We start from the raw sequence: 45,262 nt of genomic DNA on the forward strand, positions 1-45,262 counted from the left end.
GATAACGGACATTTCAATTGAGCCTTGACAAATGATGTAACGGCTCAATGCTAATGCCTATTTGTAGTCCATCATCCATCAGGAATGTCCAGGCCATATATAGGTTCTCAGACCTGTATGGCTGGTCAACATCTCACTTCACTTTTCCTGATGAGGAGTTTTCTGTGGCTATACATGACGCCGGGATGTTCACAGTGAAAGAAATCAACCGCCTAAAAATCCTTCATGATGTCATCGACCGCGGCCCCGGACTTCTGAACTTAGCTTTGACAAATATGGTGTCAGCCAGATTATGCGGTTGTGACCAGAACTCAGGTTAACCCGCCAGGGATTCTGCTAATGCTCCCGGCGTTTCCATTCCCGCTGCCGGGATCTTGCGACATGTTATCGCTTACTGCCTCCCGGATGGTATATGCAGCGGTGTTGTTCTTTTACCGGCTCAAGAACCAGAACCACTCAGGATATTCTCAGCCAACGTCTGACAACAAAGACGAAAACGTATCGTCTGCATATTGCCGTGCTCTCATGCCAACATCCTTTCTGAATTTCTTAGACATGGCCACCTGGCTTTACCGCAAGTCTTGCTATCTTGATTCCTGCCATCAGGATAACGCTGGATTAATCCTGGGATTGCCACGGTGTTCACCGTCATTTTTTGGCGATACTGAAAATGGCTACTATACTTAAAATGAAAAAGCTTTCGATGAGCTTTATTTAAAGGAGATTAGATAATGAAAAAGGTATTAGCTGCATTAGCGTTATCCGCGTTTGCATTTGGCGCCTCAGCCTCTCAGTTGATTACGAAACAAGAAGTTGACCATTTTAAACTGACCCATGTAGGCAGTATCTCTGTAGGACCTTCCGGCGGTCAATTCTCTTCTCCCTCTGACTTGCACGATCAGCTTTCAAAATTAGCTGATGAAAAAGGTGGCAAGTTCTATGTGATTACCGCGGCTCGTGAGCATGGTCCAAACTTTGAAGCAACTGCTGAAGTTTATAAATAACGATCCTGATAAATTTCATCAGAGCTTAATATAGCATCTGTTATATTTAACAGCCTGTTTCTCCTCGCACAGGCTGTTTGCTTATTTTTCTATCAGCTACGGTAAATCCCATTTTCATCAGTTTATCGGGTAACCACCCTGCTCCCGGGTTTCCGCCATTACAGAGGCAGACATCAGGTTGTGTGGCCGGGTTGTCAGTCGGCTTAGATCGCTCTTTTAACGAAAAACATCGTTTTTTGTATCAGATACGGTGTAAAACATATAACAGATGAAAACAGCACAGAAAAAAACAACGTTGCTCCCTGGAGAGGAATAGCCTGGGAATGATTTCCCGGGTACACTAGCAGTTAATTAAAATACTGCAACAGCGAGTAAGAATATTTAAACCATTAAGACCTTATTTTGCCTCGGGTTAAAAAACTCAATACTTTGAGCAATAAGGAATTCGATACAATCGACAAAAACATTTGAATCTAACAAAGCAAAAAAAATGACATTTTTGATAATAATCAGCGCCAGAATACCCTGAAGGAGCCGCGGCACTTCCCTGCTTCACGTTCTTCGTGTTCATAAAGTCGATGTAAATCATATCACCTCCGGCGATCTCTGCGCCCATTTCTATTCGGATAATGAAAAAAGATAGCCACGGCACTTCTTAAGTAACTGAAAACCTCATAACTGCTAACGACCTGATGACATACGCGAAAAACAATGTCGCCACTCTCGCAAAAGAGACATTATCCACTTTATTTACAAAGTAACATGTTAAATAATCAGTTAAGAATTAATACGCAGTAGAGGAATTAAGATGCGTTTCAGTACCATGCCCGACAGTGAAATTATTTCTGAACTGTGCCGAAGAATTAAAGAAACGCGTATACAGCTGGGATTGTCACAGATTGAGCTGGCCGAACGCGCCCAGGTCGGTGCGGCAACCATTAAGCGCGTTGAATTGGGTGAGTCGGTGACCCTCAGTACGCTTATTGGCATTTTGCGCGGTCTGGATCGTCTGCATCAGCTGGAGTCGATTTTATTCGATTCGCACATGCGCACCTTTAAGGCGCAGCTCAATGCCGAGACCCCTTCCCGTATCCGTATCCGTAAAAAAACGCCTCAGGCAAAAGAGAAATTGCCCACTGCTACGCCGCCTGGCGAGGCTAATGCCACCATTAACGAGTGGTACACCTCATCGGCTTCGAACAGCGTGGTATGGTCTTTTACACCGCCGGACGCGGAGAAAAAAAGCTAAGGGACTTAAGAAGACGGCCGGCAAGTTTCGCGGCCAGAGAAAGAGTAAACCGCCTGCAGCGCGCACAGGCGGTTTTATCCAAAATCAGGATTCACATACCGCGACTTTTATTGCCAGACCGCCCCGGGCGGTTTCACGGTATTTGGCATTCATGTCTTTGCCTGTCTCAAACATCGTTTCGATGACTTTATCCAGTGAGACTTTTGGATCGCTGGTCCGGTACATCGCCATGCTGGCCGAGTTAATCGCCTTCACTGCCGCAATCGCGTTACGCTCGATACAGGGGACCTGGACCTGCCCGGCCACCGGATCGCAGGTCAGGCCGAGGTTATGCTCCATGCCGATCTCCGCGGCAATGCACACCTTCTCCGGACTGCCGCCCAGCAGTTCGGCCAGACCGGCAGAGGCCATTGAGCAGGCCACGCCCACTTCTCCCTGGCAACCAACTTCTGCTCCGGAAATCGAGGCATTCATCTTGTACAGAATGCCAATGGCGCCCGCCGTCAGGTAATAGCGCATATAGATTTCCGGCGTCACCTCTTTGATAAAACGATCGTAATAGGCCAGTACCGCCGGAACAATGCCGCAGGCGCCGTTAGTCGGCGCGGTAACCACTCGCCCGCCCGCCGCGTTCTCCTCTCCCACCGCCATCGCGAACATATTGACCCAATCCATGGCGCTCAGTGGCGTAATCGACTGGCTCTGGGGCGCCAGCACGCGGTGCAGCGCAGAAGCACGGCGCGGTACTTTCAGCGGCCCCGGCAAGATGCCTTCCGTATTCATACCCCGGTTAATGGCGTTTCTCATGGTCTCCCAGATTTTCGCCATATTTTGCTCCACGCTCTCTCTGCCGTGGCGAGCGATCTCATTTTTCATCATCACGGCAGAAATCGACAGGCAGTTGTCATGACAGTGCGCCAGCAGATTACGTGCGGAATAGAACGGGAACGGAATATCGACTTCGGCATCCTGATTCTTACCAAAGTTTTCCTCCGTCACGATAAAACCGCCGCCGATGGAATAATAGGTCTGGAAATGGGCAATTTTGCCGTCGCAAAACGCCGTAATGCTCATGCCGTTTTCATGCAGCGGCAGAAATTCATTGTGAAAACGCATGCATTCCGCCACCGGGAACTGAATTTCTCGCTGGCCTTCTTCTATAAACAGACGATGCATGGTGTTCACATCACGAATAATACCGGGGATGGCGTCGATATCCACGGTATCCGGTAAATATCCCGATAGTCCGAGAATGATGGCGATATCGGTGTGGTGACCTTTACCCGTTAATGACAGTGAACCATACACATCCACTACCAGACGATTCACTTTTTGCAGCAGGCCCTTTTCCTGCAGGGTATCAACAAAATGTTTTCCCGCTTTCATCGGCCCGACGGTATGTGAGCTGGACGGCCCGATGCTGATTTTGAAAATATCGAAAACGCTAATCATGTGGCACCCATGCGGTTACATAGCAAAACGGATGCGCCGCCTGTGGCAGGCGGCGCTGAACACTTAGCTAAACAGAGAGAAGAAAATGGCGGAGATGGCAATTAACCCCATGACAACCACAAACGCATTGCTGATATGACCGCTGTACTTGCGCATGGCCGGGACTTTGTTAATGGCATACATTGGCATCAGGAACAAAATCATCGCGATAACCGGACCGCCCAGGGTCTCAATCATGCCCAGGATGCTTGGGTTCAGGGTAGCGACAAGCCAGGTCGTCACCAGCATAAACAGCGCGGTAATCTTGTTCAGCTTATTGATTTCGATGGATTTACCTTTTCCGCGCAGAGATTTAATCACCATGCCGTTGAAACCTTCACGCGCCCCGAGGTAATGGCCAAGGAAGGATTTGGTAATCGCGATCATGGCGATAATCGGTGCCATCCAGGCAATCACCGGCGCGTTGAAGTGGTTCGCCAGGTAGGAAAGAATGGAGATATTCTGAGCCTTCGCTTCCGCCAGGTTTTCCGGTGAGAGGCTTAGCACGCAGCTGAACACGAAGAACATCACGGTCAGCACCATCATGATGTGGGCGAAGCCCAGGATACGCGAGCACTTGCGCTCAGCGTCCTGACCATATTCTTCCCGCTTTGCCACCGCAAAGGAGGAGATAATTGGCGAATGGTTAAAGGAGAACACCATGACCGGGATTGCCAGCCACAGGGTCATCCACAGACCGTTCCCCGTTGCGGAGGCGCTGCTCAGCGACAGCGTATCCAGTACTGCGCCGTTCCATTGCGGTATCAAATACAGCGCCAGCACCATCAGCGCAAAGACGAATGGAAACACCAGCACGCTCATGGCTTTAACAATCATTTTTTCGCCAAAGCGGACGATTCCCATCATGCCGACAATGAGAATCAGCGACAAAATGGCGCGCGGCGGAGACACCAGACCAAGCTGGTGAGTAATAAAGCTATCAACCGTGTTAGTAATAGCCACGCTGTAGACCAGCAGAATCGGATAAATAGCGAAGAAGTACAGCAGCGTGATGAGCTTACCGGCGCCCGTACCGAAATGCTCTTCCACAACTTCGGTAATATCTTCCCCCGGGTTTTTGCCCGACAGAACAAAACGAGTTAAACCACGGTGGGCAAAAAACGTCATCGGAAATGCAAGAATAGCCATGATGATTAACGGAATTAAACCGCCGACCCCGGCGTTAATTGGCAAAAAAAGCACCCCTGCGCCAATCGCAGTACCGTACAGACCCAGCATCCAGACGGTATCACTCTTTCTCCAGCCGCTGCTCTCGCGAGCGACGAGGGTATTTTGAACGGTTTCCATAATATGGCCTCAGTAATATAAAGTAGCGTCAGGTTTATTTGACGCTGATTCAGGTAATAAAAACGTGGTGTTTATTTGGCTATTTTATGAAATGCAACTATGCTAATTCACTAACCGCGATCACATAACCTGATTTACTGCAGTGACTTTTAACGTATCAAAATTAACCCCGAGAATTCGTTATTTTTTTAAGGTATCATTTTTAATACGTTATTATTTTTCGTATGATCTTAACTGCCGTTTCTTTATATACCCAGAACCTTGAGGTAACAAACAATATTTGTCATACGATTAATAAAAAATTAAAGGCATTATTTCCCGACATGAAAATTCACCGCGGGTAGTGGTCCTGTTTTTGCGCAGAGGAAATGACCGCATCGTCACCTCCTCCCCTTAAACTGCCCTACACCCCTTTGTAATGCTCTTTACTCAGGCCATACTTCTTCATTCTGAGGTAGAGTTTTTTACGCGGTATAAGCAGATACTCCGCCACCTCATTGATACGTCCCTGGTGGATATTCAGCGCTTCAGTGATAATCTGCCGCTCGACGTCCTCAACCCGCCGATCCAGCGGCGTAGGTTCGCCGACAAGCATCTGCGGATTCACCGTTTCCGCGAGCGGTAATACCCCCACCGCAAACAGCTCGGCGGCGTTCGCCAGTTCGCGAACGTTATTTGGCCACACTCGCCGCATCATCCCCTTCAACAGACCGGCATCCACCTCCGGGACGGGATGATTCAGCCGTTGACAGGTTTTTTGCAAATAGTGATGAAACAGCGGCTCGATATCATCAGGTCGCTTTGACAGAGGCTGGCAGCCAATTTGCGTCATCGCGAAGCAGTAATAGAGTTCCGCCACTATCTGGCTGCTGGCGGCCAGTTCCACCAGCGAAGCATTACCGATACCAATCAGGCGAAAAGGCCGTTTCTCATGACTCTGCAGCTGTACCAGATGATGCTGTTGCCCGTGAGTCAGATGCTCCAGGTGAGTTAAGACCAGCGTCCCGCCCTGGGCTTGCGCGATCAGTTCATTCAGCGTGTGGGCGTTAGCCGTATTTAGTTCGCAGGAGATAAACGGACCGTCGGCGTGACGCCCTAACTGGTGCAGGTAACGCGCGCCGGTCATGCGGCCGGTTCCCGGCTCGCCGTAAAGCCATACCGCAATATCCGTCTCTGCCAGCTGCTGAAGGCGCTGGCGATATCGATCCGTCCATTGGCTACGGCCAATAAGCTCAACCTGTAATTTTTGCTGACAATACTGGCGACGGGCGATCACCGATTGCCTCTGACGCAGCGCGGCATCCACCAGCGTGAGCAGCTTGCCCGGATCGATCGGTTTTTGCAGGAAATCCCAGGCCCCTTTTTTCACCGCCTCCACCGCCATCGGCACATCGCCGTGACCGGTGATAAGCAGAATCGGCAGCAGATCGTCATCCTGATGAAACAACGTCATTAAATCGATTCCGGAGCAGCCGGGCATGCAGACATCGCTTAAAACAATGCCGGGCCAGTCCTTCGGCACCCGCTCCCGCGCATCAAAAGGATTATTACAGGCACTGACGTGATACCCCGCTTGCTCAAGCAGCTGCGTATAGGCATCCAGCACATCGGCATCATCATCAATCAGCAGAATCGAACAGTTATTACTCAACATCTTTTACATCCGTCAAATTGAATTCCAGCACCACGCAGGCACTGCGCGTAAACGTCGACGCCAGGCGCAACGCCCCTTCCATTTGCGTCATCAGCGAAACACATATCGAAAGCCCTATTCCCAGTCCCACGGCTTTGCTGGTAGTGAACGGCTTCAACAGCGAAGGGAGTAAGGCCGCAGGCCAGCCGGGGCCGTTATCGGCAATCAACACGCACAGCCTTTCGCCCTGGATTTGCCAGCTCACGGTGATTTGCGCTGCGTGCGGGCAAGCATCAAGGGCATTTGACAGCACGTTCACCAGCACCTGATGAACACGCACTTCGTCTCCCAGGATCCAGACGGTGTCATCCGGTATCAGCAGCGTCCCCTGCTGAGGTTTATGTCGCATCGCCAGCAATTCCCACGCCACGGTAAATGTCTGGCGCAAATCGACCGGGTGCAGCGCTGTTTCCAGTTCTGCGCGGCGGGTAAACTGGCGCAGGGAGCGGATAATCGCGTCAATGCGGTTGATCAGCCCTTCCGCTTTGCTTAACGTCGTCCGCGCCTGCTCCGTCTGTCCCTGCTCGATTGCCCTTCCTGCGGTAAAAAGATACATCGACAGCGCATTCAACGGCTGATTGATCTCATGCGCCAGGGTGGTCATCGTCTGCCCCACCACCGCCAGTTTAGCAGTCTGGATCAGCTCGTCCTGAGTGGCACGCAGATCGGCCTCAATCGCTTTCCGCTCGCCTATCTCCTGTTCAAGCTGCTGTTTTTGCGCATTAAGCTGACCCAGGGTATGGCGAAGCAAACCGGCAATACGTCCCAGCTCGTCGCGCCCGTAAACCGGAATGGTCGCCTCGGTCTGGCCCAGACCAATCTGCACCACCGCCTGATTCAGCGCGGTAAAGCGTTTCACCAGCCGCGAGCGAATAAAATAATGATTCAACCCCCACGCCAGCAGCAGCGCCAGCAGCGTCGCCACCAGGATTAGCCCGCCGCTGACCCGGACAATCTGCCCCATACGCTGATTAAACATCTGCATCTGCTGGTGACTGCTGCCAAGCTGGGCTTCCAGCAGCGTTCTGAAGCGTCCCAGCGTCGCTTCTCTGGCGCGGCTGGCTTCCACGAGCGCTTTTTGCGCAGTAACGTAGTCGCGCATGGTGTCCGGCATCTTATTTTTCACCATGCCAATTTCCAGCAGCTCATCGATCGTTTGTCGCAGGGTAATGGTGCTCGGCCAGTCATCCAGCGCACGAATATTTTCATCCGACGTTTTCTTCAGGTTTTCAAGATAGCGGATATGCGTCTCCACCAGCATGCCGTCATCATTACCGGATTTCAGTTCATTGAGCCTGTCGCGCAGGTCGTCAACGATCTGATTTTCAATACGAGCCAGGGTATAGACCTGCTGTTGTTCATTCTGTACTTCCCGGGAGCGTTTCAGGTACTGTGCCGCATCCCCCTGTCGGGCTTCAATCTGATCGAGCAGCGTTCCCTGTTGCCAGGTAAAATCCTGCACCAGCGAATTCAGCTCGGTGGTGAAATCATCGTGCAGCCAGTCGATCCGCGCCGAAAGCTCTCCCACCTTTTCGCGAACCAGAAACATGTTGTAGAGCACGCGATCCAGTTCCGCCAGCAGCGCGCGGCTGTCCTGCAATATCACCGCCAGCTGCTGGCGTTCTGCCGGCGACAACCCCTGGCTCAGCCGCTCTATTTTATCCAGATGCTGGATAATCTGGTTGCGCAGCTGCAGCCGTACCGTGGTATTCGGCGCCAGCAGAAATTCATTGAGCTGATCAACCACCAGGTTGAGATTCCCTTCAATCAGAAAAGCCGAATGGATGCGCGGAAAATACTCATCCAGCGAATAGCGGATCTGCGAACTTTGCTCATGCCATGAATAGAGGCTGACGCTGCTGACAATCAGCGTCAGCAGCGCCCCCATCAGAAAAGCCCCGCGTAGGCTGCTACTGATACTGATTTGCCGCAGACGTTGCAGCATGGACCTGCCCATCATTTCAGTTCTTCCAGTTTATTAATCCCCTGCCGCTGATTGTTGAGAAACCAGAGCTGCCACTCCATCATCTGCTGTTCCGCGAAGCTCTTATTGTCGAACTGAGCCAGCCAGGCTTCATCCTCGCTGCTCGCCGGATCGACCGGCACACGGGTCAGCAACGCGCGTATCTCGGGCAGCGGACGCTTGAGACGGGCCTCCGCGCTATGCAGCGCTCGCCAGGCATCTTTTAGCTGGGCAAGACGAAAGCTGATCGCCGTATCGAACATCCGTTGAACCAGACGCTGGCGTTTGAGGATCAGCCGATAGTTCAATGGCGGTTGATTCATCAGCACCGCCTGCTGCGCCGCCCGCGGATTGCCTGCCGCCAGCGGCGTTACCGGGTATTTCCCGGTATTAGCATCGGCGAGGATCGCCTGGCCCTCCGGGCTTAACAGATAGCGAATAAACCTCCGCGCCTCGCTGGCGTGCTGACTGTTTTTAAGCACCGCGACATAAGTCGGCGAAACCGCCGACTGCGGGAAATAGGTAAAAGCCAGGTGCGGATCGTTCAGCAGCAGATTGGCGTAGTTATCAATCACCGGACCGGCAACGCCCAGGCCGCTTTTAATCTTATCCGCCACCCCAAAGCTGCGGGATGAAATGGTCACGAGGTTTCCGGCACTCGTCAACAGCGTTTCCCATCCCTTAATCCAGCCCTTTTGTTGCAGCAGCGACTCCACCATCAGATGGTTGGTATCCGAACGCGACGGACTGCTCATCAGCAGCGCCCCCTGATAGCGGGGATCGGTCAGGTCATCCCAGTCCGCTGGCGCAGGCAGATGCCGTGTCATCAGCGCCGAGCGATTAATCAGCAAACCGAACCCGGAAATCGCCACGGCCACGGAGGTGGAGCGGATAGATTCCGGCACCAGATGTTGGCTGACTGCCGGCGCACCGCTGAACGGCGCCAGTTTTTGATGCTCCTGAAGATGCTGCAGCAACATCGGCGACGAGGTCAGGATCAGATCGACATTTTCGGCATTTGCCGTATCAAGCAGCTGTTCCAGCGAGGCGCTGGTGCGGTTGAGCGTCCTGATCATCACTGACCCCGGCTCCGTCTGCCAGCGATCGATAATCCACACGGTGGCGCTGGGAGAAAATGTCGTCGCCATCACCAGCTCATTGCTTTGCGCCGCACAGGGTCTCAGCCAGGCGGTCAGCAGCATCAGCGCGAGCATTTTGCTCACTATCCCGCCCCGACGAAGAGACATGTTTGTGATCCCGTTCATAAATATTGAAATACCGTAAAAATAGCGTTGAGACAAAACTTACCCGTTTATGAAATCTGGCGAATTAATCACCGCGACCGGCAAAATAGTCAAACGGGCGTCCGGGAATATCAGGAAAGATTACCAGATAATGATTGGGGAATTTGCTGGTATCCGCACAAGCCTGACATAAAATCAGCGCAAAATTATTTCCGCAGGCTCTCGCTCATTCAATATGAGTCAAAAGTAACCTATCACTTCATTATTTTGAGTCAGTTTTGACTCATTTTGACAATTTGTATTTTATAGCCGCTTATTTCACCCTTCAGGTCGAATACTCCTGATGTTCACATCAATATAAAATACAGGTGACGACATGTTATCATTATTAAAAAAAGGGCCGTCGGCGAATAAAGTTCCTGCTGAGAAAATTCAGGCAACTTATGGTCGATACCGCATGCAGGCGCTGCTAAGCGTATTTCTGGGATATCTGGCGTACTATATTGTGCGCAATAACTTCACATTATCCACGCCCTATCTGAAAGAGCAGTTAGACCTTAGCGCCACGCAGATCGGTTTGCTCAGCAGCTGTATGCTGATAGCGTACGGTATCAGTAAAGGCGTGATGAGCAGCCTTGCGGATAAAGCCAGCCCGAAAGTGTTTATGGCCTGCGGTCTCGTACTGTGCGCAATCGTCAACGTCGGGTTAGGATTCAGTACCGCATTCTGGATCTTCGCTGCGCTGGTTGTCCTGAACGGCCTGTTTCAAGGGATGGGGGTCGGTCCCTCTTTTATTACCATCGCTAACTGGTTCCCGCGTCGGGAGCGTGGCCGCGTAGGGGCTTTCTGGAATATTTCCCATAACGTCGGCGGCGGGATTGTCGCCCCGATCGTCGGCGCCGCATTTGCGATTCTCGGTACCGAGCACTGGCAGAGCGCCAGCTACATTGTGCCGGCCTGCGTGGCGGTGGTATTCGCCATCAGCGTACTGGTGCTGGGTAAAGGTTCGCCGCGCGAGGAAGGCCTGCCTTCGCTGGAAGAGATGATGCCGGAAGAAAAAGTGGTGCTGAAGACCAAACATACTCAGCAAGCGCCGGAGAACATGAGCGCGTTCCAGATCTTCTGCACCTACGTCCTGCGCAACAAAAACGCCTGGTATGTCTCCTTCGTCGATGTCTTTGTCTACATGGTGCGTTTCGGCATGATCAGCTGGCTGCCTATCTATCTGCTGACGGTGAAACATTTTTCTAAAGAGCAGATGAGCGTCGCCTTCCTGTTTTTTGAGTGGGCAGCGATTCCTTCTACCCTACTGGCCGGGTGGCTTTCCGACAAGCTGTTCAAAGGGCGCCGGATGCCGTTAGCCATGATCTGCATGGCGCTAATCTTCATCTGTCTGATCGGCTACTGGAAAAGCGAATCTCTGCTGATGGTCACGGTATTCGCGGCGATTGTGGGCTGCCTGATTTACGTTCCGCAGTTTCTGGCCTCGGTCCAGACCATGGAGATCGTCCCCAGCTTTGCCGTTGGTTCAGCCGTGGGTCTGCGCGGATTTATGAGCTATATCTTTGGCGCCTCGTTAGGCACCAGCCTGTTTGGCGTGATGGTCGATAAAATGGGCTGGCACGGCGGGTTCTATCTGCTGATGGGCGGGATCGTCTGCTGCATCCTGTTCTGCTACCTCTCTCATCGCGGCGCGCTGGAGCTTGAGCAACAGCGAAAAATCACCGAGCAGGAAGAGGCACGTCTGGCGCTGGCTGACGCACAGTAAGCGCCTGATAACGTAGAAAGAAAGTGCCAGCCTGCTGGCACTTTTGGCCTTACGCAGAGTTGGCCGTCGTTAGGCAGACACCCTTAAATAGGGCGCAATACTCGCTAATTTTTCCCGGGTTTCCGTCAGTTCGCGTTCCGGCGTCGATTGCGCAATGATCCCCGCCCCCGCCTGTATCCAGCAGCGCTGGCTGTCCTGAAATACGGATCGCAGGACTAACGCCGCATCAAAGCGCGTGTCCTCCAGCAGCAGCACCGCCCCGGAATAGAGCTCCCGCGGCGTCTTCTCAATTTGCATAATCGCGCTCAGGGCCGCATTCTTGGGGATACCCGAGGCGGTAATCGACGGAAACAGCACGGTAAATGCATCCCAGGCATCCTTACTTTCCGCAAGCTGACCGCTGACGCAAGATCCCAGATGCTGAACGCTACCGCGCTGGCGAACCGACATCAAATCTTCAACCACCACGCTGCCCGGCTGGCAGACCACCGCCAGTTCAGCGATCGCCTCCTTCACGGAAAGGATGTGCTCCAGCACCTCTTTACCGTCATGCAGCAGCTCGGTCTCTTTCTCCTTATTCTGCTGCGGATCCCCCATGCGATCGCGGGTACCCGCAAGGGGTTCAGTGACGACTTTGCTTCCGCTGACCGACATCACCAGCTCCGGGCTAAACCCCAGCGCTTCTCGCCCCTGCTGGCGAAACATAAACGAACGGGTGGGCGTATTGGCCTGCCGCCCGCATAATAGCGTGGAGGGCATATCAATACGCGATGGCAAGGCAATAGCCCGCGAGACAATCGCTTTGACATATTCACCGCGGCGGATCGCCGAAACCACGCGCGCCACCTGCTCCTGATAGGCTTCACCGTTGTTGGCGGTATCCACAGTCACGGTGTTACACGGCGTCGCCGTACCGGCTGCTTTTACCCACTCGCACAGACGTCGGCATTCGCTGGCGGTGTCGGCAGAAACGGTGACATTTCCCTGTTCAAAAATCAGTTCCTCACGGGGAACGGTTAACGTCAGCAATGGCCACTCGCCAGCGTGATAGGCTATCCCCCGGGTATGCGCTGCAAAGTTAAACCCGACCTGGCCATATACCCGACGCCCTTTCACCTGAGGATGGGCCATAAAACGACGCGCGCAGTCGGTAATGGAATCCACCGCCCATTGCTGCTCTCCGTCCGCATTGATAAAGGTCGCCCGCGTGCCGTCAGCATTAATGATCAACCGTGCCTGGCATCCTTTGCCGATATACCAACACGGTTGCCGCTCATAGACATAGCACTCTTCATCGGCGAACTGGCGTAAGACGCCACAAATCGTCGGCAGCCGCCGTTCCTCTGGGAGCGCCAGATGTAAAAATTCACTGATTTTCATCCCTTACCTCTCTGTGTTATTCCCGGATCCTTCAATTGCGTTTGTCGAATGCAGCCGGGCAGAAGCAATCCACGCTGCCAGCAGCGTGAATGTGCCGCCAAACATAAAGCAGGCCGCATAGCCAAAATGCTGCGCAATTACGCCGCCAACCACGCCGGCCAGAATGGCGATGGCGGCATCAGTACATTGAAAGAGCGTAAAATCGACGCCAGCCTGCAGAGGCGATGAAAGCGTCATCAGCGTGGCGTAAAGACAGACCAGGGCGCAGGCCAGCGAAATGGATTGCAGGATGATCAGCCCCTGGAGTAACGGCAGCCGCAAATGTCCCGGCGCCAGCAGCAACGTCGTTACTATTGCCATCAGCACGACGCCCTGGAGGCCATAAGCCGCAAGCAGCGCTCTGCCGGGGGAGGTGTATTTCATCAGCACCCCGCCCGCCAGCGTTCCTGCGATACCAGCCGCGATATTGCCAGCGCTGAATAGCGCGCCGAGCGCCGACATGCTCAACCCCTGATCCAGCAGCAGCGGCGCCAGAAGAGGCAACACGAACCGCATCCCGGTATTCAGCATCAGCACCAACAGTAAACCCAGCCGCGCCTGTCGCCTTTTAAGCGCATAACCCAACGCCGGAACATGCGGTACAGACGTGATGCGCATGGGTTCGGCAATGCGCCACAGGGGAACGGATAAGACCAGGATCAGCGCCGCCATGATCAGCATGGCCACCGGCCAGTCGAATGCCGCCGCTAGCATCAGGAAGACGCCGCCGCCGCACATCATTCCCAGATAGCTGCCGCCGACCTGGACGCTATTTCCCCAGCCGTAACCTGCGCGACTGAGCTGATCGACACAAAAGCCGTCGCTGGCAATATCGATGGTGGCGGCAACCGTACCCGCGAGTAAAAACAGCGCAAACAACGCGGCGATTTGCGTGTCGAGAAATCCCCCAGTTCGCCCGACCGCGCCGGTCGCAGCGGCAACCGTCAGGATCGCCACCAACCCGACCTGACCCCGGAGGATTAACAGGCGGGAACGACGCTCCGGGCGATCGGGCGGCAGGCGCCAGCGCTCAATCCACGGCGCCCAGATAAACTTCAGCGCCCAGGGCAACATAAACAGCGTTGTCGCGCCGGCAAGGGCCAGCGAGCCGCCGGCGGCGCGCACCAGCGCAGGCAGGGACTGCATAGAGAGCGCCGATACCAGGCTCTGCGTCACATAGATCCCGGCAATGGCAAAAATCACCCGTCCGGTCGTTAACGGTTTCACCTGCGACTGAACATCACTCATGCAGTCGCTCCTCAGATGCGTCAACCTCTGCATCACGCCAGACGCGCGCGGCCATTTGCGCCTGCCACAGCGCCTGGTAACGTCCCTGACGGGAGAGCAGCTGCGCATGCGTGCCCTGTTCAACCACTTCTCCCTCTTCCATCACCAGGATGTTTCCGGCCCCGGCGATGGTTGACAGGCGATGGGCGATGATAATTACCGTCCGGTTGTGAACCAGATGATCAATAGCTTTCTGTACCGCCAGTTCGCTATCAATATCCAGCGCGGCGGTCGGCTCATCGAGAATGACGATCGGCGCATCTTTCAATAAGGCCCTGGCAATGGAAATTCGCTGGCGCTCGCCGCCCGAGAGCTGCCCGCCCATCTCGCCCATTGGCGTCAGCCAGCCTTGCGGAAGACGGGAAATGAATTCAAGACACTGCGCCGCGCGGGCGGCCTCTTCCACCTCCTGCTGCGTGGCCTGCGGGCGGGCGATAAGGAGATTCGCCAGCAGCGTGTCATCAAACAGCCAGACATCCTGAAACACGACGGAAATCAGGCTATTGAGCTGTTCCGCCGTCAGATGACGAATATCGACGCCACCGATAGAAATCTCTCCCTGCTGCGGATCGGCATAGCGCATTAACAGTTTGCTGACCGTGGTTTTACCGGCGCCTGAGGCACCCACCAGCGCGCTCATGCTGGCGGCCGGAAAGGTCAAAGAGAGGTTGTTGAGCGCGGGATCGCCGCTGTCATCATAGCGGTAGCAAATGGTGTCAAAGCGGATATCGTAACGCTCCGGCATCTCGCCGCGTTCTGCGACGGGAAGCGGCGGGAGCGCCATAAACTGCTCAATACGCTGCAGGGCGCTGGCGATCAGTTCCACCACCGAGGTGTAGCTGATAAACATCGCCATTGGTTCCGAAAAACGCATTATCATCGCGGCGGCGGCTATCAAAAAGGCAAGGTTCAGGGTCCCTGTCACTACCCAGACCACCCCGGCTAACACGACCACCTGCAGGCCCAGCTCCACGACGCCGGCGATCAGCATCGTCGCGCCGGCGCTCTGGCGATGCGTGCGGCTCTGTAAGCTTTCCAGCGCATTAAAATGCGCCAGCAACGCCCGGCTTTTTTCGCCATCGCTGCCGCAGGTACGCAAAACCATCATCCCTTGCGCAAATTCAACGATATCCCCGCTCAGCCGCTGGTGCGCTTCGCCCAGGGTCTGCATTTGTCGGCGCATCGCCGGCCGGCGCCAGTAATAAAACGGCACCAGCATGGGAAAGATCAGCAACATCACCAGCCCCAGCCGCCAGTCGATCCACAACGTTGCCAGCGATGCGGTCAGCGGAGTGACGATGGTTAAAAGCAAAATATTGGCTATCGCAATCACATAGTTGAGATTTTCATCCACGCTGCCCAGCAACAAGGCGTTCGTTTCGCCCGCTCTGCCGCGCTGGAGTCTTTCCAGCGGCACGCGGCGTAGCTGTTCGCCCAGGCGCAGGCGCAATTCATGGGTGGCCTGCGCCAGATGACCACGGTATTCAAAGCCCAGCCCATACCAGCGTAGCGCCAGCGCCGCGAACGCCGTAGCGCTGAAAACCAAAGCCCAGGTGAGAAGCGGCGATGCTTCACCACGTAATAGCGCATCAACGATCGGATAGAGGCAGGCAAAGGCAATCCCCTGCATCAATGCCGCCAGCAGCAGCGCAATCATACTGCGCCGCAGCATCCCTGCCTGACTGCCAACGCTGGAGATAAGCTGGCGCCAGATGACGCGCCAGGCCAGGTTATCCGCGGGATTAATGGCTTTCATTTTCCGCCTCCTCTGGTTGTGTTCTCCCCGGCATCCATTGCTGCGCCTGCTGATAGCGCTGCCACAGCTGCTGATAAAGGCCGCCCTGGGCTAACAGTTGCCGATGACTCCCGCGTTCCCGGAGCCGCCCGTCGGAAAACAGCAGTATCATATCGGCGTGAGTCACCATGGAGAGTCGATGCGCGACCATGATGACCGTCCGGCCGCGCATGGCCGCCGCAAGGGCTTTGATCAGCGCCGCTTCGTTTTCCGGATCGGCAAACGCCGTCGCCTCATCGAGCACAAGAATGGGGCGATCCTGCAACAGCGCCCGGGCGATGGTGATGCGCTGCCGCTGACCGCCGGAGAGAAAGACGCCGCGCTCCCCGACGCGGGTGCTGTACCCCTCCGGCAACGCGCTGATAAATTCATGGGCCTGCGCCACTCTGGCCGCCGATATCACCGCTTCCAGCGGCGTATCCGGCGCGCCCAGACGAATGTTATTGGCGATGGTGTCGGCAAAAAGGAAGTTGTCCTGGAATACAAACGAGATTTGCTGCATCAAGGTGTCCGTCTGCATATCGCGCAGATCCACGCCGCCGATGCGAATATGGCCTTTATCGGGATCGGCATAACGCAGCAGGAGTCGCGCCACGGTGCTTTTCCCGGCGCCGCTCGGCCCGACCAGCGCCACTATTTTTCCGGCAGGTACATGAAAGCTCACCTCCTGCAGCGCCGCGCCTGCGCGCGCTTGTGGATAGTGAAAACTCACCTGCTCAAAGGTAATACTCGCATCGTTCGGCTGCCGATCGACAAGCGGACGGGAGAGTTCCGGCATCGCGAGAACCTGATAAATACGCTGAATGCTTAAACGCGTTTGCGCGACCAGGTTATTGAGCATCATCATGGGCATCACCGCTTCCGCCATCCCGCTGCCCAACAGTAAAACGGCCACCCAGGCGATAAAATCGAGGCTGCCCGCCTGCATCAGGCCGTATCCGCACCAGATCAGAACGAATAAGGTCGGCAGCGGATTGAGGATCGAGAATGAAAAACGCGCTGAAAAGCCGGCTTTGCGATACCAGATTTTGAGCACATCGATCCACTCCTCAAGGGCATGCTGATAGCGCAAAAAGCTGGTGCTGCCGCTATCAAACGTTCTGACCACCGGCATGGCCTGCACGAACTCAATCACCGCGGCGCTGACCTGCTCGCGCGCCTGATGATAACGCTGAGCCATCTCTCCCGAGCGCTGGCGGGCGAGAGTAAGTATAAGTGAACCCAATGCCAGCACCCCCAGCGTGGCAATGGCCAGCCGCCAGTCCAGCCAGAACAGGATAACGGCGGTCGCCAGGGGCATGACTATCGCGCGAGCGTACAGCGGCGTGCTGTCAGCAACGAAAATGTGTAACGACTTCACATCATCCAGCATCACCTTCGCCATCGCACCGCTGCCCATTTGCTGTAACGCGCCCGGGGCAAGCTGCACGGCTTTCTGCGCTAATCTGCTGCGCAGAATATTCTCCAGATGAAACGCCGCATAATGCGAGGTGTTAAATGCCTGCAGGCGCAGGACAAAAGTCAGCGCCACGCAGCCAAATAGCCCTCCCAACGACCAGAGTGGAATAACGTCGGGCGAGACGCGAAGATCGCGCAGGCTCCATGCCAGAAAAAGCAGCGCCGCAAGGCTGGTGATGGCCGCCAGACCCGCCAGCGCCATCGCCAGAATGACCTTCCGGCGAACCGGGGTTATCACCTGCCAGAGCGGGAACCGGGACGAAGATTCAGTATTGGATGATTGAGATGACATGGGAGTGGCTGAATTTCCTGATGAATTTTTACGGACGCCAAAAACGCTATTTCAGGGTGGCGTTCTGAGAATTAATGTGAATAATAACCATTATCAATTACTCATCTACCCCATTCGGTTCTATTTTTACCCGCATTGGTTTAAGCCACAGGGAGATAACCCGGTCATGACGGAGTCACCACAAACGCAATCTGCAATCTCAATTCATCAGTTGGTGGTCGGGAAACCCGCTAACGACGGTACTATCCCGGCCCAGTGCGAACTGCTGCGCTGTTCGTTGCAGGAAGGGATGGATATTTTGCTCTGGAGAGGCCATTTTGCGCAGCCTGAGACGTTACAGCTTCACGATGATCTGGGCAGGATTAACTTCTCGTGCATCCTCGAGGGCACCTCGCGTTTTGCCATCCAGGGGCTCAGACGCCACACCGAGTGGGAGCTGGCCCGCAATCGCCATTACATTACCCACACGCCAGATTGCCGCGGCAGCGCCGCCTACGGCGGCCGATTCGAGAGCATCACCCTCTCCTTCAGCCCTGAAACCCTCGCGCTGTGGGTACCGGATATCAGTACAGTCATTAAAAATAAGATCGACTCCCACTGCTGTTGCCAGCAGCAGCGCTGCAATGCGGAAACCCATTTAACGGCCCAGGCTTTGCGTCATGCGCTAATGCGGATGCACGGCGGATTCAGCCATGAACAAAAGCCTTCGACCCTCTGGCTACAGGGACAGAGTCTGGTGATGCTAAGCCTGGTCCTGGATGAGCACCGCGAAGACGCCAGCTGCTTCTCCTGCCACTTCAACCCGGTGGAGCGCCAGAAACTGCTGCGGGCAAAGGATCTGCTGCTGGCCGATTTGACGCAGGCGCCGGGCGTTGCTGAGCTGGCGAGAGAGTCCGGTTTGAGCGTGCTGAAAATTAAGCGTGGCTTCCGCGTTCTGTTTAACAACAGCGTCTATGGCCTGTTTCAGGCTGAACGCATGCAGGAGGCACGAAGAAGGCTGGCCAATGGCAACACCTCCGTTATGACGGTAGCCGCCGATCTGGGCTACGCCAACGCCAGCCACTTCTCTGCCGCTTTCCAGAAACAGTTTGGCGTCACCCCTTCCAGCTTTAAACGCGTCATCTGATCGCCGATTGACCCCTCCCCGTCAGCGGCCCGGAACCCCCCTCCGGGCCTCAGTGCTTTCCTCCAGTGATTAACCCGAAACGGGCATAAATAGACCCGTTTCGGGTAGCACTCAAATGTTAATAATTATTATTCTCATGTAAGGAGTATTTTCCGCTAAGACGTGCCATCAGGAGGAAGAATGATTTCTGGCGCACCATCTCAGAAACCGCGGTTACCGGACAACGGCAACGCGGCTGATTATCAACAATTACGCGAGCGGCTCACGCAGGAGCTAAATTTAACGCCGCAGCAGCTACATGAAGCGTGCAATTTGATCCAGGCGGGCCTGGATTCAATCAGATTGATGAGATGGTTAGACTGGTTTCGTAAAAGGGGCTACCGCGTGACCCTGCGCGAACTGTATGCCGCCCCCACGCTGGGCGGGTGGCGCCAGCTGATGCGCAGCCGTTCGCCGGAGAAACCGGCGGAGGAAACGGCATCCGGTGAAAGCGTCTGGCCGACCATGACCGAGGGTACCCCCTTCCCTCTGACGCCGGTCCAGCATGCCTACCTGACGGGGCGAATGCCTGGACAGCCCCTCGGCGGCGTGGGCTGCCATCTGTATCAGGAGTTTGCCGGCTATTCTCTGACGGCGGAAAAGCTGGAACAGGCCATCGCGATCCTGATGCAGCGCCACCCGATGCTGCATATCGCCTTTCGCACCGACGGACAGCAGGTCTGGTTAAAGCAACCTTACTGGAACGGCGTGACGGTTCATGATTTGCGCCAGAACGACGCCGCCAGCCGCCAGGTCTATCTGGACGCCCTGCGCCAGCGCCTGAGCCACCGCCTTTTACGCGTGGAGATCGGCGAAACGTTTGATTTTCAGCTGACGCTGTTGCCCGATAATCGCCACTGCCTCCATGTCAATATTGACCTGCTGATTATGGATGCCTCCAGCTTTACGCTCTTCTTCGATGAGCTTAATGCTCTGCTGGCGGGCGAATCGCTGCCGGCTATCGACCCCCGCTATGATTTCCGCTCCTATTTGCTGCACCAGCAGAAGGTGCATCAACCGCTGCGAGACGAAGCCCGCGCGTACTGGCTGGCGAAAGCGCCTGCGCTTCCTCCTGCGCCGCACTTGCCGCTGGCCTGCGACCCCTCCGCGCTACGTGAAGTCCGTAATACCCGACGCCGCATGATTGTCCCGGCCAAACAGTGGCATGCGTTCAGCCAACGGGCCGGTGAGTACGGCGTCACCCCGACAATGGCGCTGGCAACCTGTTTTTCCGCCGTCCTGGCTCGCTGGAGCGGCCTGACGCGGCTGCTGCTCAACGTAACGTTATTCGACCGCCAACCGCTGCACCCGGCGGTTAGCGCTATGCTTGCCGACTTCACCAATATTCTGCTGCTGGATACCGCCTGCGACGGCGATACCGTCAGCGGCCTCGCGCAGAAGAATCAGCTGACCTTTACCGAAGACTGGGAGCATCGTCACTGGTCCGGCGTCGAACTCCTCCGGGAGCTCAAACGCCAGCAACGCTATCCCCACGGCGCCCCGGTGGTATTTACCAGCAATCTGGGACACTCTCTTTACAGCAGCCGCGCGGAACCGCCTTTGGGCGAGCCGGACTGGGGCATCTCGCAGACGCCGCAGGTGTGGATAGATCATCTGGCCTTCGAACATCAAGGCGAGGTCTGGCTGCAATGGGACAGCAATGACGCCCTGTTCCCTCCGGCATTAGTAGCGACGTTGTTCGCGGCCTACTGCCAGCTGTTTAACCAGCTCTGCGAAGATGACAGCGCATGGCAAAAACCGTTCCCGGATACCCTGCCCGCCAGGCAGCGCGCGATTCGCCAGCGGGTCAACGCGACCGACGCGCCCATTCTCGCAGGACTGCTGCATGAAGGCATTTTCCGCATCGCCCTCCAGCAGCCGGAGGCACTGGCGGTCACAGATGCTCATTATCAGTGGAACTACCGTGAACTGACGGACTTTGCCCGCCGTTGCGCCGGCAGGTTAATCGCGTGCGGGGTGCAGCCGGGCGACAATGTGGCGATCGGCATGTCAAAAGGCGCGGGACAGCTGGTTGCGGTGCTGGCCGTACTGCTGGCCGGGGCGGTCTACGTTCCGGTTTCGCTGGACCAGCCCGCCGCGCGGCGCAAGAAAATCTATGCTGACGCCAGCGTTCGGCTGGTGCTCATTTGCCAGCACGACGCCAGCGCGTGGTCAGACGATGTTCCCCTGCTTGCCTGGCAGCAGGCCATTGAGGATGAACCGATCGGCAACCCGGTGGTTCGCGCACCGACACAACCGGCCTACATTCTCTACACCTCCGGTTCTACCGGCACACCGAAAGGCGTGGTCATTTCTCACCGGGGAGCGCTCAACACCTGTTGCGATATCAATAACCGCTATCACGTAGGTCCAGGCGACAGGGTGCTGGCGCTGTCCGGCCTGCATTTTGATTTATCGGTATATGACATTTTTGGTGTCCTGAGCGCCGGCGGCGCGCTGGTTATGGTGATGGAAGAGCAACGGCGCGATCCCCGCGCGTGGTGTGAACTGATCCAACGCCATCAGGTCACGCTCTGGAACAGCGTCCCGGCGCTATTCGATATGCTGCTGACCTGGTGCGAGGGTTTTGCCGATGCTGCGCCGGCAAATCTGCGCGCGGTAATGCTTTCCGGCGACTGGATCGGTCTCGATCTTCCCGCCCGCTTTCGGGCCTATCGGCCGCAAGGGCAGTTTATCGCTATGGGCGGCGCCACCGAGGCGTCTATCTGGTCTAACGTCTGCGAGGTCAGAGAGGTTCCTGAGCACTGGCGCGCCATCCCCTACGGTTTTCCGCTGGCTAACCAGCGCTACCGGGTAGTCGATGAGCGGGGCCGGGACTGCCCCGACTGGGTGCCCGGCGAATTGTGGATTGGCGGCCTCGGGGTCGCTGAAGGCTATTTCAACGATCCCCTACGCAGCGAGCAGCAGTTTTTGACGCAATCGGGCGAGCGCTGGTATCGCACCGGCGATCTCGGCTGCTACTGGCCAGACGGTACCTTAGAGTTCCTCGGCCGCCGCGATAAGCAGGTCAAGGTCGGGGGATATCGCATCGAGCTGGGCGAAATTGAGAGCGCGCTCGGCCAGGTGGCGGGCGTGAAACAAGCCACCGTTCAGGCGATCGGGGAGAAAGAGAAGACCCTGGCGGCCTGGGTTGTTCCTCAGGGGGAGGCTTTTTGCGTTCCCCATCATCGCGATCCGTTGCTGCCGCAGGAATGGCGTACCCTGGCAGGAACGCTGCCCTGCTGCGCCTGCCCGCCAGAAATCTCCGCCGCTCAGGTCGCTGATTTTCTGCAGTATCGCCTGTTAAAACTGCATCCGGGCCACGCCTCTGACGTCGATCCGCTCTCCCTGATCGATTCGCTCGCTATCCAGCCGCGCTGGCAGGCCGTGATGGAACGCTGGTTAGCCTTTCTTGCGGCTCAACAGCGGCTGCAGCCCGCCGCTGAGGGTTAGCAGGTCTGCGCGGCAGAAGCGCCGGAAAAGCGCCATCCTTCGTTCAGCGGGCATGACCTCACCTTAATGCAGATTCTTCGCGGCGCGCGCCACGAACTGTCATTACTGAACGATGCGCGGTGGTCGCCGGAAAGTCTGGCTTTCGACCATCCGGCCAGCGCCTTGTATATCGAGGAGCTGGCGACAATGTGCCAACAGCTTTCCCGACGTTTACAGCGCCCGGTACGCCTGCTGGAGGTGGGTGTCCGCACCGCCCGCGCCGCAGAGTGCCTGTTGTCCCGCCTCAACGCTGGCGAGGTTGAGTATGTCGGGCTTGAACATAGCCAGGAGCTGCTGCTGAGCGCCAGACAGCGGCTTGCCCCATGGCCTGATGCCCGTCTGGCCCTCTGGAATGCGGAGACGCTGGCGGCGCACGCGCATTCGGCGGACATTGTCTGGCTGAATAATGCCCTGCATCGTCTGCTGCCAGAAGATCCCGGACTCCTTACGACCTTACAACGGCTCGCCGTCCCCGGAGCGCTGCTCTACGTCATGGAGTTTCGCCAGTTGACGCCGTCTGCCCTGCTCAGCACGCTTCTGTTAACCGCTGGACAACCGGAGACTTTACTGCATAACAGCGCAGCGTGGGCAACAATATTCAGCGCCGCCGACTTCAGCTGTCAGCATGGCGATGAAATCGGCGGATTACAACGCTTCCACGTCCAGTGCCCGGCCAGCCAGATGCGCCGGGACCCGCGTAAACTACAGGCCGCCCTTGCCGAACGCTTGCCCGGGTGGATGGTGCCGCAACGGATCCACTTCCTTGACGCTTTCCCGCTGACCGCTAACGGAAAAATTGACTATCAGGCGCTGACCCGTCGCCATACCCCTGAGGCGGAAACACTGGCCGAAGCGGATTTACCTCAGGGCGATACGGAAACATGCGTGGCCGCCATCTGGCAGCAGCTGTTGTCGATCGGCACCGTCACTCGGGAGACCGACTTTTTCCAGCAAGGCGGCGACAGCCTGCTGGCCACCCGTCTGACCGGACAGCTCCATCAGGCGGGTTATACCGCGCAATTAAGCGATCTGTTTAATCATCCCCGACTGGCGGATTTTGCCGCTACCCTGCGTAAAACCGACCTCCCGGTCGAACAGCCATTCACCCACTATCCTGAAGATCGCTACCAGCCGTTCGCGCTTACCGACGTGCAGCAGGCCTACCTGGTCGGACGGCAGCCGGGGTTTGCCCTGGGCGGCGTAGGCTCCCACTTCTTCGTTGAATTTGAGGTTGCCGATCTGGATATCCGCCGGCTGGAGAGGGTCTGGAATCGTTTAATCGTCCGCCACGATATGCTGCGCGCCGTTGTTCACGATGGACAGCTGCAGGTTCTCGAACAGACTCCCCCCTGGATCATACCCGCGCACGTTTGCCCAACGCCAGACGAGGCGCTGCGGCTACGTGAAAAACTGGCGCATCAGGTACTCAACCCCGAAATCTGGCCGGTATTCGATCTCCAGGTCGGATACGTCGACGGGATGCCCGCCCGACTCTGGCTGTGCCTGGATAACCTGTTGCTTGACGGGCTAAGCATGCAGATCCTGCTGGCGGAGCTGGAAAACGGCTATCGCTATCCGCAACAGCTGCCGCCGCCGCTCCCCGTCACTTTCAGGGATTATCTGCAGCAACCCGCGCTGCGGGCGCCAGACCCAGACTCCCTGGCCTGGTGGCAGACTCAGCTGGACGATATCCCTCCGGCGCCGGCGCTGCCGCTGCGCTGCTTGCCTCAGGACGTTGCGACGCCGCGCTTTGCGCGCCTGAACGGGGCCATGGACAGCGCGCGCTGGCGCAGATTGAAACAGCGGGCGGCTGAAGCCCACCTTACCCCGTCGGCCTTACTCTTATCGGTATGGTCGACGGTGCTCTCGGCATGGAGCGCGCGGCCTGACTTCACGCTTAACCTGACGCTTTTCGACCGCCGTCCGGTGCATCCGCAAATCAACCAGATTCTGGGCGACTTCACCTCGCTGATGCTGCTGAGCTGGCTGCCTGGCGACAACTGGCTGCACAGCGCGCAGCGACTGCAGCAGCGCCTGAGCCAGAGCCTCAATTATCGCGATGTATCCGCCATCCGCGTGATGCGTCAGCTGGCGCAACGGCAAAATCTGCCCGCCGTGACCATGCCGGTCGTCTTCACCAGCGCGCTCGGCTTCGCGCAGGATAATTTCCTCGCCCGGCGCAATTTACTCAAACCGGTCTGGGGTATCTCGCAGACGCCGCAGGTCTGGCTCGATCACCAGGTTTATGAGTCCGAAGGTGAATTGCGCTTTAACTGGGATTTTGTCGCCGCCCTGTTTCCTGCCGAACAGGTGGAGCGACAGTTTGCCCAGTATGGCGAATTGCTCAATCGGATGGCCGAGGAAGAGAGCTGCTGGCAGCTGCCGCTCGCCGCGCTGGTTCCCCCCGTTAAACTCGCGGAACAAAGCCCCGCGCCCGCTCCGCGCGGCTGCCCTGAGCGCCCGGTGTCCGGCGTGGCGGCGGACGAGAGCACTGTCCGTCTGATTTGCGACGCCTTTCGCGAGGTGGTGGGCGAATCGATTATGCCCGCGGATAACTTTTTTGAGGCGGGCGCCACGTCGCTGAATCTGGTGCAGCTGCACGTTTTGTTACAACGTCACGAATTTTCCACGCTGACGCTGCTTGATCTCTTTACCCACTCCTCTCCAGCCGCTCTGGCCGAATACCTTACCGGCGTCGCGATGGAGGAGAAAGCCACACGCTCTCGCCCGGTTCGCCGACGCCAGCGGCGGATTTAGCGCGAACCAAACTGATTTTTTCCGGGACGCCGTCGCGCAAGCGCGGCGTGCCATTGACTTTGTGACTCTTAGGAAACGAGACCGATTATGGATAACTTGCGCTTCTCTTCTGCGCCGACAGCAGATTCCATTGATGCATCGATCGCTGAACGCTACCCGGACTGCGAACCTGTCGCGGTGATCGGCTACGCCTGCCATTTTCCTGAAGCGCCCGATGGCGAAACGTTCTGGCAAAACGTGCTGGAAGGCCGTGAATGCAGCAGGCGCTTTACCCGCGAGGCGCTGCTGGCCGCCGGTCTGGATGCCGCGGTGATTGACGATCCTCATTACGTCAATATCGGGACGGTTTTAGACAACGCCGACTGCTTCGACGCCGCCCTGTTTGGCTACTCGCGGCAAGAAGCCGAATCTATCGATCCGCAGCAGCGGCTGTTTTTGCAGGCGGTCTGGCATGCGCTGGAGCATGCCGGCTATGCCCCCGGCGCCGTCCCCCACAAGACCGGCGTTTTCGCCTCTTCCCGGATGAGCACCTATCCCGGCCGCGAAGCCCTGAACGTCACGGAAGTCGCGCAGGTCAAGGGTCTGCAGTCGCTGATGGGTAATGATAAGGACTATATTGCCACCCGCGCCGCGTATAAGCTCAATCTGCACGGCCCGGCGCTATCGGTACAGACCGCCTGCTCCAGTTCGCTGGTTGCGGTGCATCTGGCCTGCGAAAGTTTGCGCGCGGGGGAGTCCGATATGGCGGTGGCCGGCGGCGTGGCGCTCTCTTTCCCCCAGCAGGCGGGCTACCGCTACCAGCCCGGGATGATTTTCTCTCCCGATGGCCACTGTCGCCCTTTTGACGCCTCGGCAGAAGGCACCTGGGCCGGCAACGGTCTCGGCTGCGTGGTACTGCGCCGCCTGAGAGATGCGCTGCTGTCAGAGGATCCGATTATTGCCGTGATCCTCTCCAGCGCGGTCAACAACGACGGTAGCCGAAAAGTGGGTTATACCGCGCCGTCGGTGGCAGGACAGCAAGCGGTCATCGAAGAGGCGTTAATGCTGGCGGCGATCGATGACAGACAGATTGGCTACATTGAAACCCACGGTACCGGCACGCCGCTGGGAGACGCGATTGAAATTGAAGCGCTGCGCAACGTTTATGCGCCCCGCCCGCCGCATCAGCGCTGCGCGCTCGGTTCGGTAAAAAGCAATGTTGGCCATCTGGATACGGCGGCCGGGATTGCCGGGTTGCTGAAAACCATCCTCGCGGTCAACTGCGGACAAATTCCGCCGATGCTAAATTTTGCCACGCCAAACCCGGCGCTCAAGCTCGACGAAAGCCCGTTCACCGTACCGGTGACGGCCCAGACGTGGCAGGACGAAATACGCTACGCGGGCGTCTCCTCCTTTGGCATTGGCGGCACAAACTGCCACATGATCGTCGCCTCGCTGCCCGATGAGCTCAAATTACCGTTGCCTGGTGCGGATGACGGTAGCAGGAGCACCGCGCTGCTGCTCAGCGCCGCCAGCGACACCGCGTTGCGGCAGCTGGCTACGGACTATGCTCGGGCGCTGAGGGAAAACGCGGATGCCAGTAATCTGGCCTTCACGGCTTTGCGCGCCCGCCGTCTCGATCTCCCCTTTCGTCTGGCGACGGCATTAAATGATGATACCGCCGCTGCCCTTAGCGCCTGGGCTGGAGAACAGGCCGGGGCGCCGGTTTATAGCGGCCACGGCGTCAGCGGTAAGCAGGTGTGGCTGTTTACCGGGCAGGGCTCGCACTGGCGGACCATGGGCCACGCCATGTGCCAGCGTTCGAAGGTGTTTGCCGACACGCTTGAACGCTGTTTTTCCGCCTGTCGTGAAATGCTCACGCCCTCCCTGCGCGACGCGATGTTTAATCCCGACTCGGCGCAGCTGGAGGAGATGACCTGGGCGCAGCCGGCCATCGTTGCCTTTGAAATCGCCATGGCGGCGCACTGGCGCGCCGAGGGATTGCAGCCGGATTACGCCATCGGTCACTCGGTGGGCGAATTTGCCGCCGCCGTGGTCTGCGGACACTATACGATTGAACAGGTTATGCCGCTGGTTTGCCGCCGCGGGGCGCTGATGCAGCTGTGCGCAAACGGCGCGATGGTGGCGGTGTTCGCGCAAGAAGAGGCGCTGATGCCGCTGGCCCGCCAGTTTGAGCTGGATCTGGCGGCCAACAACGGCACCCGGCATACGGTCTTTTCCGGGCCGGAAGCCCGTATTGCGGAATTTTGCGCCGCGCTTTCGCAGCGTGATATCAGCTATCGTCGCCTGAGCGTTTCCGGCGCGGCGCACTCCGCCTTACTGGAGCCGATACTCGATCGTTTTCAGGACGCCTGCGCCGGGCTGCACGCAGAGCCCGGGCAGCTACAGCTTATTTCCACCCTCACCGCCGGGGCCATAGATGCGTCGACGCTCAATCAGGCGGATTACTGGCGCCGCCATATGCGCCAGCCGGTGCGCTTTATCCAGAGTATTCAGGCGGCGCACAAGCTCGGCGCCCGCGTTTTTATAGAGATGGGACCCGATGCCCAGCTGATTACCTCCGGACAGCGCGAATACCGGGATAACGCTTACTGGATAGCCAGCGCCCGCCGTAACCAGGAGGCGAGCGCTGTCCTGAATCAGGCGCTGCTCCAGCTGTACGCCGCCGGCGTCACCCTGCCGTGGGCAGACTTACTGGCGGGCAATGGGCAACGTATCTCTGCGCCACGCTATCCGTTCGCGACCGAGCGTTACTGGAAAGAGCACGTTTCCAACGTCTGCGAGCCTGACGACGTCGTGCTGTCCGCCGGCGCTGAGGTGGCGAGTCGCGCCGCGGCAGCGCTCGATCTTCCCCGGCTGGAAGCGCTTAAACGCTGCGCCACGCGGCTACACGCCATCTATGTCGATCGGCTGGTACAACGCTGTGCGGACGATGCCATTGCCAGCGGCGTCGACGCCATGACCATTATGCGCCGAGGCCGTCTGCTGCCGCGCTACCAGCAGCTGCTTCAACGCCTGCTGAATAACTGCGTGGCCGACGGCGACTACCGCTACGCTAACGGGCGTTATTTCCGCGCCCGCCCGATTGAACATGAGCAGAGGGAAGCTCTGCTGGCGGAGCTTGCTGGCTATTGTGAAGGTTTTCAGGCTATTCCCGAGACCATCGCCCGCGCCGGCGAACGGCTGTATGAAATGATGAGCGGCGAGGAAGAGCCGGTGGCGATCATCTTCCCGCAGGGCGCCTCCGACGGCGTGGAGGTCCTCTATCAGGAATTCAGCTTTGGCCGCTATTTCAACCAAATCGCCGCCGGTATCTTACGCGGTCTCGTCCAGACGCGTCAGCCCCAGCGCCCTTTACGAATCCTGGAAGTCGGCGGCGGTACCGGCGGCACCACCGCGTGGCTGCTGCCGGAACTCAACGGCGTTCCGGCGCTGGAGTACCACTTCACCGATATCTCCGCCCTGTTTACCCGCCGCGCCCAGCAGAAATTCGCCGACTATGGCTTTGTGCGCTACCACGAACTGGATCTCGAAAAAGAGGCGCAGTCCCAGGGGTTCCAGGCAAACTCATACGATCTTATCGTGGCGGCGAACGTAATCCACGCCACTCGCCATATTGGCCGCACGCTCGATAATCTGCGCCCTCTGCTCAAACCGGGCGGACGCCTGCTGATGCGCGAAATCACCCAGCCAATGCGTCTGTTTGATTTCGTTTTTGGCCCGCTGGTGCTTCCGCTCCAGGATATCGACGCCCGCGAAGGCGAGCTCTTCCTCACCCCCCAACAGTGGCAGCAGCAGTGTCGCCGTGCCGGATTCAGCAAAGTGACGTGGCTACCGCAGGAGGGTAGCCCGACCGCCGGTATGAGCGAACATATCATTCTCGCCACGCTGCCCGGTCAGGGGATATCCTCGTCATCAGCATCCGCACTGGGGCAGACGTTGCCGGATAATGCTGATGATCTCGCCGACTGGTCCGATTGCGCGGGTCAGCCGGAACGGTTTAACGCCCGCTGGCAGGAGGCCTGGCGGCGGCTCTCAGCACGGCACGGCGACAATTCCCCCGTGGAACCGCCCCAGGTCAGCCCCCCGCAGTGGCTGGGGGAGGTGCGCTTAAGCTGGCGAAACGCCGCCTTTTCCCGCGGCGAGATGCGCGTGGAAGCCCGTCATCCTGATGGCGAGTGGCTGCCGCTGGCTCCCGCCGCGCCTGTTCCTGCGCCGCAGACGCATTATCAATGGCGCTGGACGCCCTTCAGCGCCGCCAGCGATGGCCGCCCACTGGCATTTCGCTTCAGCGCCGGTACGCTTGCGCACGAAAATGAGCTGGCGCAATGCGGTATCCTTCACGATCCGCAGGCCGCTTCGGTGCTCATGATTGTCGAGGAGAGCGAACAGACGCTGGCGTTAGCGAAACAAGTGAAGGAGGCCCTGACCACCGGCGCCGGAGGATTGATTGCGATCACTCGCCGCGCGTGGCAGGTTGAGGAGAATGAGGCGCTCGCCGCGTCTCATCACGCTCTGTGGGCTTTGCTTCGCGTCGCGGCCAATGAACAGCCGGAACGCTTGATTGCCGCCATCGATCTGGCCGAAAACACGCCATGGGAAACGCTGCGTCAGGGATTGAGCGCCGTCTCCCTTTCTCAGCGCTGGCTCGCCGCAAGGGGCAACGCCCTCTGGCTCCCCTCCCTGGCGCCGAATCCAGGGCGCGCCGCCGATCTTCCGGCAAATGTCTTCGCTGGCGATACCCGCTGGCATCTGGTGACCGGCGCGTTTGGCGGATTGGGCCGCCTTGCCGTTAACTGGCTCAAGGAAAAAGGGGCGCAACGTATTGCCCTGCTGGCGCCGCGCGTGGATGCCTCCTGGCCGGGCGACATCGAGGGCGTGCAAATCCGCGTCTGCCGTTGTGATGTTGGCAACGCCCGACAGCTGACCAGGGTTCTCGATAAGCTGGCGGGCGATGGCGGCATTGCCGGGGCGATCCACGCCGCAGGCGTATTGGCTGATGGGCCGCTGCAGGATCTGGACGATCGCCAGTTGGCCGCGGTTTTCGCGGTGAAAGCGCAGGCGGCAGACCAGCTGCGGCAAAGCCTGAGCAACCACAACGCACGCTATCTTATTCTTTACTCCTCCGCAGCCGCCGCCCTCGGCGCGCCGGGTCAGAGCGCCCATGCGCTGGCCTGCGGCTATCTGGACGGGCTGGCGCGGCAACATACTTCTGATGATACTCCGAAAACGATAACCATTGCCTGGGGCGCCTGGGGGGAAAGCGGTCGGGCGGCCACGCCGGAAATGCTGGCGACGCTGGCCAGCCGCGGCATGGGCGCGTTAAGCAATGCCGAAGGCTGCTGGCATCTGGAACAGGCAGTGATGCGCGGTGCTCCATGGCGGCTGGCGATGCGTGTTTTCAGCGACAACATGCCTCCGCTACAACAGGCCCTGTTCCATAGCGGGTCCGCAGAAAAAGCCGCAGTGCCGGTCAGCCCTCCTGCGGATGACAACGTCTTTATCGGCAACCTGAGCGATGAAACGGCGGTAATGACATGGCTGAAAAAACGCATCGCGGTTCAGTTACGGCTAAGCGATCCGGTATCGCTGCAGGCAAATCAGGATCTATTGCCGCTGGGCATGGATTCGCTGCTCTTCCTTGAGCTCAGTAGCGATATTCAGCACTACCTGGGCGTGCGCATCAATGCGGAACGGGCGTGGCAGGATCTGTCGCCGCGCGGGCTCACGCAGCTTATCTGTTCTATACCAGAGAAGACGCCTGCCGCTTCGCAGCCGGAAGCGTTACGGCACGACGCCGATGAGCGTTATGCCCCCTTCCCTCTGACGCCGATTCAGCACGCCTACTGGCTGGGAAGAACCCATCTTATTGGTTATGGCGGCGTTGCCTGTCACGTGCTGTTTGAGTGGGATAAACGCCACGATGAACTCGACCTCTCCCTACTGGAGAAAGCATGGAACCAGCTTATTGCCCGTCACGATATGCTGCGAATGGTGGTGGATGCCGACGGCCAACAGCGCGTTCTGGCGACAACCCCGACGTATCGCATCCCGCGCGACGATCTGCGCGCGCTCTCCCCGCAGGAGCAGCGCCTGGCGCTGGAAAAACGGCGGCAGGAACTGAGCTATCGCGTTTTACCCGCCGACCAGTGGCCTCTTTTTGAACTGGTGGTCAGCGAAATCGACGATTGTCGCTATCGCCTGCACATGAACCTCGATCTTCTGCAGTTCGATGTGCAGAGTTTTAAAGTTATGATGGACGATCTGGCGCAGGCCTGGCGCGGAGAGACGCTGGCGCCGCTCGATATCACCTTTCGCGATTATGTGATGGCTGAACAGGCGCGCCGGCAGACGGCGGCATGGCACGATGCCTGGGAGTACTGGCAGGAAAAACTACCGCAATTACCCCTGGCGCCGGAACTGCCGGTGGTGGAGACGCCGCCGGAAATTCCACACTTCACCACGTTCACCTCAACGATCGGCAAGCCTGCGTGGCAGGCCGTTAAGCAGCGCTGGCAGCAGCAAGGGCTCACCCCTTCTGCCGCGCTGCTCACGCTGTTTGCCGCCACCCTCGAGCGCTGGAGCCGCACCGCTGAATTTACCCTGAACCTGACTTTCTTTAATCGCCAGCCGGTTCATCCGCAAATTAACCAGTTGATTGGTGATTTTACCTCCGTCACGCTGGTCGATTTTAACTTCACCGCGCCGGCGACGCTGCAAGAGCAGATGCAACGAACCCAGCAGCGCCTGTGGCAGAACATGGCGCACAGCGAAATGAACGGCGTCGAGGTGATCCGCGAGCTGGGGCGCCTGCGCGGATCGCAGCATCAACCGCTGATGCCGGTGGTGTTTACCAGCATGCTGGGAATGACGCTGGAAGGCATGGCTATCGATCGGGCGATGAGTCGCCTGTTCGGTGAACCCTGCTATGTGTTCACGCAAACGCCACAGGTCTGGCTGGATCATCAGGTCATGGAGAGCGATGGCGAGTTAACGTTTAGCTGGTACTGCATGGATAACGTGCTGGAGCCGGGCACAGCGCAAGCCATGTTTACAGACTATTGCGCCATCCTGCAGGCCGCTATTGCCAGCCCTGAAAGCCTGCAGACGATGGCCTGCGGTATTGCCGAACAGAACCCGCGCCGCCGCTGGCCGCTCAACGCGCAGACGGACTACGATTTGCGGGATATTGAGCAGGCAACGCTGGACTATCCCGGTATCCAGCGGGCCAGAGTGGAACTAAGCGAAAATGGCGCATTAACGCTGGATATCGTCATGGCCGAGGGGCCGTCGCCCTCCGCGCTCGCCCCGGCTGAGCGCGATCTCGCCTCGCTGGCGCTGCCGTTGCCTGAGCAGGCGCAACTTGATGAACTGGACGCGACCTGGCGCTGGCTGGAGGCGCGTGCGCTACGAGGGATCGCCGACACGCTGACTCGCCATGGTTTATTCACCTCGCCGGAGAGCGCCCATCGCTTTAGCGAAATTGTACAGGCGCTGGCCGCGCAGGGGGCCCGGCGACGGCTGCTGCGCCAGTGGCTACAGTGTTTGACGGAAAGAGAATGGTTGGCCCGCGAGGGGGATAGCTGGCGCAGCCGCATGGCGTTCAGCGAGATCCCCGGGCCGCAGGATGCCTGCCCGCCAACCCAATGGAGTCAGGCGCTGGCGCAGTATCTGGACGCCTCTATTTCCCGCCACGACGACCTTTTCTCCGGGCAGTGTTCGCCGCTGGAACTGCTGTTCAATGAGCCGTTGCGCGTAACCGACGCGCTGTATCGCGAAAACCCCGCCAGTGCCTGTCTGAATCGCTATACCGCACAGATTGCCGCCCTGTGCGGCGCAGAACGCATCCTCGAGGTGGGCGCCGGAACCGCAGCCACCGCGGAGCCGGTGCTGAAGGCCACGCAAAGCACGCGACGTTCATACCATTTCACCGATGTCTCCACGCAGTTCCTCAACGATGCCCGGAGCCGTTTCCACGATCAATCGCGGGTTTCTTACGCCTTATTCGACATTAACCAGCCGCTGGATTTCGCCGCCCATCCGGCAGAAGGATACGACCTGATTATTGCCGTCAATGTGCTTCACGACGCCAGTCATATCGTTCAGACGTTGCGCCGATTAAAGCTGCTGCTGAAAACCGGCGGACGTTTGCTGATCGTCGAGGCGACGGAGCGAGACAGCGTATTTCAGCTGGCGAGCGTCGGCTTTATCGAGGGATTGAGCGGATACCGTGATTTCCGCCGCCGGGATGAGAAACCCATGCTCGCCCGTTCGGCGTGGCAGGAAGTGCTTGTGCAAGCCGGGTTTGTCAACGAGCTGGCGTGGCCGACGCAGGAATCCTCGCCTCTGCGCCAGCATCTGCTGGTCGCGCGTTCGCCTGGCGTGAATCGACCGGATAAAGCAGCCGTAAGACGCTATCTGCAGCAGCGTTTTGGCTCCGGCCTGCCCGCATTACGGATTCGCCAACAAGAAGCGTTACTTGCGCCGCTGCGTACCCCGTCCGTTGCGCAGATTGCCCCAGCCGAATCGACCCCGGTCGCCGGGGGCGATCCGACGCTGGAAAAACAGGTCGCTGAACTCTGGCAATCGCTACTTTCTCGCCCCGTGGCCAGACATCACGACTTTTTTGCGCTGGGCGGCGACAGTCTGATGGCGACAAGGATGGTCGCGCAGCTGAACCGCAGAGGAATTGCCAGCGCCAGCCTTCAGGATCTGTTCACCCATTCAACGCTCAGCGACTTCTGCGCCCATCTGCAGGCCTGTTCGTCGGCAGAGGACAATCCTGTGCTCATTTGCCACGGCGCGGGTGATGAAACGTTGTTTATTTTCCACGCTTCCGACGGCGATATCAGCGCCTGGCTGCCGCTTGCCCGGGCGCTGGACAGGCGCGTATTCGGCCTGCAGGCAAAATCGCCGCAGCGTTTTGCCACGCTTGATCGGATGATCGATGAGTATGTCGCATCCATCCGTCGCCAGCAGCCACACGGCCCCTATGTGCTGGCGGGATGGTCGTACGGCGCTTTTCTTGCAGCTGGCGCCGCGCAGCGTCTGTACGCCAAAGGCGAGCAGGTACGGCTGGCGTTAATCGATCCCGTGTGTCGACAGGATTTTCGTTGCGCCAACCGGACGGCCCTGCTGCGGCTGTTAGCCGAAGGGAATACGCCGCTGGCGCTGCCGGAACATTTTGACCGGCTGACGCCCGCCCGCCAGCTTGCCGTCTTCATCGACCTTTCCAGAACGGCGGGAATGGTGCCGCAAAACCTGACGCGGCAAGCGGCAGAAACGTGGATCGACAACATCGCGCATCTGCTGCGTTTACTGGCCGGGCATACGCCGGGCGAAGCCGTTGCGCTTCCCTGCCTCATCCTGCATGCCGTAATGAGACCCGCGCGCTGGACGCCAGCGGAGACCGAATGGCGGGCCTGGATGGACCGCGCCGACCGCTATGCGATTAAAGCCAGTCACTGGCAAATCATGCTGGAGCCCCCCCACGTTCAGGCTTGCTCGCAGCATATCCAGCGCTGGCTTGGCGCAACCTCAACGCAACCGGAGAACACCTTATGATGCCGTCCACCTTCGACAAACAACGCGTACTGATTGTGGGCGCCAAATTCGGCGAAATGTACCTTAACGCCTTTATGCAGCCCCAGGAGGGGCTCGAACTGGTTGGCCTGCTGGCCCAGGGAAGCCCGCGCGCAAAAGAGCTGGCCCAGGCGTTTGGTATCCCGCTGTATACCTCGCTCGAACAGATAAAGGAGATGCCGGATATCGCCTGTATCGTCGTGCGCTCGACCGTCGCCGGCGGGAGCGGAACGCAGCTTGCCCGGCACTTTTTAACTCACGGCGCGCACGTTATTCAGGAGCATCCCCTCCACCCGGATGATGTCCGTTCATTACAAGCGCTGGCGCAGGAACAGGGGCGTTGCTATTGGGTCAATACGTTTTATCCGCACGCGCTTGCCGGTCGCGAGTGGCTCAGGGACGCGGAGCAGTTACGTCGCTGTCTGGATCGGGGGCCGTCGATTGTCCATGCCACCACCAGCCGGCAGTTGCTCTACTCCACTCTCGATTTATTGCTGCTGGGTCTGGGCGTGGATGCCGCCAGCGTGGCGTGCGAAGTGGTCGGCAGCTTCAGCGACTTTCACTGTCTGAGACTCTACTGGCCGGAGGGAGAGGCGTGCCTGCTGCTTCAGCGCTATCTCGATCCTGACGATCCGGATATGCACAGCCTGATTATGCACCGTCTGCTGCTGGGATGGCCGGAAGGATATCTTTCGCTGGAGGCGAGCTACGGCCCCGTCATCTGGTCATCCAGCCTGTTTGTCGCCGAACATCAGGAGAATGCTCGCAGCCTCTACCGCAGACCGGAGATCCTGCGCGACCCGCCGGGTCAGACGCGCAGCCCGGCGCCCCTGAGCTGGCGTGATTGCTGTGAAACCGCCGGGCCTGAGGGCGTCGGAAGATTACTCCATCAGCTGCGCAGCCATCTGGCGGGCGAAAATGCGCCTGCCGCCTGCCACGGCGCTCATCAGCTGGCGGTGTCGTACCTATGGCAGCAGATTTTACGCGCGACCGGCAATGCCGAGATCCGCCACCTGAAGCCGCCGCGTCATGAACGGTTAACGGCTTTCTACCGCCACGATGAGGAGTCCCGATGATGCAATCTGCCATGTGTACTCCGTTATGGCCCGCCCGCAGCGCCAGTACGGCGCATCTGGTGATGTGCCCCTTCGCGGGCGGCAGCAGTAGCGCGTTTCGCTGCTGGCGAGAGCAGCCTATGGCGGACATCGCGCTTTCCCTGGTAACCTGGCCGGGACGCGATCGCCTGCGCCATCTGACGCCGCTCAACAGCATTATGCCGCTGGCGGTACGGCTGGCGAACGAACTGCAACAGAGCGTATCTCCTGAGGCGCCGCTGCTGCTCGCCGGGCACAGTATGGGCGCGCAGGTGGCGTTTGAAACCTGTCGCCTTCTGGAGCAACGAGGACATGCGCCGCATGGCCTGATTATTTCGGGGTGCCATGCTCCTCATCTCCATTCCGAACGCCGACTCAGCCATCGCGATGATGCCGACTTTATCGCTGAGCTGATAGATATTGGCGGATGTTCGCCTGAGCTGCGGGAAAACGAGGAGTTAATATCGCTGTTTCTTCCCCTCCTGCGCGCCGATTTTTACGCCACCGAGCATTATCATTACGACTCGCCCGATCGCGCCTCGCCACTGCGCACGCCTGCGCTGCTCATATGCGGCAGCCGCGACCGCGAAGCCTCCCGGCAGCAGGTCGACGCCTGGCGTCAGTGGCTGACCCACGTTACCGGGCCGGTCACAATCGACGGCGATCACTTCTATCCCATTCAACAATCCCGCGCCTTCTTTACGCAGATTGTCCGCCATTTTCCCGACGCATTTTCGACGCTGACCGCTGTGCAAAAACAGTCCAGTACTTCTGAAAGGTGACGCATGCACGCTTCTTTTAACACTCTGATTGAACAGTATCCCTTACCTATTGCCGCACAGCTGCGCTGCTGGGCGGCGCGTTATTCCACGCAAACAGCGCTCGTTGATGACGGGGGCGCGCTAAGCTACAGCGAGCTTGATGTCCGGGTCGACCAGCTTGCCGCAGGGTTAGACTCGCTGGGGTTGCGTTCAGGACAGCATGTGATTGTGCAGCTTCCAAACGGCAACGCCTTCGTGATCCTGTTGTTCGCCTTGTTAAGACTCGGCGCGATCCCCGTTCTGGCGATGCCCTCCCAGCGGGAGCTGGATATCGACGCGCTGATCGCGCTGGCGCAACCCGTCGCTTATTTTATTCACGGGGAAAACCATGCAGGGCTGGGCCGCCAGATGATGCATAAACACGCCTGCTTGCGTCATGTTCTGACCATCGAACAATGCGCAGATGACGAATTTACGCCGCTGTTCTCGCTGCGCGGCGAGCTTCAGGCGTGGCGGCAGCCCGAGGTTTCCGCCACCGCGCTGCTGCTGCTTTCAGGCGGCACCACCGGGACGCCAAAGCTTATTCCGCGACGGCACGCCGACTATAGCTATAACTTCAGCGCCTCTGCCGAACTGTGCGGCATCAACGCCCAAAGCGTATATCTCGCCGTCCTTCCCGTGGCGCATAATTTTCCGCTGGCCTGTCCCGGTATTCTGGGAACGCTTGCCTGCGGCGGGAAGGTGGTGCTGACCAACAGCGCCAGCTGCGATGAGGTGATGCCATTAATCGCCGAATGCCGGGCGACGCACGTCGCGCTGGTGCCGGCCCTGGCGCAGCTCTGGGCGCAGGCCAGAGAGTGGGAAGAGAGCGATCTCTCTTCGCTGCGCGTCATTCAGGTGGGCGGCGCCCGCCTCGATCCGACGCTGGCAGAGCAGATCATCGCCACCTTTAACTGCACCCTGCAGCAGGTATTCGGCATGGCGGAGGGGCTGCTTTGCTTTACCCGTCTCAACGATCCGCTGGTCAGCGTTCTCCATAGCCAGGGGCGCCCGCTATCTCCCCTGGATGAAATTCGCGTCGTTGACGAAGAAGAGAACGACGTTGCGCCTGGCGAAACCGGACAGTTATTAACGCGCGGCCCTTACACGATTTCGGGCTATTATCGCGCTCCCGAGCACAATGCCCGGGCCTTTACCGCGCAAGGATTTTACCGTACGGGCGATAATGTCAGGCGCGATGAGGCGGGAAACCTGTACGTTGAGGGACGCATAAAAGAGCAGATCAACCGCGCCGGAGAGAAAATTGCCGCGGCGGAAGTGGAAGCGGCGCTGATGCGTCTGGAGGCGGTAAAGGATTGCGCCGTGGTTGCCGCGCCGGACACGCTGCTTGGCGAGCGAATTTGCGCGTTTATCAACGCGCAGCAGACGCCATTTGACTATCAACAGTTGCGTCACCAGCTAACCCAGCTGGGGCTCAGCGCGTGGAAAATTCCGGACCAAATTGAGCTTCTGACCCACTGGCCGCTCACCGCCGTCGGCAAGGTAGATAAAAAACGCCTGACGGCGCTCGCCACCGAGCGTTGTCGCCATACGTCACAATAAGCGCAACCCTACCCGAAACAGGTGGAAATAAACCCGTTTCGGGTAGCAGCACAATTAGAAATAGTTATCATTTTCAATTCACCGTTGTGGCTATTTTTGGCGTTTCGCCGTTTTACAGGGACTCATAACAATGAAAATGACACGGTTTTACCCTCTGATTGTGGGAGGGTTTCTGCTCCCGGGCATGGCTCATGCCCAGACTGCACAGCAAGACGAAACCACGCTGGTGGTCACCGCCAGTAAACAGTCTTCCCGCTCGGCATCAGCCAATAACGTCTCTTCTACCGTTATCAGCGCGACGGAGTTAAGCGACGCAGGCGTTACCGCCAGCGACAAACTCCCCCGAGTGTTGCCCGGACTCAATATTGAAAATAGCGGCAATATGCTTTTTTCAACGATCTCGCTTCGCGGCATCTCTTCTGCCCAGGACTTCTATAACCCTGCCGTCACCCTGTATGTCGACGGGGTTCCCCAGCTATCTACTAACACCATCCAGGCGCTAACCGATGTGCAAAGCGTGGAGCTGCTGCGGGGTCCCCAGGGAACCTTGTATGGCAAAAGCGCTCAGGGCGGGATTATCAACATCGTCACGCAGCAGCCGGACAGTACCCCGCGCGGCTATATTGAAGGCGGCGTCAGCAGCCGCGACAGCTATCGTAGCAAGTTCAACCTGAGCGGCCCTCTTCAGGATGGTCTGCTCTATGGCAGCGTAACGCTGTTACGCCAGGTTGATGACGGCGAGATGATTAACCCTGCGACGGGAAGCGATGATTTAGGCGGCACCCGCGCCAGCATAGGGAATGTGAAACTGCGTCTGGCGCCGGACGAGCAGCCCTGGGAAATGGGGTTTGCCGCCTCGCGCGAATGTACTCGCGCGACACAGGATGCCTATGTGGCATGGAATGATATTAAGAGCCGTAAACTGTCGATCGACCCGGGGTCGCCGGACCCGTATATGCGGCGCTGCACTGAGAGCCAGACGCTCAGCGGGAAATACAGCACCGAGGACTGGGTTTTCAATCTGATCGGCGCCTGGCAGCAGCAGAATTATTCACGCACTTTTCCTTCCGGCTCACTGATCGTCAATATGCCCCAACGCTGGAATCAGGATGTGCAGGAGCTACGCGCCGCGACTCTCGGCGAGACGCGGACCGTGGATATGGTGTTCGGATTGTACCGGCAGAATACCCGGGAGAAGCTAAATTCAGCCTACGATATGCCGACAATGCCCTATTTAAGCAGCACCGGCTACACCACCGCCGAAACGCTGGCCGCCTACAGCGATCTGACCTGGCATTTAACCGATCGTTTTGACATCGGCGGCGGCGCGCGTTTCTCACATGATAAAGCCAGCACGCAGTATCACGGCAGTATGCTCGGTAACCCCTTTGGCGATCGTGGTAAAAGCAGTGATGACCACGTGCTCGGACAGCTCTCCGCAGGCTATATGCTGACCGACGACTGGCGGGTGTATACCCGCGTAGCGCAGGGATATAAACCTTCCGGATATAATATCGTGCCTACCGCAGGCCTTGATGCCAGGCCGTTCAGCGCGGAAAAATCCATCAACTACGAAATTGGCACCCGCTACGAGACCGCCGACGTCACGCTGCAAGCCGCGACGTTTTATACCCACACCAAAGATATGCAGCTCTACTCTGGTCCGGTCGGGATGCAGACCTTAAGCAACGCGGGGAGAGCCGACGCCACCGGCGTTGAGCTTGAGGCAAAATGGCGGTTTGCGCCCGGCTGGTCATGGGACATCAATGGCAACATGATCCGTTCCGAATTCACCAATGACAGTGAGCTGTATCACGGCAACCGGGTGCCGTTTGTTCCGCGTTACGGCGCGGGGAGCAGCGTGAACGGCATGATTGATACCCGTTATGGGGCGCTGATGCCCCGACTGGCGGTGAATCTGGTAGGACCGCATTATTTCGATGGCGATAACCAGCTGCGGCAAGGGACTTACGCCACCCTCGACAGCAGCCTGGGCTGGCAGGCGACTGAACGGATGAATATTTCCGTCTATGTCGATAATCTGTTCGATCGCCGTTACCGTACCTACGGCTATATGAACGGCAGCAGCGCTGTCGCGCAGGTCAATATGGGCCGCACCGTGGGGATCAATACGCGCATTGATTTCTTCTGACAATCGATAGAGGGGGGCGATTAGCGCATCCCCTTCACCGCTGACTCACCGCTGGGTTTGACCGCCTCCGGTCGGGAGCATAAGCTGCAGAACAGGATAGCGTTCCAGCCAGCGTTTTTCCGCCACGCGCTGGCGGAAAATATTCAGCTTATCGCCCTCAAATTCCGGCGTTGGCCGCAGGCGACGTTCAAACAGATCGTCGAGTCCGTAAGGCGCAATGACCTCAATAAGGCCAGAGCGCCCTATTCTGACCGCGATGGCCGTCGCCGTCTCAGGCCAGTAGCTAAGCGCATTCTCCGTTGAATGATAAGGTTGATTACCGTTACGCTGGTGCATTCTGGCCTGATTCTTCACCGACCAGTTAAAGGCGGGCGACCGTTGGCAAAGCCCCACTTCCAGCGCGTTATCGTGGGCAGCACTGCAGCTTTTCGGATCGAACCAGACAACATCCACATCACCCGAAACCGGCCTTTGACCGTATCCGTGCAGATGATCCCAAACCGCATCTCTGACCAGGCCGGCACCGATCCAGCCATCGTTGAGTTCGAGCGCCTGAACGGCATAAAGCGCCTCCATTCTGAGCGGGTCGCTGAATAATAATCTCTGTAATTCGTCCTGATATTTCATTCTTCGCCTGGTGCCGTCTGATTGCCTGGCGACAAATCTGCCTGATGGCAGAGTGGTTATCAACCTTCCGATTATCTTGTATGATGGCGAACAATTATCGTCTCACTCTTAAAGGTGGCCAGGTGCTTGATCTAAAGCTAAGAGAAGTGAATAACAATCTGTCCGCCAAAGAGCGTCTTGTCGCCGACTATATTCTGGCGAATAAGCCGCTGCTAAAAAGCATGAGCATTCAGACCCTGGCCAAAGCGAATGATGTCAGCACCACAACCATCCTGCGTCTCTGCCACAAACTCGGCTATCAGGGTTTCAGCGATCTTAAAATTGATCTGATCACCTCTTCTGGTCATCCCCAGCACGACAAGGTTTTACAGGAGGATATCAATCTTGATGACTCTGTAGAGAGCGTCAATCATAAAATCCAGCTGATTGAAAAATCCTCCATTGATGAGACCCATGCCATCGTGAATATCGAACAGCTAGAGCTGGCGATAGCGCTGATCAGGAAGAGTAATAAGATCGTGATTTACGGTGCCGGCAGCAGCGGACTCGTCGGTAAAGAGCTGGAGTATCAGCTCATCAAAATAAAGAAAGACGTGAGCTGTCACGCGGATTACAGTATCCAGTACAGCATCGTCAATACGCTGGATGAGCATGACCTGGTGATTATTCTCTCCCATTCCGGCGAAAACCTGGAAAGCGTTAAGCTGCTGACCATGGCTCAGCAGCTGGGCGTTCCGTCAATTGCTATCACCAAAATGGGGCAAAGCCGCATCTCTGCTCTCGCTACCGTTCTGTTACACACCATCACCAGCGAAAGCGTATCTCGCCTGATCCCTATCCGTTCAAAAATGTCGCAGCTCTCGGTTATCAATATGCTGGTGACGAATCTCTTTATTCAGCAATACGACGATCGCCTGCTGAAACAAACCCAAAACCGCGCCCAGCGTTTCTACAATCAGAATCACAAATCCTGACGAATAACGCGCTCCAGCCTCCTGCCCTTGCCGTGCCTGCGGCGTCGTAAACCCAACACGGCGCTGAATAACTGAAGAGTGATCACCCTCGCAGAATGAATAAATGGGACTTCTGTCCTGTGTATTCCCTCACCTTAAAGTAATACTATTACTAATATCGAAACAATAAATAGTAACAATGTAACTCAACATCAGCCCGGGAGAACGTATGCAAACTGAAATTCCTGTCATTCTGGTCAGCCACGGTCCTTTTGCCCAGGGGGCGCTTTCCTGTGCGGAAATGCTTATCGGTGAACAGCGCAACGTGTCGGTGATTTCGCTGCAGCCTGAGGCCAATATCAGCGATGTGCGCGCCACGCTGCTCGAGACCTATCTCTCGGTCAATAAGGGAAACGGCGTGGTGATACTGGTCGATATGATGGGCGGTTCGCCATGCAACCTGGCGAGCGAGCTCTTTTTGACCTATCCCGACATCCTGCTGTTCTGCGGGTTCAATATCCCGACGCTGCTGGAAGTGCTCAGCAATCGTGATTTACCGCGCGATGAGATTGCAACAATTATTGAAGACGTTTTCCCGGGTAGCTGTTTTAACGTCGGAAAAACGTTACACGCTGAATACACACAATCGACTGATCTGTAGGGGAAATAAATATGCCGATTAATCTCGCAAGAATTGATGACCGTCTGATTCACGGCCAGGTTATTACCACGTGGGTAAAAAACCACGATATCGAACAAGTGCTCATCATCAACGATAAAGTCGCTGGCGACAAAATCCAGCAATCGGTTTTAACCATGTCCGCGCCGCCCGAATTAAAGGTACAGGTATTCGGCGTGCAGAAATTTATCGAAATCCTGCAAAAAACGGAAATTAAAAGACGCACCATGCTGCTGTTCACTAACAGTATTGATGTAAACACGCTCGTTGAAAACGGGGTGAAAATCGACAAACTCAACGTCGGCGGCATGCGAATGCAGGAAGGCAGAAAGAGTCTTTCCCGCGCCGTCGCGGTAACGCCGGAAGAAGAACAAGCCTTTAAATCGCTAATAGCCAGGAATATACCGGTGGAAATACAGATGGTGCCCAAAGATCCGGTAGTTGATCTGCAAACGTTAATTTAACGCCAGCGCGTATGACGCCTTTTAAAACAGGGAATACTCTATGTTAATTGAAGCTTTTCTGGTCGCCATCTGGGCAGGGATCTGCTCACTGGACGACGTCGGGCCGCAGATGCTGCGTCGCCCGCTTCTGACGGGAACCGTTGCTGGAATTATTATGGGCGATACGGTTCAGGGGCTGGCGATCGCCGCCACGCTGGAGCTGATGTGGATGGGGATCGGCAACGTCGGGGCCTATTCCGCGCCCGACATTATTGCCGGATCAATCATCGGCGTCGCTCTGGGCATTTCCTCCAAAGGCGGTATCGCTGCGGGCATCGCCCTCGCCGTCCCGGTGTCGATACTCTGCCAACAGCTTCTTATCATCTGGCGCTCTTTCGCCAGTTTCCTGAACGTATGGGCGGAGAAGTCCATTCAGGAGGGTGACTATGGTAAGCTGCTGAAAGTCCATTATTTCTCTACGCCGCTGTGGTTTCTGATCCGCGCCGTCCCCTGCTTCCTGGCCGTCTATTTTGGCGGGGACCTGGTGGGTCGGATTCTGGCCGCCATCCCGGAAAGTATTCTGACCGGTATGAGCGTTGCCGCCAAAATGATCCCGGCCATCGGCGTCTGTATCCTCCTCTTAATGCTGCTGAAAGGCCGGATGTGGTTCTTCTTCCTGCTTGGCTTCATGCTCACCACCTATCTGAAGCTGCCGATCATTCCCATTACCTTTATCGCTCTGGCTTTTGCCGTGCTCTATGACATGGCCTACAGCAATGGTCAGAAGGCCGAGAGTTCACCTGCGGAAAAAGAGCAGCAGTCCACTACCGACACTGAAGAAGGATATGACTTATGAGCGATATCGCCTCTTATCGGGTGGCCGAAACCGCAACCCAGGACAAAAAACTGACTAAGCAGGATCTAAACCGTATTTTCTGGAATATCCAGTCAATGTCCTTTTCCTATAACTATGAGAAGTTACAAACCATCGGCTTTGCGCATTGCATGATTCCGGTGCTTGAGCGACTCTACGCTGATGCCGATAAAGCAACGCGCATTAAAGCCATGAAGCGCCACCTTGAGTTTTACAACTCACAGGTGAATACCGGCGCGCTGATCCTTGGCGTCACCGCCGCGCTGGAGGAAAAAACCTCGGAAGAAGAAAAAGAAGCCGTGGTGTCGGTAAAAGCCGGGCTGATGGGACCCTTTGCCGGTCTCGGGGATAGCTTACTCAAATTTACCTGGCTGCCAATCTGCGGCAGTATCGGGGCGGCCTTTGCGCTTCAGGGCAATATTATTGGCCCTCTTCTGATGTTCATCCTGTTTAATATCGTTAACGTCGGCTCAAAATATTTCTTTATCCACTATGGCTATAACAAGGGCGTAGACTTAATCGAGCAGTCGAAAAACTCGAACATTATCCAGCGTATCTCCAACATCGCCAACGTGGTCGGCGTGATGGTGCTGGGGTCGTTAATAGCGACAACCGTAAAAATATCAACTCCGCTGGTTATTGCGGTTGGCGAGCAGTCGATAAAAGTGCAGGAGATGTTCGATAAAGTTATTCCTAACTTGCTGACCCTGCTATTTGCGCTGGGTATCTTTTTCCTCGTCAAAAAATTTAAGGGCAAACATACCGTCGCGCTCATCATCGGCATGATGTGCATCGGCGTCATTTGTTCGATGTTGGGAATTTTAAATTAAGGGAAGATGTATGAATGAAACACCGCAGTTTTCCGTTATTCGTCATAATCATACGCAGCTTGAAATTCATTTTTCCAAAGCATTAGATAACGCCACGCTCTACTGGACGCGAGACCGCGATATTCACACCGCCGAGCGTAACTTGATTACCGATCGTATCTCAGGTCCGGTATATTTTGATGACCCTTTGCAGGCGCGGCAGCGTATCTATTTTATCGTGGAACATGCGCAAAGTTCATGGTTGTTTGGGCTTTGTTGAATAAATCAGATTTCGGGTAAG

General features: G+C 57.3%; 25 protein-coding genes and 1 pseudogene. 16 read left to right on the plus strand and 10 right to left on the minus strand.

The annotated features are described in order from the left end of the window. Positions 1-731 precede the first annotated feature (731 nt). Together HMPREF3178_RS05405 and HMPREF3178_RS05410 are read left to right on the plus strand one after the other, a co-directional pair. A complete protein-coding gene (locus tag HMPREF3178_RS05405; RefSeq protein WP_004113093.1) occupies positions 732-1,004 on the plus strand; it encodes a YdgH/BhsA/McbA family protein in 273 nt (90 codons plus the stop codon). A gap of 808 nt (positions 1,005-1,812) precedes the next feature. Continuing rightward, positions 1,813-2,253, plus strand: coding sequence for a helix-turn-helix domain-containing protein (locus HMPREF3178_RS05410; RefSeq protein ID WP_004102076.1), 441 nt, complete (start codon positions 1,813-1,815; stop codon positions 2,251-2,253). 84 nt (positions 2,254-2,337) lie between these two features. On the opposite strand, the gene HMPREF3178_RS05415 is transcribed toward HMPREF3178_RS05410, so the two are convergent. From HMPREF3178_RS05415 to pgtC, 5 genes are all read right to left on the minus strand, one after another. Further along, positions 2,338-3,705, minus strand: coding sequence for an L-serine ammonia-lyase (locus HMPREF3178_RS05415; protein WP_004102078.1), 1,368 nt, complete (start codon positions 3,703-3,705; stop codon positions 2,338-2,340). 63 nt (positions 3,706-3,768) lie between these two features. Continuing rightward, positions 3,769-5,052, minus strand: a complete 1,284-nt coding sequence (locus HMPREF3178_RS05420; RefSeq protein WP_004102080.1) for an HAAAP family serine/threonine permease — start codon at positions 5,050-5,052, stop codon at positions 3,769-3,771. A gap of 403 nt (positions 5,053-5,455) precedes the next feature. Further along, on the minus strand, positions 5,456-6,706 hold the full coding sequence (gene pgtA / locus HMPREF3178_RS05425; protein ID WP_029496871.1) for a two-component system response regulator PgtA: 1,251 nt from the start codon (positions 6,704-6,706) through the stop codon (positions 5,456-5,458). Then, positions 6,696-8,705 carry a two-component system sensor histidine kinase PgtB gene (gene pgtB / locus HMPREF3178_RS05430; protein ID WP_004102084.1) on the minus strand — a complete coding sequence of 670 codons (2,010 nt, stop codon included), beginning with the start codon at positions 8,703-8,705 and terminating at the stop codon, positions 6,696-6,698. Before pgtB ends, pgtA begins: the two co-directional genes overlap by 11 nt. Further along, positions 8,702-9,922: a phosphoglycerate transport regulator PgtC gene (pgtC, locus tag HMPREF3178_RS05435; RefSeq protein WP_070585052.1), complete on the minus strand. Its 1,221-nt coding sequence runs from the start codon at positions 9,920-9,922 to the stop codon at positions 8,702-8,704. The genes pgtB and pgtC overlap by 4 nt, the downstream gene beginning before the upstream one ends. A gap of 406 nt (positions 9,923-10,328) precedes the next feature. On the opposite strand from pgtC, the gene pgtP reads away from it, so the two are divergent. Next, positions 10,329-11,720, plus strand: coding sequence for a phosphoglycerate transporter PgtP (gene pgtP, locus HMPREF3178_RS05440; RefSeq protein WP_004113099.1), 1,392 nt, complete (start codon positions 10,329-10,331; stop codon positions 11,718-11,720). A 69-nt stretch (positions 11,721-11,789) separates the two neighbouring features. Here pgtP and HMPREF3178_RS05445 read toward each other — a convergent pair whose 3' ends face one another. The 4 genes from HMPREF3178_RS05445 to ybtP are packed head-to-tail and all read right to left on the minus strand — an operon-like array spanning position 11,790 to position 17,881. Continuing rightward, the gene (locus HMPREF3178_RS05445) at positions 11,790-13,100 is read right to left on the minus strand and encodes a salicylate synthase (protein WP_017145882.1); all 1,311 of its coding nucleotides are present in this window, start codon (positions 13,098-13,100) and stop codon (positions 11,790-11,792) included. Positions 13,101-13,103: 3 nt separating this feature from the next. Next, positions 13,104-14,387, minus strand: a complete 1,284-nt coding sequence (locus HMPREF3178_RS05450) for an MFS transporter (protein ID WP_017145881.1) — start codon at positions 14,385-14,387, stop codon at positions 13,104-13,106. Continuing rightward, positions 14,380-16,182, minus strand: coding sequence for a yersiniabactin ABC transporter ATP-binding/permease protein YbtQ (gene ybtQ, locus HMPREF3178_RS05455; protein WP_017145880.1), 1,803 nt, complete (start codon positions 16,180-16,182; stop codon positions 14,380-14,382). Before ybtQ ends, HMPREF3178_RS05450 begins: the two co-directional genes overlap by 8 nt. Further along, positions 16,169-17,881 carry a yersiniabactin ABC transporter ATP-binding/permease protein YbtP gene (ybtP, locus tag HMPREF3178_RS05460; RefSeq protein ID WP_029496822.1) on the minus strand — a complete coding sequence of 571 codons (1,713 nt, stop codon included), beginning with the start codon at positions 17,879-17,881 and terminating at the stop codon, positions 16,169-16,171. Before ybtP ends, ybtQ begins: the two co-directional genes overlap by 14 nt. A 256-nt stretch (positions 17,882-18,137) precedes the next feature. Here ybtP and ybtA point away from each other — a divergent pair, with 256 nt between their 5' ends. The 7 genes and pseudogenes from ybtA (at position 18,138) to HMPREF3178_RS05495 (ending at position 40,576) form a co-directional block, all read left to right on the plus strand. Beyond that, complete coding sequence (ybtA, locus tag HMPREF3178_RS05465) at positions 18,138-19,097, plus strand: yersiniabactin transcriptional regulator YbtA (protein ID WP_004102097.1); 960 nt, start codon at positions 18,138-18,140, stop codon at positions 19,095-19,097. A 180-nt stretch (positions 19,098-19,277) separates the two neighbouring features. Beyond that, a pseudogene (locus HMPREF3178_RS05470) lies at positions 19,278-25,385 on the plus strand (non-ribosomal peptide synthetase). Between the two features lie 87 nt (positions 25,386-25,472). Then, a complete protein-coding gene (irp1, locus tag HMPREF3178_RS05475; protein WP_017145876.1) occupies positions 25,473-34,949 on the plus strand; it encodes a yersiniabactin polyketide synthase HMWP1 in 9,477 nt (3,158 codons plus the stop codon). Then, a complete protein-coding gene (locus tag HMPREF3178_RS05480; protein ID WP_017145875.1) occupies positions 34,946-36,043 on the plus strand; it encodes a thiazolinyl imide reductase in 1,098 nt (365 codons plus the stop codon). The genes irp1 and HMPREF3178_RS05480 overlap by 4 nt, the downstream gene beginning before the upstream one ends. Beyond that, entirely contained in the window at positions 36,040-36,843 is an 804-nt protein-coding gene (locus HMPREF3178_RS05485) for a thioesterase II family protein (RefSeq protein WP_017145874.1), read from the plus strand. Before HMPREF3178_RS05480 ends, HMPREF3178_RS05485 begins: the two co-directional genes overlap by 4 nt. 3 nt (positions 36,844-36,846) lie before the next feature. Then, on the plus strand, positions 36,847-38,424 hold the full coding sequence (locus HMPREF3178_RS05490; protein WP_017145873.1) for a (2,3-dihydroxybenzoyl)adenylate synthase: 1,578 nt from the start codon (positions 36,847-36,849) through the stop codon (positions 38,422-38,424). A 130-nt stretch (positions 38,425-38,554) separates the two neighbouring features. Beyond that, on the plus strand, positions 38,555-40,576 hold the full coding sequence (locus HMPREF3178_RS05495; RefSeq protein ID WP_070585054.1) for a TonB-dependent receptor: 2,022 nt from the start codon (positions 38,555-38,557) through the stop codon (positions 40,574-40,576). Positions 40,577-40,621: 45 nt separating this feature from the next. Here the strand turns inward: HMPREF3178_RS05495 and HMPREF3178_RS05500 are convergent, their stop codons facing one another. Beyond that, positions 40,622-41,203: a nucleotidyltransferase family protein gene (locus HMPREF3178_RS05500; RefSeq protein ID WP_017145871.1), complete on the minus strand. Its 582-nt coding sequence runs from the start codon at positions 41,201-41,203 to the stop codon at positions 40,622-40,624. Between the two features lie 122 nt (positions 41,204-41,325). On the opposite strand from HMPREF3178_RS05500, the gene HMPREF3178_RS05505 reads away from it, so the two are divergent. The 6 genes from HMPREF3178_RS05505 (at position 41,326) to HMPREF3178_RS05530 (ending at position 45,241) form a co-directional block, all read left to right on the plus strand. Continuing rightward, complete coding sequence (locus HMPREF3178_RS05505; protein ID WP_032704848.1) at positions 41,326-42,177, plus strand: MurR/RpiR family transcriptional regulator; 852 nt, start codon at positions 41,326-41,328, stop codon at positions 42,175-42,177. Between the two features lie 208 nt (positions 42,178-42,385). Next, positions 42,386-42,817, plus strand: coding sequence for a PTS sugar transporter subunit IIA (locus tag HMPREF3178_RS05510; protein ID WP_004102113.1), 432 nt, complete (start codon positions 42,386-42,388; stop codon positions 42,815-42,817). 11 nt (positions 42,818-42,828) lie between these two features. Further along, positions 42,829-43,299 (plus strand): PTS sugar transporter subunit IIB, encoded by a 471-nt coding sequence (locus tag HMPREF3178_RS05515; RefSeq protein ID WP_004102114.1) that lies wholly within the window; start codon positions 42,829-42,831, stop codon positions 43,297-43,299. A gap of 40 nt (positions 43,300-43,339) precedes the next feature. Further along, entirely contained in the window at positions 43,340-44,134 is a 795-nt protein-coding gene (locus HMPREF3178_RS05520) for a PTS mannose/fructose/sorbose/N-acetylgalactosamine transporter subunit IIC (RefSeq protein WP_017145869.1), read from the plus strand. Continuing rightward, entirely contained in the window at positions 44,131-44,982 is an 852-nt protein-coding gene (locus tag HMPREF3178_RS05525) for a PTS system mannose/fructose/sorbose family transporter subunit IID (RefSeq protein WP_004113118.1), read from the plus strand. The genes HMPREF3178_RS05520 and HMPREF3178_RS05525 overlap by 4 nt, the downstream gene beginning before the upstream one ends. A 10-nt stretch (positions 44,983-44,992) precedes the next feature. Beyond that, positions 44,993-45,241, plus strand: a complete 249-nt coding sequence (locus HMPREF3178_RS05530) for a hypothetical protein (RefSeq protein WP_017145868.1) — start codon at positions 44,993-44,995, stop codon at positions 45,239-45,241. The last annotated feature ends 21 nt before the right edge of the window (positions 45,242-45,262 follow it).

This window comes from Klebsiella sp. HMSC09D12 (assembly GCF_001808475.1).
Lineage (GTDB): Bacteria > Pseudomonadota > Gammaproteobacteria > Enterobacterales > Enterobacteriaceae > Klebsiella > Klebsiella oxytoca.

Excerpts from the sequence above, each read along its gene's own strand:
- HMPREF3178_RS05520 (WP_017145869.1), top strand. The coding sequence starts at position 43,340 with ATGTTAATTGAAGCTTTTCTGGTCGCCATCTGGGCAGGGATCTGCTCA.
- pgtA (WP_029496871.1), bottom strand. The coding sequence starts at position 6,706 with ATGTTGAGTAATAACTGTTCGATTCTGCTGATTGATGATGATGCCGAT.
- HMPREF3178_RS05420 (WP_004102080.1), bottom strand. The coding sequence starts at position 5,052 with ATGGAAACCGTTCAAAATACCCTCGTCGCTCGCGAGAGCAGCGGCTGG.
- HMPREF3178_RS05450 (WP_017145881.1), bottom strand. The coding sequence starts at position 14,387 with ATGAGTGATGTTCAGTCGCAGGTGAAACCGTTAACGACCGGACGGGTG.
- HMPREF3178_RS05410 (WP_004102076.1), top strand. The coding sequence starts at position 1,813 with ATGCGTTTCAGTACCATGCCCGACAGTGAAATTATTTCTGAACTGTGC.
- HMPREF3178_RS05490 (WP_017145873.1), top strand. The coding sequence starts at position 36,847 with ATGCACGCTTCTTTTAACACTCTGATTGAACAGTATCCCTTACCTATT.
- HMPREF3178_RS05480 (WP_017145875.1), top strand. The coding sequence starts at position 34,946 with ATGATGCCGTCCACCTTCGACAAACAACGCGTACTGATTGTGGGCGCC.
- HMPREF3178_RS05530 (WP_017145868.1), top strand. The coding sequence starts at position 44,993 with ATGAATGAAACACCGCAGTTTTCCGTTATTCGTCATAATCATACGCAG.
- ybtA (WP_004102097.1), top strand. The coding sequence starts at position 18,138 with ATGACGGAGTCACCACAAACGCAATCTGCAATCTCAATTCATCAGTTG.
- pgtP (WP_004113099.1), top strand. The coding sequence starts at position 10,329 with ATGTTATCATTATTAAAAAAAGGGCCGTCGGCGAATAAAGTTCCTGCT.
- pgtC (WP_070585052.1), bottom strand. The coding sequence starts at position 9,922 with ATGCTCGCGCTGATGCTGCTGACCGCCTGGCTGAGACCCTGTGCGGCG.
- irp1 (WP_017145876.1), top strand. The coding sequence starts at position 25,473 with ATGGATAACTTGCGCTTCTCTTCTGCGCCGACAGCAGATTCCATTGAT.
- HMPREF3178_RS05500 (WP_017145871.1), bottom strand. The coding sequence starts at position 41,203 with ATGAAATATCAGGACGAATTACAGAGATTATTATTCAGCGACCCGCTC.
- HMPREF3178_RS05515 (WP_004102114.1), top strand. The coding sequence starts at position 42,829 with ATGCCGATTAATCTCGCAAGAATTGATGACCGTCTGATTCACGGCCAG.
- HMPREF3178_RS05525 (WP_004113118.1), top strand. The coding sequence starts at position 44,131 with ATGAGCGATATCGCCTCTTATCGGGTGGCCGAAACCGCAACCCAGGAC.
- HMPREF3178_RS05405 (WP_004113093.1), top strand. The coding sequence starts at position 732 with ATGAAAAAGGTATTAGCTGCATTAGCGTTATCCGCGTTTGCATTTGGC.
- HMPREF3178_RS05415 (WP_004102078.1), bottom strand. The coding sequence starts at position 3,705 with ATGATTAGCGTTTTCGATATTTTCAAAATCAGCATCGGGCCGTCCAGC.
- ybtQ (WP_017145880.1), bottom strand. The coding sequence starts at position 16,182 with ATGAAAGCCATTAATCCCGCGGATAACCTGGCCTGGCGCGTCATCTGG.
- pgtB (WP_004102084.1), bottom strand. The coding sequence starts at position 8,705 with ATGATGGGCAGGTCCATGCTGCAACGTCTGCGGCAAATCAGTATCAGT.
- ybtP (WP_029496822.1), bottom strand. The coding sequence starts at position 17,881 with ATGGCGCTGGCGGGTCTGGCGGCCATCACCAGCCTTGCGGCGCTGCTT.
- HMPREF3178_RS05495 (WP_070585054.1), top strand. The coding sequence starts at position 38,555 with ATGAAAATGACACGGTTTTACCCTCTGATTGTGGGAGGGTTTCTGCTC.
- HMPREF3178_RS05510 (WP_004102113.1), top strand. The coding sequence starts at position 42,386 with ATGCAAACTGAAATTCCTGTCATTCTGGTCAGCCACGGTCCTTTTGCC.
- HMPREF3178_RS05485 (WP_017145874.1), top strand. The coding sequence starts at position 36,040 with ATGATGCAATCTGCCATGTGTACTCCGTTATGGCCCGCCCGCAGCGCC.
- HMPREF3178_RS05445 (WP_017145882.1), bottom strand. The coding sequence starts at position 13,100 with ATGAAAATCAGTGAATTTTTACATCTGGCGCTCCCAGAGGAACGGCGG.